Annotated in this window: 53 protein-coding genes and 1 other RNA gene (1 of these 54 only partly in view); 30 read left to right on the top strand and 24 right to left on the bottom strand. The window is 33.1% G+C overall.

The window, feature by feature from the left end; genetic code table 11:
- Positions 1–204: 204 nt before the first annotated feature.
- The 6 genes from FLAPXU55_RS13390 to FLAPXU55_RS13365 all read left to right on the top strand — a co-directional run bounded on the left by FLAPXU55_RS13390 (position 205) and on the right by FLAPXU55_RS13365 (position 8354).
- Positions 205–690 (top strand): MarR family winged helix-turn-helix transcriptional regulator, encoded by a 486-nt coding sequence (locus FLAPXU55_RS13390; protein ID WP_180858261.1) that lies wholly within the window; start codon positions 205–207, stop codon positions 688–690.
- A 52-nt stretch (positions 691–742) separates the two neighbouring features.
- On the top strand, positions 743–3133 hold the full coding sequence (locus FLAPXU55_RS13385) for a 3-hydroxyacyl-CoA dehydrogenase/enoyl-CoA hydratase family protein (RefSeq protein WP_180858259.1): 2391 nt from the start codon (positions 743–745) through the stop codon (positions 3131–3133).
- A 30-nt stretch (positions 3134–3163) separates the two neighbouring features.
- Positions 3164–3544 (top strand): four helix bundle protein, encoded by a 381-nt coding sequence (locus FLAPXU55_RS13380; RefSeq protein WP_180858257.1) that lies wholly within the window; start codon positions 3164–3166, stop codon positions 3542–3544.
- 32 nt (positions 3545–3576) lie between these two features.
- Positions 3577–4758, top strand: coding sequence for a thiolase family protein (locus FLAPXU55_RS13375; protein ID WP_180858255.1), 1182 nt, complete (start codon positions 3577–3579; stop codon positions 4756–4758).
- Between the two features lie 222 nt (positions 4759–4980).
- Positions 4981–6786 (top strand): acyl-CoA dehydrogenase family protein, encoded by a 1806-nt coding sequence (locus FLAPXU55_RS13370; RefSeq protein WP_053471785.1) that lies wholly within the window; start codon positions 4981–4983, stop codon positions 6784–6786.
- Positions 6787–7259: 473 nt separating this feature from the next.
- Complete coding sequence (locus FLAPXU55_RS13365) at positions 7260–8354, top strand: glycoside hydrolase family 18 protein (protein ID WP_180858253.1); 1095 nt, start codon at positions 7260–7262, stop codon at positions 8352–8354.
- Positions 8355–8425: 71 nt separating this feature from the next.
- Here the strand turns inward: FLAPXU55_RS13365 and FLAPXU55_RS13360 are convergent, their stop codons facing one another.
- The 3 genes from FLAPXU55_RS13360 to FLAPXU55_RS13350 form a co-directional block, all read right to left on the bottom strand.
- Positions 8426–8911 (bottom strand): hypothetical protein, encoded by a 486-nt coding sequence (locus FLAPXU55_RS13360; protein WP_180858251.1) that lies wholly within the window; start codon positions 8909–8911, stop codon positions 8426–8428.
- Positions 8912–9002: 91 nt separating this feature from the next.
- Positions 9003–9524 carry a DUF4251 domain-containing protein gene (locus FLAPXU55_RS13355; RefSeq protein WP_180858249.1) on the bottom strand — a complete coding sequence of 174 codons (522 nt, stop codon included), beginning with the start codon at positions 9522–9524 and terminating at the stop codon, positions 9003–9005.
- A gap of 29 nt (positions 9525–9553) precedes the next feature.
- Positions 9554–9982: an META domain-containing protein gene (locus FLAPXU55_RS13350; RefSeq protein WP_180858247.1), complete on the bottom strand. Its 429-nt coding sequence runs from the start codon at positions 9980–9982 to the stop codon at positions 9554–9556.
- 214 nt (positions 9983–10196) lie between these two features.
- Between FLAPXU55_RS13350 and FLAPXU55_RS13345 the strand changes: the two genes are divergently transcribed.
- Positions 10197–10724 carry a superoxide dismutase family protein gene (locus FLAPXU55_RS13345; protein WP_053471789.1) on the top strand — a complete coding sequence of 176 codons (528 nt, stop codon included), beginning with the start codon at positions 10197–10199 and terminating at the stop codon, positions 10722–10724.
- Positions 10725–10842: 118 nt separating this feature from the next.
- A complete protein-coding gene (locus tag FLAPXU55_RS13340; protein WP_180858245.1) occupies positions 10843–12045 on the top strand; it encodes an LETM1-related biofilm-associated protein in 1203 nt (400 codons plus the stop codon).
- Between the two features lie 34 nt (positions 12046–12079).
- Here the strand turns inward: FLAPXU55_RS13340 and can are convergent, their stop codons facing one another.
- The 4 genes from can to FLAPXU55_RS13320 form a co-directional block, all read right to left on the bottom strand.
- Complete coding sequence (gene can, locus FLAPXU55_RS13335; RefSeq protein WP_053471791.1) at positions 12080–12718, bottom strand: carbonate dehydratase; 639 nt, start codon at positions 12716–12718, stop codon at positions 12080–12082.
- A gap of 121 nt (positions 12719–12839) precedes the next feature.
- Positions 12840–14486 (bottom strand): SulP family inorganic anion transporter, encoded by a 1647-nt coding sequence (locus FLAPXU55_RS13330; protein ID WP_180858243.1) that lies wholly within the window; start codon positions 14484–14486, stop codon positions 12840–12842.
- An 80-nt stretch (positions 14487–14566) separates the two neighbouring features.
- On the bottom strand, positions 14567–14845 hold the full coding sequence (locus tag FLAPXU55_RS13325) for a hypothetical protein (RefSeq protein WP_235992049.1): 279 nt from the start codon (positions 14843–14845) through the stop codon (positions 14567–14569).
- Between the two features lie 133 nt (positions 14846–14978).
- Positions 14979–15458: a Dps family protein gene (locus FLAPXU55_RS13320; protein ID WP_180858241.1), complete on the bottom strand. Its 480-nt coding sequence runs from the start codon at positions 15456–15458 to the stop codon at positions 14979–14981.
- 110 nt (positions 15459–15568) lie between these two features.
- On the opposite strand from FLAPXU55_RS13320, the gene FLAPXU55_RS13315 reads away from it, so the two are divergent.
- Positions 15569–16510: a LysR substrate-binding domain-containing protein gene (locus tag FLAPXU55_RS13315; RefSeq protein ID WP_053471795.1), complete on the top strand. Its 942-nt coding sequence runs from the start codon at positions 15569–15571 to the stop codon at positions 16508–16510.
- Positions 16511–16545: 35 nt separating this feature from the next.
- On the opposite strand, the gene FLAPXU55_RS24095 is transcribed toward FLAPXU55_RS13315, so the two are convergent.
- Positions 16546–16743 (bottom strand): hypothetical protein, encoded by a 198-nt coding sequence (locus FLAPXU55_RS24095; protein ID WP_053471796.1) that lies wholly within the window; start codon positions 16741–16743, stop codon positions 16546–16548.
- 166 nt (positions 16744–16909) lie between these two features.
- A complete protein-coding gene (gene mnmD, locus FLAPXU55_RS13310) occupies positions 16910–17575 on the bottom strand; it encodes a tRNA (5-methylaminomethyl-2-thiouridine)(34)-methyltransferase MnmD (RefSeq protein WP_180858239.1) in 666 nt (221 codons plus the stop codon).
- A 311-nt stretch (positions 17576–17886) separates the two neighbouring features.
- Here mnmD and FLAPXU55_RS13305 point away from each other — a divergent pair, with 311 nt between their 5' ends.
- The gene (locus FLAPXU55_RS13305) at positions 17887–18957 is read left to right on the top strand and encodes a branched-chain amino acid aminotransferase (RefSeq protein WP_180858237.1); all 1071 of its coding nucleotides are present in this window, start codon (positions 17887–17889) and stop codon (positions 18955–18957) included.
- A gap of 242 nt (positions 18958–19199) precedes the next feature.
- On the opposite strand, the gene FLAPXU55_RS13300 is transcribed toward FLAPXU55_RS13305, so the two are convergent.
- Positions 19200–19580, bottom strand: a complete 381-nt coding sequence (locus tag FLAPXU55_RS13300; protein ID WP_053471798.1) for a pyrophosphohydrolase domain-containing protein — start codon at positions 19578–19580, stop codon at positions 19200–19202.
- A 343-nt stretch (positions 19581–19923) separates the two neighbouring features.
- Between FLAPXU55_RS13300 and FLAPXU55_RS13295 the strand changes: the two genes are divergently transcribed.
- From FLAPXU55_RS13295 to FLAPXU55_RS13280, 4 genes are all read left to right on the top strand, one after another.
- Positions 19924–21165, top strand: a complete 1242-nt coding sequence (locus FLAPXU55_RS13295) for an SRPBCC family protein (protein WP_180858235.1) — start codon at positions 19924–19926, stop codon at positions 21163–21165.
- Positions 21166–21241: 76 nt separating this feature from the next.
- Complete coding sequence (locus FLAPXU55_RS13290) at positions 21242–21784, top strand: RNA polymerase sigma factor (RefSeq protein ID WP_180858233.1); 543 nt, start codon at positions 21242–21244, stop codon at positions 21782–21784.
- Between the two features lie 33 nt (positions 21785–21817).
- Entirely contained in the window at positions 21818–22231 is a 414-nt protein-coding gene (locus tag FLAPXU55_RS13285) for a hypothetical protein (protein WP_053471802.1), read from the top strand.
- A gap of 18 nt (positions 22232–22249) precedes the next feature.
- Positions 22250–22705, top strand: coding sequence for a sensor of ECF-type sigma factor (locus FLAPXU55_RS13280; RefSeq protein ID WP_180858231.1), 456 nt, complete (start codon positions 22250–22252; stop codon positions 22703–22705).
- Between the two features lie 74 nt (positions 22706–22779).
- Here FLAPXU55_RS13280 and FLAPXU55_RS13275 read toward each other — a convergent pair whose 3' ends face one another.
- Positions 22780–23841: a WD40/YVTN/BNR-like repeat-containing protein gene (locus tag FLAPXU55_RS13275; protein WP_053471804.1), complete on the bottom strand. Its 1062-nt coding sequence runs from the start codon at positions 23839–23841 to the stop codon at positions 22780–22782.
- 238 nt (positions 23842–24079) lie between these two features.
- On the opposite strand from FLAPXU55_RS13275, the gene FLAPXU55_RS13270 reads away from it, so the two are divergent.
- The 3 genes from FLAPXU55_RS13270 to FLAPXU55_RS13260 all read left to right on the top strand — a co-directional run bounded on the left by FLAPXU55_RS13270 (position 24080) and on the right by FLAPXU55_RS13260 (position 28869).
- Complete coding sequence (locus FLAPXU55_RS13270; RefSeq protein ID WP_180858229.1) at positions 24080–25390, top strand: hypothetical protein; 1311 nt, start codon at positions 24080–24082, stop codon at positions 25388–25390.
- Between the two features lie 132 nt (positions 25391–25522).
- Positions 25523–27502, top strand: coding sequence for a KUP/HAK/KT family potassium transporter (locus FLAPXU55_RS13265; RefSeq protein WP_053471806.1), 1980 nt, complete (start codon positions 25523–25525; stop codon positions 27500–27502).
- A 149-nt stretch (positions 27503–27651) separates the two neighbouring features.
- On the top strand, positions 27652–28869 hold the full coding sequence (locus FLAPXU55_RS13260; RefSeq protein WP_180858227.1) for an RsmB/NOP family class I SAM-dependent RNA methyltransferase: 1218 nt from the start codon (positions 27652–27654) through the stop codon (positions 28867–28869).
- Between the two features lie 428 nt (positions 28870–29297).
- On the opposite strand, the gene FLAPXU55_RS13255 is transcribed toward FLAPXU55_RS13260, so the two are convergent.
- Positions 29298–30338: an AMP-binding protein gene (locus FLAPXU55_RS13255; protein WP_180858225.1), complete on the bottom strand. Its 1041-nt coding sequence runs from the start codon at positions 30336–30338 to the stop codon at positions 29298–29300.
- Positions 30339–30345: 7 nt separating this feature from the next.
- Positions 30346–31299, bottom strand: a complete 954-nt coding sequence (locus FLAPXU55_RS13250; RefSeq protein ID WP_180858223.1) for a CPBP family intramembrane glutamic endopeptidase — start codon at positions 31297–31299, stop codon at positions 30346–30348.
- Positions 31300–31414: 115 nt separating this feature from the next.
- Here FLAPXU55_RS13250 and arsC point away from each other — a divergent pair, with 115 nt between their 5' ends.
- Positions 31415–31759 carry an arsenate reductase (glutaredoxin) gene (gene arsC / locus FLAPXU55_RS13245; protein ID WP_180858221.1) on the top strand — a complete coding sequence of 115 codons (345 nt, stop codon included), beginning with the start codon at positions 31415–31417 and terminating at the stop codon, positions 31757–31759.
- A 92-nt stretch (positions 31760–31851) separates the two neighbouring features.
- On the top strand, positions 31852–34365 hold the full coding sequence (locus FLAPXU55_RS13240) for a TonB-dependent receptor domain-containing protein (RefSeq protein ID WP_180858219.1): 2514 nt from the start codon (positions 31852–31854) through the stop codon (positions 34363–34365).
- A gap of 147 nt (positions 34366–34512) precedes the next feature.
- Here FLAPXU55_RS13240 and FLAPXU55_RS13235 read toward each other — a convergent pair whose 3' ends face one another.
- Positions 34513–34686 (bottom strand): hypothetical protein, encoded by a 174-nt coding sequence (locus FLAPXU55_RS13235; protein WP_026984685.1) that lies wholly within the window; start codon positions 34684–34686, stop codon positions 34513–34515.
- A 399-nt stretch (positions 34687–35085) separates the two neighbouring features.
- Here FLAPXU55_RS13235 and fumC point away from each other — a divergent pair, with 399 nt between their 5' ends.
- Positions 35086–36471 carry a class II fumarate hydratase gene (gene fumC / locus FLAPXU55_RS13230; RefSeq protein WP_053471812.1) on the top strand — a complete coding sequence of 462 codons (1386 nt, stop codon included), beginning with the start codon at positions 35086–35088 and terminating at the stop codon, positions 36469–36471.
- Positions 36472–36598: 127 nt separating this feature from the next.
- On the opposite strand, the gene FLAPXU55_RS13225 is transcribed toward fumC, so the two are convergent.
- Entirely contained in the window at positions 36599–37801 is a 1203-nt protein-coding gene (locus FLAPXU55_RS13225) for an NAD(P)-dependent oxidoreductase (protein WP_180858217.1), read from the bottom strand.
- A 241-nt stretch (positions 37802–38042) separates the two neighbouring features.
- Here FLAPXU55_RS13225 and FLAPXU55_RS13220 point away from each other — a divergent pair, with 241 nt between their 5' ends.
- From FLAPXU55_RS13220 to FLAPXU55_RS13210, 3 genes are all read left to right on the top strand, one after another.
- Positions 38043–39245, top strand: coding sequence for a serine hydrolase domain-containing protein (locus FLAPXU55_RS13220; protein WP_180858215.1), 1203 nt, complete (start codon positions 38043–38045; stop codon positions 39243–39245).
- 142 nt (positions 39246–39387) lie between these two features.
- Positions 39388–39785, top strand: a transfer-messenger RNA (tmRNA) gene (gene ssrA / locus FLAPXU55_RS13215).
- A 244-nt stretch (positions 39786–40029) separates the two neighbouring features.
- Positions 40030–40437: a helix-turn-helix domain-containing protein gene (locus tag FLAPXU55_RS13210; RefSeq protein WP_180858457.1), complete on the top strand. Its 408-nt coding sequence runs from the start codon at positions 40030–40032 to the stop codon at positions 40435–40437.
- A 170-nt stretch (positions 40438–40607) separates the two neighbouring features.
- On the opposite strand, the gene FLAPXU55_RS13205 is transcribed toward FLAPXU55_RS13210, so the two are convergent.
- From FLAPXU55_RS13205 to FLAPXU55_RS13170, 8 genes are all read right to left on the bottom strand, one after another.
- Positions 40608–42380: an AAA family ATPase gene (locus tag FLAPXU55_RS13205; protein ID WP_180858214.1), complete on the bottom strand. Its 1773-nt coding sequence runs from the start codon at positions 42378–42380 to the stop codon at positions 40608–40610.
- A gap of 303 nt (positions 42381–42683) precedes the next feature.
- Positions 42684–43316, bottom strand: coding sequence for a ribonuclease H1 domain-containing protein (locus FLAPXU55_RS13200; RefSeq protein ID WP_053474252.1), 633 nt, complete (start codon positions 43314–43316; stop codon positions 42684–42686).
- A 564-nt stretch (positions 43317–43880) separates the two neighbouring features.
- Complete coding sequence (locus FLAPXU55_RS13195) at positions 43881–44435, bottom strand: REP-associated tyrosine transposase (protein WP_053474251.1); 555 nt, start codon at positions 44433–44435, stop codon at positions 43881–43883.
- Positions 44436–44643: 208 nt separating this feature from the next.
- Positions 44644–45219, bottom strand: coding sequence for a DUF4833 domain-containing protein (locus FLAPXU55_RS13190; protein ID WP_180858212.1), 576 nt, complete (start codon positions 45217–45219; stop codon positions 44644–44646).
- A 212-nt stretch (positions 45220–45431) separates the two neighbouring features.
- Entirely contained in the window at positions 45432–45863 is a 432-nt protein-coding gene (locus FLAPXU55_RS13185) for a GtrA family protein (protein WP_180858210.1), read from the bottom strand.
- A 1-nt stretch (position 45864) separates the two neighbouring features.
- Positions 45865–46551, bottom strand: coding sequence for a CDP-alcohol phosphatidyltransferase family protein (locus FLAPXU55_RS13180; RefSeq protein ID WP_180858208.1), 687 nt, complete (start codon positions 46549–46551; stop codon positions 45865–45867).
- A gap of 153 nt (positions 46552–46704) precedes the next feature.
- On the bottom strand, positions 46705–47511 hold the full coding sequence (locus FLAPXU55_RS13175; RefSeq protein ID WP_053474248.1) for a phytanoyl-CoA dioxygenase family protein: 807 nt from the start codon (positions 47509–47511) through the stop codon (positions 46705–46707).
- A gap of 231 nt (positions 47512–47742) precedes the next feature.
- Positions 47743–48531, bottom strand: a complete 789-nt coding sequence (locus FLAPXU55_RS13170) for an SDR family NAD(P)-dependent oxidoreductase (RefSeq protein ID WP_180858206.1) — start codon at positions 48529–48531, stop codon at positions 47743–47745.
- A gap of 246 nt (positions 48532–48777) precedes the next feature.
- On the opposite strand from FLAPXU55_RS13170, the gene mug reads away from it, so the two are divergent.
- Both mug and FLAPXU55_RS13160 read left to right on the top strand, forming a co-directional pair.
- Positions 48778–49278 (top strand): G/U mismatch-specific DNA glycosylase, encoded by a 501-nt coding sequence (gene mug, locus FLAPXU55_RS13165; protein WP_180858204.1) that lies wholly within the window; start codon positions 48778–48780, stop codon positions 49276–49278.
- A gap of 250 nt (positions 49279–49528) precedes the next feature.
- Positions 49529–50344, top strand: a complete 816-nt coding sequence (locus tag FLAPXU55_RS13160) for a helix-turn-helix domain-containing protein (protein WP_180858202.1) — start codon at positions 49529–49531, stop codon at positions 50342–50344.
- Positions 50345–50346: 2 nt separating this feature from the next.
- Here the strand turns inward: FLAPXU55_RS13160 and FLAPXU55_RS13155 are convergent, their stop codons facing one another.
- A complete protein-coding gene (locus tag FLAPXU55_RS13155) occupies positions 50347–50793 on the bottom strand; it encodes a YybH family protein (RefSeq protein WP_235992048.1) in 447 nt (148 codons plus the stop codon).
- A gap of 330 nt (positions 50794–51123) precedes the next feature.
- Between FLAPXU55_RS13155 and gndA the strand changes: the two genes are divergently transcribed.
- The 5 genes from gndA to FLAPXU55_RS13130 all read left to right on the top strand — a co-directional run.
- On the top strand, positions 51124–52533 hold the full coding sequence (gene gndA / locus FLAPXU55_RS13150) for an NADP-dependent phosphogluconate dehydrogenase (RefSeq protein ID WP_180858198.1): 1410 nt from the start codon (positions 51124–51126) through the stop codon (positions 52531–52533).
- 28 nt (positions 52534–52561) lie between these two features.
- Positions 52562–54091 carry a glucose-6-phosphate dehydrogenase gene (zwf, locus tag FLAPXU55_RS13145; RefSeq protein ID WP_180858196.1) on the top strand — a complete coding sequence of 510 codons (1530 nt, stop codon included), beginning with the start codon at positions 52562–52564 and terminating at the stop codon, positions 54089–54091.
- The gene (pgl, locus tag FLAPXU55_RS13140; RefSeq protein WP_180858194.1) at positions 54075–54791 is read left to right on the top strand and encodes a 6-phosphogluconolactonase; all 717 of its coding nucleotides are present in this window, start codon (positions 54075–54077) and stop codon (positions 54789–54791) included. The genes zwf and pgl overlap by 17 nt, the downstream gene beginning before the upstream one ends.
- Before the next feature lie 1421 nt (positions 54792–56212).
- Positions 56213–57028 (top strand): SDR family oxidoreductase, encoded by an 816-nt coding sequence (locus FLAPXU55_RS13135; RefSeq protein ID WP_180858192.1) that lies wholly within the window; start codon positions 56213–56215, stop codon positions 57026–57028.
- Positions 57029–57120: 92 nt separating this feature from the next.
- On the top strand, positions 57121–57671 hold the 5' portion of the coding sequence (locus tag FLAPXU55_RS13130) for a helix-turn-helix domain-containing protein (protein WP_180858190.1). It continues 361 nt past the right edge of the window; the window shows 551 of its 912 coding nt (coding positions 1–551); the start codon lies at positions 57121–57123; its stop codon lies off the right edge, out of view.

Below are 57671 nucleotides of genomic sequence, written 5' to 3'. Positions count from 1 at the left end.
AATTAAACCCGATTTTAAAATTAAAAAAAGATTTTGACACCATTAAAAATGTTAAAATCCAAAAAAAGAATAGTATATTTCACTCTAAATAAACCACCAAAACACTCTAAATCAGTGGGATTTTTTAACTAACCAAAAATTTATTAAAAAATTATATGCATGCATAGTATTTTTTAATTATATTTGAAATCGATATAGTTACCTATGAAAGACAAAACAATAGATTATATTTTGAGAGCTACATGGCAGGCTGTTTCAAGAATGTATAATGAAGAGGCTGCAAAGTACGATGCTACCATGGCAACAGGATTTGCTCTTTTAAGTATGGATAAGGAAGAAGGAACTCCATCAACCGCTTTAGGCCCAAGAATGGGTATGGAAGCAACCAGCTTAACAAGAACACTTAAATCTATGGAAGAAAAAGGTTTAATTGTTCGCAAAAAGAACCCAAGTGACGGGCGAGGTGTTTTAATCTACCTAACCGACTTTGGAAAAGAAAAAAGAGATTTATCTAAAAATACAGTTCTGAAATTTAATGAAACGGTTAGAAAACATGTATCAGACGAAAAACTGAAACATTTTATCGAAGTTTCTGAAATCATAAACGAATTAATTCAGGATAAAAATATTTTCAATCACACGAGCGCCAGCGATCTGGCGAAGCAAACAGAAAACCCAGAAAATGAATAATCTTTTTTAAAGGAAAATTCAGATTCTACCCAAAAAAACAAATTTTACAAATATGAAACGCACAATTAAAAAAGTTGCTGTAATTGGATCCGGAATTATGGGTTCAGGTATAGCTTGTCATTTTGCTAACATTGGTGTTGAAGTTTTACTTCTGGACATCGTACCTCGCGAACTGACTGAAGCTGAAGCTAAAAAAGGATTAACACTTGAAAGTAAAGCCGTTCGCAACCGTGTGGTAAACGAACATTTGGCGAATTCATTAAAATCAAAACCCTCTCCTATTTACAGTCAAAAATTCGCAAACAGAATCACGACTGGAAATACAACTGATGATATGGCAAAAATTGCCAATGTTGACTGGATTATCGAGGTTGTTGTAGAGCGTTTAGACATTAAGAAATTAGTTTTTGAACAAATCGAGAAATTCCGTAAACCGGGAACTTTGGTTACTTCTAATACTTCTGGTATTCCAATTCATTTTATGAGTGAAGGAAGAAGCGAAGATTTTCAACAACACTTCTGCGGAACACACTTTTTTAACCCTGCGCGTTACTTAAAATTATTTGAAATTATTCCTGGCCCAAAAACTTCAACTGAAGTATTGGATTTCTTAAACGAATACGGATCTAAATTCTTAGGAAAAACTTCGGTTGTTGCTAAAGATACTCCGGCGTTTATTGGAAACAGAATTGGTATTTACGGAATCCAGAGTTTATTCCACTTGGTAAAAGAAATGGGATTAACGATCGAAGAAGTTGATAAATTGACAGGACCAGTAATTGGTCGTCCAAAATCAGCTACTTTCCGTACCGTTGACGTTGTTGGTTTAGATACTTTGGTACACGTTGCCAACGGTATTTACGAAAACTGCCCTAACGACGAACAACACGAATTGTTCAAACTTCCTGATTTCATCAACAAAATGATGGAAAATAATTGGTTAGGAAGCAAAACTGGACAAGGTTTTTATAAAAAAGTAGATAAAGATATCCTTTCTTTAGACTTAGATACATTAGAATACCGCGCTGCAAAAAAAGCAAATTTTGCTACTCTTGAATTAACAAAAACTATCGATAAACCAATCAATCGTTTTAAAGTTTTAGTTAAAGGAACAGACAAAGCGGGAGAATTCTACCGTAAGAGTTTCGCTGGAATGTTTGCTTACGTATCAAACCGAATTCCTGAAATCTCAGACGAATTATACAAAATAGACGATGCCATGAAAGCTGGTTTTGGATGGGAAAATGGTCCATTCGAAATCTGGGATGCAATTGGTGTTGCCAAAGGAATTGAAATCATGAAAGCAGAAGGTTTAGAGCCTGCTGCATGGGTTAATGAAATGTTGGCTTCTGGAAGCGATAGTTTCTATTCTGTAAAAGAAGGAGCTACTTATTTCTATAACATTCCAACAAAATCACAAGTAAAAGTTCCTGGACAAGATTCATTCATTATCCTAAACAACATTCGCGAAAGCAAAAAAGTTTGGAGCAACAGTGGAGCAATTATTCAGGATTTAGGAGATGGAATTTTAAACTTAGAATTCCAATCTAAAATGAATACAATTGGCGGCGATGTACTTCAAGCTATCAATAAAGCAATTGACTTATCTGAAAAAGAATATCAAGGTTTAGTTATTGGAAACCAAGCAGCGAATTTCTCTGTTGGGGCTAATATCGGAATGATTTTCATGATGGCAGTTGAGCAGGAATACGACGAATTGAACATGGCAATTAAATTGTTCCAAGATACAATGATGCGTGTTCGTTACTCTTCTATTCCAGTTGTGGTTGCGCCTCACGGAATGACTTTTGGTGGTGGATGCGAAATGAGCTTACACGCTGATAAAGTAGTTGCTGCTGCAGAAACTTATATGGGATTAGTTGAATTTGGTGTTGGAGTTATCCCTGGTGGTGGTGGTTCTAAAGAAATGACTTTAAGAGCATCAGATTTATTCCGCAAAAATGATGTGGAATTAAACGTTCTTCAAGAATATTTCTTAACAATCGCTATGGCTAAAGTTTCGACTTCTGGATATGAGGCTTTTGATACCGGACTTTTACAACATGGAAAAGACGTCATTGTAGTAAACAAAGATCGCCAGATTGCTGAAGCTAAAAAACATGCTTTATTATTAGCTGAAGCTGGTTATACACAGCCTATCAGAAGAAACGACATTAAAGTTCTAGGAAAACAAGCATTAGGTATGTTCTTAGTTGGAACAGATCAAATGGAAGCTGGAAAATACATTTCTGAGCACGACAAGAAAATCGCTAACAAACTAGCTTACGTAATGGCTGGTGGTGATTTATCTGAAGCAACTTTAGTATCTGAACAATATTTATTAGATATCGAACGTGAAGCTTTCCTGAGTTTATGTACAGAACGCAAGACGTTAGAAAGAATCCAGTACATGTTGACTAAAGGAAAACCTTTGAGAAACTAGTATCAAGTAATAAGAATTAAGTATTAAGAAATGCACCAGTTTGAAAAATTAAAGATTTGGCAAAAAGCAATGGATATAGCGGTTTATGTTTATGAAATCTCAGCATTGCTGCCAAATGATGAAAAATTCAATTTAATTCATCAAATAAAAAAATGTGCTGTTTCTATTCCTTCAAATATTGCTGAAGGTTCAGGTAGAAATTCAGATAAAGAATTTATGCATTTTTTAGGAATTGCAAATGGTTCAACTTTTGAATTAATAACCCAATTAATACTTGCAAAAAGACTTAAGCTTGTTAATGAAGATTTAATTCAACCAACTATTAATCAATTAGTAGAAGTTTCGAATATGAATTTTTCATTTCAAAGATCACTAAAGGATAAAATCAACAAAACAATTGGAAAATCTTAATACTTAATTCTCCAATCTTAATACAATCATTTATGAAAACAGCATATATAGTAAAAGCATATAGAACAGCAGTTGGAAAAGCTCCAAAAGGTGTTTTTAGATTTAAAAGACCTGACGAATTAGCTGCAGAAACGATCCAGTTTATGATGGATGAACTGCCTGATTTTGATAAAAAACGTATCGATGACGTTATGGTAGGAAATGCCATGCCGGAAGCAGAACAAGGTTTAAACGTTGGACGTTTGATCTCTTTAATGGGACTAAAAGTGGAAGATGTTCCTGGTGTAACAGTTAACCGTTATTGCGCTTCTGGATTAGAAACTATCGGAATGGCGACTGCGAAAATCCAATCAGGAATGGCAGATTGTATCATTGCGGGTGGTGCAGAAAGTATGAGTTTTATTCCAATGGGAGGTTACAAACCAACTCCGGATTATAAAGTTGCGGCTGCAGGTCACGAAGATTACTATTGGGGAATGGGTTTAACTGCTGAAGCGGTGGCTAACCAATACAAAATCTCAAGAGAAGATCAGGATGAGTTTGCTTACAACTCTCACATGAAAGCCTTGAAAGCACAGGCAGAAGGAAAATTTGACAAACAAATCGTTCCAATTACTGTTGAGCAGACTTTCATCAACGAAAATGGTAAAAAAGAAACAAAATCATACGTTGTAAATAAAGACGAAGGTCCAAGAGCAGGAACTTCTAAAGAAGCTTTAGCAGGTTTAAAACCAGTTTTTGCTGCTGACGGAAGTGTAACTGCGGGGAACTCATCTCAAATGAGTGATGGTGCAGCATTCGTTTTAATTATGAGCGAAGAAATGGTAAAAGAATTAAACCTTGAACCAATTGCACGTTTAGTAAACTTTGCTTCTTCTGGTGTTGAGCCAAGAATTATGGGAATTGGTCCTGTAAAAGCAATTCCGAAAGCGTTGAAACAAGCTGGTTTAACATTGAACGATATCGAGTTAATTGAATTAAATGAGGCTTTTGCTTCACAAGCTTTAGCAGTAACTCGCGAATTAAACATTAACCCGGAAATCGTAAACGTAAACGGTGGAGCGATCTCTTTAGGACACCCTCTAGGTTGTACAGGAGCTAAACTTTCTGTTCAGTTATTTGACGAGATGAAACGCAGAGGTAACAAATACGGAATCGTGAGTATGTGTGTGGGGACTGGACAAGGTTCTGCGGGGGTTTACGAGGTATTATAAGAAAGTAATCGTTTAGTTTGTCATTTCGAGGAACGAGAAATCGCACTAGTATTTCGACAAAGTAACCATCTAGTTTGTCATTTCGGCGAAGGAGAAATCTCCGCGACGATTTTCCACACAGCTGATAATCTTTGTAGAGCTGCTTGCGGAGATTTCTCCTTCGTCGAAATGACAAGATTGAGGTAATTATATCATAAAAAAACATACAAAAAAACATAAGCAATGGCAGATACAATCGAAAAAAACGTAACCCGTGGTGGTCAGTTTTTAGTTAAAGAAACAAAGAGCGAAGATATCTTCACACCAGAAGATTTCTCTGAAGAGCAGTTAATGATGCGTGACTCTGTAAAAGAGTTCGTAGACAAAGAATTATGGGCGCACAAAGATCGTTTTGAGAAAAAAGATTATGCTTATACAGAATCATCTATGCGTAAAGCAGGTGAACTAGGACTTTTAGGAGTTGCAGTTCCTGAAGAATACGGCGGATTAGGAATGGGATTTGTTTCTACAATGTTAGTTTGCGACTACATTTCTGGAGCAACAGGTTCATTCTCAACTGCTTTTGGTGCACATACAGGAATTGGAACCATGCCAATTACTCTTTATGGAACCGAAGAACAAAAGAAAAAATACGTTCCAAAATTGGCTTCTGGAGAATGGTTTGGAGCTTATTGTTTAACTGAACCAGGCGCAGGATCTGATGCAAACTCAGGAAAAACTAAAGCTGTTTTATCTGAAGATGGAACTCATTATTTAATTACTGGTCAAAAAATGTGGATTTCGAATGCAGGTTTCTGCAGCGTTTTCATCGTTTTTGCTCGTATTGGTGATGATAAAAATATTACAGGTTTCATCGTAGAAAACGATCCATCTAACGGAATTTCTATGAATGAAGAAGAGCACAAATTAGGAATCCGTGCTTCTTCTACTCGTCAGGTTTTCTTCAACGATACAAAAGTTCCTGTTGAAAACATGTTATCTGAAAGAGGAAACGGTTTCAAAATCGCAATGAATGCTTTAAATGTTGGTCGTATTAAATTGGCTGCTGCATGTCTTGATGCTCAAAGAAGAGTTACTACTGGAGCTGTAAAATATGCTAACGAAAGAATTCAGTTTAATACTTCTATTTCATCTTTTGGAGCTATCCGTTCTAAATTAGCTGAAATGGCAACTAGCGCTTACGCTGGAGAAAGTGCTTCTTATCGTGCTGCAAAAGATATCGAAGACAGAATCGCTGCTCGTGAAGCAGAAGGTACTAGTCATCAGGAAGCAGAATTGAAAGGTGTTGAAGAATATGCTATCGAGTGTTCTATCTTGAAAGTAGCCGTTTCTGAGGACGTTCAAAACTGTTCTGACGAAGGTATCCAGGTTTTCGGCGGAATGGGATTCTCTGAAGATACTCCAATGGAAAGTGCCTGGAGAGATGCTCGTATCGCTCGTATCTACGAAGGAACAAACGAAATCAACAGAATGCTTTCTGTAGGTATGTTGATCAAAAAAGCAATGAAAGGCCACGTTGATTTATTAGGTCCTGCAATGAAAGTTCAGGAAGAATTAATGGGAATTCCATCTTTTGATACTCCAGATTTCTCTGAATTATTTGCAGAAGAAAAAACAATCGTTGCTAACTTGAAAAAAGTTTTCTTAATGGTTGCAGGAAGCGCTGTTCAAAAATATGGTCCGGATTTAGATTCTCACCAACAATTATTGATGGCTGCTGCTGATATCTTAATCGAAATCTACATGGCAGAAAGTACTATTCTTAGAACTGAGAAATTAGCTAAAAGAGAAGGTGAAGATAAAGTAAAAGAACAAATCGCTATGGCAAAATTATACTTGTACAAAGCGGTAGATATCGTAAACTTAAGAGGAAAAGAAGGAATTGCTTCTTTCTCTGAAGGTGACGAACAACGTATGATGTTAATGGGATTAAAACGTTTTACAAAATACACCAACTTGCCAAATGTTGTGGCATTAAGAGAAACAATTGCTTCTAAATTAGTTGCAGAAAATTCATACTGCTTCTAATTCAAAAATAGTTTTTAGCTTTTAATTTGTTTAAACCCGCACAAGTCCGAAACTGTGCGGGTTTATTTTTTTATTTTTTTTGAACCATATAAGTTATATAAGTTCATTTAAAAGATTGTGTTTTTTTTGTAGAGACGCACAGCAGTGCGTCTAACTATGTGTATTTTTGTTTTGCCACAGATTAAAGGATTTTCACAGATTTTTTTAATCATTTTAATCCTGTAATCTGTGGCATTTTTTGTAGAGACGCACAGCAGTGCGTCTACGTTATGTTAGACGCACTGCTGTGCGTCTCTACGGAATATTGGAACGGAATAAAATTCTGTCCACTCTAAAATGAACTTATATCACTTATATGGTTTCAACCAATTTCACAAATCTTTATTAAAATTGAGGTTATGTTACAGGATTGATGGCAAAATTTAAATTCTAATGTTTTATATTTAGCGTTTTAAATCTTCAAAAAACATAAAATGAAACAAATTAGCCTAATTGCCCTTTTATTTATCTGCCTTATATCCACAAACATTTTTGCGCAGAAGAATAAGAAATTAGACATCATCGCTTATTATACTGGTGATTCTAAACTAATTGACGAGTACGAAGTCAATAAACTAGATCAAATTATCTTTAGCTTTTGTCATTTAAAAGATGGAAAACTAAGTGTTGATTCTCCTAAAGATTCTATTACCATAAAACATTTAGTTTCTCTAAAAGCTAAAAATCCAAAATTAAAAATCGTTTTATCTCTTGGCGGCTGGGGCGGCTGCGAACCATGTTCTGATGCATTTTCTACTGCTGATGGTCGTTTGAAATTCGCAAAATCAGTAAAAGAAGTGAGCGATTACTTTAAAGTGGACGGTTTAGATTTAGATTGGGAATATCCTGCAATTGAAGGCCTTCCTGGACATTTATATCAAGCTGTTGACAAACCAAATTTTACCGAATTGCTTAAAATTCTTCGTTCAACTTTAGGTAAAAAATATGAGTTGAGTTTTGCTGCCGGAGGTTTTCAAAAATATCTTGATGAATCGATTGATTGGAAAGCCGTATCTCCATTAGTAAACCGTATCAATATCATGAGTTATGATTTAGTAAATGGATATTCTAAAGTTACAGGACATCACACACCATTATACAGTACAAATCCAAAAGAAGAATCTACAGACAGAGCGGTTGAGTTTTTATTGAAAGCTGGAGTTCCTGCTGAAAAATTAGTAATTGGAGGTGCATTTTATACCAGACAATGGAAAAATGTAGAAAATATCAATAACGGATTGTATCAGGCAGGAGAGCATTTTCAAGGTGCTGACTTTAAAAACTATGCCACAACTTATACAGAAGCAAACGGCTGGAAATATTTCTGGGATGATAAAGCAAAAGCTCCATACTGGTATAATGAAGGAACGAAAACTTTTGCAACATCAGATGATATTAAATCTATTAAGGCAAAAACAGAATATGTGAAGTCTAAAAAATTAGGCGGAATCATGTTTTGGGAATTGACTTTAGACAGTTTCCGTGACGGAATGGTTAATGCCATTTATGAAGTTAAAACGTCTAAATAAATTTCATTAAAGCAAATAAAAAACGGCAGTTATTTTTTAAGTAACTGCCGTTTTATTTTATAAAGATGTTTTTATTGGATTTTTGATTTGTCTAATTCTCCAATAAACGGAATCGATTCTAAAATTTCTGCTCTAATTATTGTCTGCAAATAAACTTCTAACTGAATAAATTTTGCGGCATTTATTGCTCCAACCGCTTTCTTTGCCTGTCCGTATGTTTTAGAGAATAATTTTTCATAAGCCAGATGATTTTTTAAAGTTCCTTTTGCTAATTCATCTGCCTTTGCATCTGTAAGCGTTGCATAGTTTTGTGCATAATCATTTATTAATTGAAATTTTTCCTGCCCGAGATTTTTTCGCTCTGTTTCATAATTATCATACACTTTCGTAAAAGCTGCTGATTGAGCATCTGATAAATTCATATACTGTTTTACTAAATCGGCTTTAGATTTTCCGTAAACACTTTGTAAAACATCTACATCTTCTTTAAACGAAGATTGTGCATAAGATGAAAACACGGCAATTGCCATAATAAAAATAAGACTTAATTTTTTCATAGTATTGATTTTTAAATTTGTTTCTAAATAATTATGCATTCTAAAATATATTGATTTAAAAAATGGGAGTTATATTATAAAAAAAAGTTTTTTAATTTTTCGTTTCTTGTGTTCTTGGTGCGCTTATTTCTCCATCATAAGAAATTGGTGATCTATTATTACTGGTGACAGAAAGTGAAGCTCCTCCATCAAAAAAAATAGTAAATATTAAATCATAAACATCGTCTTTGCCTTTTACGGTGGCTCTCACACTATAATTTTTAGACTTCTTCCCTATTTTAATATTTTCGGGTATTCCTTCAAATTTAATTCCGCCGTCACTTCCGTAACCAACATTATATCCACGGCCAAAAAAAGGAAGATCACAGGTTGTTTTTTCAGCATTAAACTTCAAAAAATAAGTATTATAATCTAAAATAATAAGCCGTCCGCCTTGTGGTGTGACCTTTTGGGCTTCAAAAACAAAATTTTTAGAATCAATTAAAGCTTCTGTTTCTTTTTGTTTTTGCAGTTCTTTTTCGGCTTTGAGTTCTTTTTTGCTTTTTTGCTGTGCAAATACAGAAAAATTCAAAAAGCCAAACAGTACTAATAAAAGGAATAATTTAGTTTTCATCTCATATTATTTTAAGTAAAACAAGTCGTTTACTTTTTCGTAAATCTCATCATTGCAATATCTCCTGAAATCAAATTCAGCGTTTTCCCATCATCTGTAATATCATACGATGTAATTTTTTGAAGCGTACTCATATAAGTTTGTTCGCCTTGCTGTCCGTCAATGCACATCATTTTAGTAACTGCCATTGGCTGTGTAAAATCAATTTTATTGCCGTTTACAACCAATTTTCCAGTATAGGAATTACAACTATTGTTTCCAGAAACCTGATTGTCTTTTGTATTGAAGGTTATAGTCGGTTTTTTATTCGGATATAAACCATCAAAAGTAATTCGAGGTCCGGTAATATAATTGAGTTCCCAGGTTCCGTCGAGTTTTGCGGCCGAATCTGTTTTTTGACACTTACAGGAAAATAAAATCGAAGTAATTAAAACAAGGATAAAAATCTTTTTCATCATAACATTAAGTATTAAATATGAACGAATTAGAAAAATTTAGTTTCAGAAAATTTTCGTTAAAACTATTACGAATTTAAGCAATATTTTTTGTTTTTGTGCTCAATCAATCTTAAATTACGACGTATAGTTTGACTTTTTTTTAACTTTTAGAGTCAAATTATTCCGTTATTTTATGTTAAATTTACTTAATCTTTAATTTAAAATGCCCGTATATATGAAAAAACTGATCGTATCATTCGCTATAATTACAGCTTTAATCATTGGCTGTAAGACTAATACAAAATCAAATGATGCTAAAACTTTGACTGTAGCATTAGAACCAAAAAGTGGTAGTAACGTAAGCGGAACTGCAACTTTTACGGAGAAAAACGGTAAAGTAACTTTTACGGCAAAAGTTTCTGGTTTACAGCCTGGAGTTCATGCAATACATATTCATGAAAAAGCAGATTGTACTGCTGCCGACGGAAGTTCTGCCGGCGGACACTGGAACCCAACTTTTAAAAAACATGGAAAATGGGGAGTTGGAGAATATCATAAAGGTGATATTGGAAACTTTACCGCTGATGAAAAAGGTAACGGAACTATAACCTTAACTACTGACGAATGGTGCGTAGGCTGTGGCGATGCAACTAAAGATGTGTTAGGAAAAGGTTTAATTGTGCATCAGGGAACAGATGATTTTACAACTCAGCCAACCGGAAATGCCGGAGGAAGAGTTGCCTGTGCCGGGATAATTAAATAATAAAAAATAATAAAACGCTAATAACCACTATATTTCACAAAAATCTAGTGGTTATTTTATTTTTAATTCACTCTAAAACAAGAAAAAGATATAGCTTTGCAGTTATAAATATAATTCAATGATTAACCCATCAGCACACGGCTGGATCGATAAGTTTTTTAGTGAGCAGAAGTTTTCAGAGGCAATTCCTTTTGAAACTACAGATTCCTTTTACTATAAAGTTAGAGAAACTGGTTTTATCTACGGTCATATCATTGCAATTGATTCTCAAATCCCAATTCCGATAAAAGGCTGGTTTAAAACCGAAATTTCTAAAATTGCCTTATTAAATACCCTTTATCACGTTTTTTGTTTAGAAAAAAGAAATTCTGAACCAAATAATTTTATTACCGAAGTTTTAAAATTCTACAAGCAAATGAACCCGGAAGGATTTAATTTGTTTAAGATTCTGCTTCCAAAAGACACACCTTCTCATTCATTAGAAAGTATAATTGATGAAAGAGTACAGACCAATGACAGTATCATCAGCAAAAACTTTTCGCATTTAGTAACTAATGCGCTTTTGTTTATTGATGTTTTGGCCTTTAGACAATATTTAGAACACGGACAAATTCCGGAAAAATATTTAAAAAGAATTGAAGAAACGGTTCTTGGAATCGTAGGTTTGGCTTTAAAAACAAAAACAATCAAATCGCAGCACGACGATTTGCTGATTAAACTTTTTGAGGCTTCTATACGTTATTCTAAATTTTCGAAAGTTACCGTAGATACTCTGGAAACTTTACAATTAGATTATTTTAAAAATACTTTAGAGCATTATTATTTAATTGACATGGCCGGAATGGCATTGTGGAGCGATGGTGTTGTCGAAAATGAAGAATCTTATTTCTTGTATTCTTTAGGTTCAATGATGGGTGTTTCTGATGATTTTGTAAAAACAAGCATCGACACAACCCATGATTTTATTACGACTCATAAAAAGAAAATCCCATACTTTAATTACTCCAATCCGGTTAAGCATTTCTACGACCAGATGACGCACAGCGTTGTAAAACTGATTATAAGAAACAAAAACAGATTAATTAAGGAAATTGTTCAGAGTAAGGAATTAATGGTTCTATTGGCTTATTCTACAACAAGGGATTTAGATGCGAAGGAAAAGAAAAAAGTAAAAAAACAGCTTTTAGATATTTGTAAAACGATTCCGTCCCTGACTATATTTCTACTTCCGGGCGGAAGTTTATTACTGCCGATTTTAATTAAGTTTATTCCAACGATGTTACCATCTGCATTTAATGAAAATCTAGACGAAAATGAATAAAAAAAAATCGCCCTTTTGAGGCGATTTTTTATTTTTATAGATTACTCAACTGGTAAACGTCATCAAGTTCATCATTCGAAGAAATGGTCACATTCAAATCGGTTACAAAACCAGAATTCAATCCGTAAACCCATCCGTGAAGCATCAAATCCTGACCGTTTTTCCAAGCAGATTGCACAATTGATGTTTTAGCTAAATTGTAAACTTGCTCTTTAGCATTGATTTCTACAAAAGCATTAAAACGTTCTGTTTCATCTTCAATAGAATTCAAATATTTATCATGTAAACGGTATTCATCTTTAATGTGACGAATCCAGTTATCGATAATTCCAACAGATAAATTACCCATAGCCGCTTTTACACCACCACATCCGTAATGTCCGCAAACAATAACGTGTTTTACTTTTAAAACGTTTACTGCATAATCCAGTACGCTTAACATATTCATATCTGAGTGAACAACCATGTTAGCAATGTTTCTGTGTACAAACACTTCACCAGGTTTTGCCCCAATAATTTCGTTTGCAGGAACACGGCTGTCAGAACATCCAATCCATAATAATGGCGGAGATTGCCCTTTTGCTAAATCAGCAAAATAATTAGGATCTTTTGCTAATGAATCTTCTACCCATTTTTTATTGTTCTCTAATATTTGTTCATAGAACTTTCTCATCTTTCTTAGGTTTTTTCTTGGTATTATCAATGCTTAAGCATATCAAAAAGACTTTTTTGTAAAGTTATTTAAATTTTGATATTTCTCAAACCTGAATAATATCTTTATTTATATAATTTGTTTAAAATTTTTCTTTTTGTTCTTTCTTAACCAATGCTCGTTTTGCAACATCATAATAATGTTCAATCGTAACGTGATTGTTATTATCCGGAGTATTTTCTAATTCGTATGCTTCTTTAAAACCTTTTAGCTTTACTTTGATATTTTCATCGATAGCGCGGGTTTCCTTAAATTCACGAATTAAATCTAATACATCATGAGCAATATATTCTGTATCATGCGCATTAATAATTACTTTAGAATTTTCCGGAATTTCACTTAATGTTTGTTTGATTGCGGCTTTATTTAAAAAAGAAACTTCCTGCGCTAAATCGATATGAATGACATCGCCATCTTCATATTCTTCTTTTTTGAAGATGTAAGCTCTTTTTAAATTTCCTCTTAAAACAAAAATGATACTAATGATAATTCCTAAAGCAACTCCCTTAAGCAAATCTGTCGCAACCACAAAGACCAAAGTTGCGATAAAAGGGACAAACTGGTATTTCCCCTTTTCCCAGAAATGCATAAAGGTTGCTGGTTTTGCTAATTTATATCCAACCAAGATTAAAACCGTAGCCAAAGTTGCCAAAGGAATTTTATTTAAAATTGCCGGAATCGACAATACACTTATCAATAAAAGTACACCATGAATGATAGATGACATTTTAGATTTTGCACCTGCGTTATTATTTGCAGAAGATCTTACTACAACAGAAGTCATTGGTAATCCGCCCAAAAGTGAACTTGCAATATTACCTATACCCTGCGCTCTAAGCTCAACATTGGTATCAGTATAACGTTTTTGAACATCCATTCTGTCTGAAGCCTCAATACACAAAAGTGTTTCGATAGAAGCTACAATGGCAATTGTAACAGCTACAACCCAAACCTGCGGATTTGTTACTGCAGAAAAATTTGGTGTAATTATAATGGATTTAAAATCATCAAAAGACTTTGGAACTGGCAAAGAAACCAAATGTTCTTTTGCAATTGCCAATGAGCTTCCTGTTGATATAAAAAATTCATTTAATAAAACTCCCAGGATAACAGCTACAAGTGCACCCGGAACTAATTTTAATCTCTTTAAAAAAGGAACTTTATCCCATGAAATTAATATTACAAGTGAAACAAATGAAATCACAACTGCTCCTAAATTGATATGATTTAAGACATCAAAAAGAAATGAAAATGAATTGCTTCCGTCGTTTTGAATAAAAGCCTGATCGCCTTCAAAATCAGCATCGTAACCAAATGCATGCGGAATTTGTTTCAGAATAATAATGATTCCGATACCTGCAAGCATTCCTTCGATTACGTTTGTTGGAAAATAGTTTGATATACTTCCCGCTTTTAAAAATCCTAATGCCAATTGAATTAGTCCTGCAATAAACACAGACAGTAAAAACACATCAAAGGCACCAAAATCAGTAATAGCTGTTAAAATAATTGCTGTTAAACCAGCCGCAGGGCCAGAAACGCTAATATGTGACTGGCTTAAATAACCTACCACAATACCTCCAATAACACCCGCAATAATTCCAGAAAATAACGGCGCTCCAGAAGCCATTGCAATACCTAAACACAATGGAAGAGCCACCAAGAAAACCACTAAACCTGAAGCAAAGTCAGACTTAAGGTTGGCAAAAAGATTGATTTTTTTTGTCATAATACAATACTAAAAATTGATACATTAGAACCATGCTGCATTTGCTGTAAATACAGTTGTTCTTTAAATAATCGGAAGTATTATGCCAAGTTGGGTGGTGGAGCAAATATGCTCGGAGAAATATTATCTAGTTTTACGATGTTTTCAGAAACTATCGTTTTCTTTTGAATGTAAACAGGAAGCGGTGCTTCGTGTTCTAAAATTACAGGATGCACTACAGATTTTAGTTCTTTATGCACTTCTTCTTCAGAAAAATTAAAAGACACGCACGAACTTCCTTTCTTAATCGCCTGAACAATTGTCGGGGTCGATAAGAAGGCAATAAATATGAATAATAATATGCGTGCTAATATTTTCATTGTGGCAAAAATAGCGTTAAACAAATAAAATCAAAGCGACAAGGCAAAAATTTTATACAATTTTAACAAAAACATAAAAGCAGAATAATCAAACTAGACCATTCTGCTTTTTAATACATTCATAAACAATAAATTATAGCGATTCATCAAGCCATGCATTCATCATCCAAATTGTTTTTTCCTGCTCTGCAATAAAGTCACTCATCATTGAATTTGTACCTTCATCATTAATTTCGCCAGATTTATTCAGGATTTCTCTTTCAATTTTTAACAAATCCGATAATGAATTTACAATTAACTGAACTGCTTTTTCATCGTTAGAGATATTTTTTCCAACTGTCAATTTATTGTTCTTGATATAATCTTCAAAAGTGTGCAGCGGAGTTCCGCCAATTGTTAAAACCCTTTCTGCAATCATATCTATTTTTAATTGTGAATCTGTATATAGTTCTTCAAATTTTACATGTAAATCGAAGAAACGTTTTCCACGAATATTCCAATGAATTCCTCTTAAATTTTGATAGTATACCTGAAAATTTGATAATAAAACATTTAATTCTTTCACTAACAATTCTGACTCTTTTACAGGTAATCCTAAAATATTTGTTTTCATAATCTTCATTTTTTATAACTAAGTTTACTACAAATTTAAATTATCTTCATTAAAAAAATTATAAAAAAAAATTATATTTACTTATTTTTGTATCAAAAATTACTATCAAAATGACGATAACTCAATTACAATATGTGTTAGCAGTTGCAGAGCATAAAAACTTTACTCTTGCGGCCGAAAAATGTTTCGTGACACAACCCACATTAAGTATGCAGATTCAAAAAATTGAAGAAGAACTTAATATTTTAATTTTTGACAGAAGTAAAAAACCTATTCAGCTTACAGATATTGGACAAAAGATTGTAAATCAGGCAAAAAATATTGTAAACGAAGCAGATCGTATTAAAGATATTGTTGAACAGCAAAAAGGTTTTATAGGAGGAGAATTTCGTTTAGGAATTATTCCGACTATTATGCCAACGCTTTTACCAATGTTTTTGAATAATTTCATTAAAAAATATCCAAAGGTGAAGCTTTTAATTGAAGAGCTTAATACAGATGAAATTATTGTAAAGCTAAAAAATGGTCATCTTGATGCAGCAATTGCAGCAACTCCGCTTGAAGATGAAAAGATAAAAGAAATAGTCTTATACTTTGAGCCGTTTGTAGCTTACATTCCGGAGCATCATCACAGCTTTCAAAAAGAAGAAATCGAAGTGGCTGATTTAAACATTAATGAGATTTTACTTTTACAAGACGGACATTGCTTTAGAGACGGAATTTTAAATTTATGTAAAAACGGTACTGATGTCGAGCAAAATAATTTTCAGATTCAAAGCGGTAGTTTTGAAACTTTAATAAAATTAGCCGACGAAGGTTTGGGTACAACATTACTTCCGTACTTGCACACCTTAGACTTAAAAGAATCCGATAAACTGAAACTACGAAACTTTAAGGAACCAAAACCTGCCCGTGAGGTAAGTTTGATTTACCCAAAGAGCGAATTAAAAATGCAAATCATTGACGCAATTCGATCTACAATTGCCGGCGTTGTAAAAGGAGCAATTGTTTTTCAGAACGTTCAAATCATTAGTCCGCTGCAAAAGAAATAAGCATAAAAAAAGGAGCCAATTTGGCTCCTTTTCTTTTATACTTTAATTAGTAGTAGACTTTGTTTTAATTCTGGTTTTTCAATAATGAAATTTAATAACCATTCTTGCAATTGTTCCATTTCGTATGGTAACAGTGTTTTGATAGCTTTTTCTAACTCTCTGCAGAAAAGTACCGGGTCGAAACTAACTCTCTCAAGTATTGATTTCGTGTAATCAAACATCATTTTTGACATAATAAAATAAGATTTTTGGGGGTTATCTATATTTTTAAACTCGCACCAAATGTAAACATTAATCACATATAAAGTTTCTTTTTAACTTATTTTTTTAAAAACTTTAGCAACGAATACGTTTTCTTAGTACAGATAAATCAATATAGAACCATTCTAAACAACTAAATTACACCTTTTTAAAGGCTCTAAACATTTCTCGTTTTCCCGGCGGGCCTGCTAATTTTTCGACTGTAAATCCAACAGAAATCATGCTTCTTTTAACAACTCCGCGGGCTGCATAAGTAACAAGGACTCCATTAGGTTTTAAACTATTGTACATTTTCTGAAAAATTTCAGTACTCCAAAGCTCCGGCTGCACGCGATATCCGAAGGCATCAAAGTAAATCAAATCAAAAATTTCAAAATCGTTTATTTCATCAAAAAATTGTTTCCTTTTAGTTAACGAGAATTGGCTGCTAATTTCGTTTTTCTCATTCCATTCCGTTTTATGCATTTTTTCGAAAATGTTCTCAAATTTCAATGCCTCAAGTTCGGCAACATAATTCATTCCCAGAATTTCTTCGGCATTTACAGGATACGCTTCTACCCCAACATAATTTATTTGTTGCTGTTTATGTTCTGATTCTAAAAAGGTTATAAAAGCATTCAAACCCGTTCCAAAACCAATTTCAAGAATTGACACCGGATTACTCTCAAATAAGGACAAACCATTTTTTATAAATACATGTTTTGCTTCTTGTATGGCACCATGTTTTGAATGGTAACTTTCGTTCCATTCTTCTAAATGAATTGTAGTTGAACCATCTAGCGTTTTAATTATTTCTCTTTTCACAATTTTCGAATTTTGCAATGGATAATTATTGATCTGTAACCCATTTTCTAAGTCAAAATTACTCAAAACAAATGCGTAAAGCCTTAAAAAATGATAGTTTTTTCATAAATTCCTTATAAAACTCCGCAAAAATTTTCGGTTTATTATAAGATAAATAAATCTCAGTTAAACACAGGAATTAATGCAGTTTTACCAAGTAAATTATATATTTTTCCGTAATTTTGCATTTAAGAAAACCTATTCTTCATCAGATCATTACGTTATATTTTCATCTGTTAAGAATACAAATTAGATAAAAACTTTACATAATTATGAGTACAACTCAAACAAGCAAAATTGAAATCAGAAAAGCTACTTCGTCTAAGATAAGTTCTGTAGACTTTGAAAACTTAAGCTTTGGTGCTGTATTTACAGACCATTTATTTGAATGTGATTACAAAAACGGACAATGGCAGACTCCGGTCATTAAGCCTTATGCACCGATTTTAATGGATCCTTCTTCAAAAGTCTTTCATTATGGACAAGCGATTTTTGAAGGAATGAAAGCTTATAAAGATGAAAATAATGATGTTTGGTTGTTTAGACCTGATGAAAACTACAAGCGTTTCAATAATTCTGCTGTACGTATGGCTATGCCTGAAGTTCCGGAAGATATATTTTTAGAAGGTTTAAATGAATTGTTGAAAATCGATCAGGAATGGATTCAAAGAGGAAACGGTGCAAGTATGTACATTCGTCCTTTTATGATTGCTACTGGTCCTGGGGTTATTGCAAATCCATCTGACGAGTATAAATTCATGATTTTACTTTCACCTGCAAAATCTTATTATGGTGGTGAAGTAAAAGTAATTATTGCTGAACATTATAGTAGAGCTGCAAATGGTGGAATTGGTGCTGCAAAAGCTGCCGGAAACTATGCTGCTCAATTCTATCCAACTAACCTGGCAAACAAAGAAGGTTTTCAACAAGTTATTTGGACTGATGATGCAACGCACACTAAATTAGAAGAAGCTGGAACAATGAACGTTTTCTTCAGAATCAACGATACTTTATTAACAGCTCCAACAAGCGAAAGAATTTTAGATGGTATTACCAGAAAAAGTTTAATTGCAATGGCTGAAAAAGAAGGATTGAATGTAGAAGTTCGTCCGGTAATTGTTTCAGAATTAGTTGAAGCTGCTAAAAACGGATCTTTAAAAGAAATCTTCGGAGCCGGAACTGCTGCAGTTATCAGTGTTATCAAAGGATTCTCTTATAAAGATGAGTATTTTGAATTAACGCCAATCGAGAATTCATACGCCTCATTCTTAAAAGAAAAACTAACAAGTCTTCAAAATAAACTTTCAGAAGATACTTATGGATGGACAGTTAAAGTTCAATAATCCAAAATCAGAATAAAAACAAAAACCCGACAGCATTTCGTTGTCGGGTTTTTTATTATATCTCTATTACTTATATCTAAACACATAGAAACATAGATTTAATGTGTTTAATTAAAGAATACAAAAAGAAACACGTTTCTCACACATAGCTATGTGCATTAATGCAAGTGAAACGCCTTTTTTATAAGCACCAAAAAACTATGTCTCTATGTGTTAAAACATTTGCACACAGAATTTTATTTTTATAACAACTTTGAAAAATCTGGTTTAAAGTAATTCGGACCTTTCATTACTTTTCCGTCTTCGCGATAAATTGGTTTTCCGTCTTCGCCAAGTTTACTCATATTACTGCGTTGGATTTCATCAAAAACAGCTTCAATTTTATCCTGCAAACCGTGTTCAATAATAGTTCCGCATAAAATATACATCATATCTCCAAGAGCATCAGCAATTTCGACTAAGTCATTATTTTGAACCGCTTCAAGATATTCTTCATTTTCTTCTTTCATTAAATTATAACGAAGTAGTTTTTTAGTTTCTCCTAAATCAGCAATTGGAGTCTGGCTGTGACCTATTTTAAAAGCAGTATGAAATTCAGTAACTGCGTCTAGTTGTTTTTTCATGTTTTTATTCTATTAAATGAGACGGCAAATTAGCAACAAATCGTATACAATTCTCTAAATTTGTCAAAAATTATTTTTAAGTATGTTTAGTCAAGGACAATTAATATTCGGACTCTGTTTTTTTATTGCATTTGTAATCGTAATGATTTTTGCTTACCGCAAAGATCTTGCACTTCACAAAGTTTTTTATAAAGGAAATTATAAAGTATTACTTGTATTTCTTCTTTTTATTGCCCTTTTATTTGTTATCAAAATCTTTTTAAAAAGATAATACAATCTATTATTTTTAGTTATTAGTTTAGACTCCCAAGAAAATTTATAACTTTACGAAAAACCTGCACCAATGAAGATTCTAAAATATTTATTTCTTTTACTTTTATTAAGTTTAGTTGCTCTTACCGTTTTTGTTGCTACCCAAAAAGGGATTTTTTCTGTTGAAAGAAGCAAAGTAATCAATTCGCCAAAAGCTACTGTATATAATTATGTAAATGACTTTAGAAACTACGAAGATTTTGAATCTTGGGCAGTTGAAGATCCGTCTTTAAAATTTACTTTCCCAAATAAAACTTCCGGAAACGGAGGTTCATTTTCATGGTCCAGCGAAGAAGAAGCCGGAAATGCCATTACACTAAAAACAAAGGACGGAGAAAGTATTGAGCAAAAAATGAAATATGACGGCACAGAAGCTGATGTAACATGGACTTTTAAAGATACTCTTGCAGGAAAAACAAAAGTGACCTGGAAAGCAAAAGGAACAATGAGCTTTTTGTTTAAAATATATGCAGCATTAAATGGCGGTTCAGATAAAGTTATTGGAACTATTTACGAAAAAAGTCTTGTAAACATTGACAAAAACCTGGATTACGAAACCAAAACTTACGCCGTAAAAGTAGATGGAGTGGTTAAAAAAACCGAAACTCCATATATCAAACAAACATTTACAAGCGAAATTGCTAAGATTAATAAAAATGCGAGAATTGTAATTCCGAAACTGATTCATTTTAGCGAAACCAATGATTTAAGCGCAAACGGAAAACCTTTTATTATTTATCACACTTATGATACTGCAAAAGGATTAGCAAAAATCTCCATTTGTTTACCTATTAATAAAGAGATTTCGATTAGTTCCGGAAGTGATATTTTATCAGGAAAATTAAATGGTTTTGATGCTGTTAAAACAACTTTAAAAGGAGATTATACGCATACAAATGAAGCTATTGCAAAAACAACAGCCTATATCAACAATCAAAAAATTATCCCAGAATTAGGATGGTCACATCTTGAAATTCTGTCTGTAAGCAAATTAGATGTAAAAAGCCCTTCTAAATTAGTTACAGAAATTTATTTCCCAATTAAGCCAAAAGTAGTTCCTGCTTCTGCACCAACAACTGTTACATCACCAGATTATCAGGCTGAAACAGAAACTGACGCTTCAGGAACAACTACACCTGCGACAACTGTACCAAAACCAGCAGTACAGAAACCAGCAACGCAAAAACCTGCAGTTCAAAAACCAGTTACACCAAAACCTGCAGCACCCGCAACAACAACTCCTGCAAAAACAGAAGAAGACTCTGAATTTTAATTTTTTTTAAGGTTGGATTAAACCTTTTGCTTAAAATTCATTCTAAGTTAATATAAGGATTGATAAATCAAGAAGTTTGATCGACGAAAAGGAATTTATACAACAATTATTAGATCCTAAAACGCAAAACACAGCGTTTCAAAAACTTATATCTGATTATCAAAGACCGCTGTATGCTCATATTCGAAATATTGTTTTGAATCATGATGATGCAGACGATGTTTTGCAGAATACTTTCGTAAAGGTATTTCAGTACTTAAAAAACTTTAAAGGAGAAAGCAAACTCTTTTCCTGGATGTATCGAATCGCAACAAACGAATCTTTGACTTTTTTAAATCAAAAAGCAAAATTAAAAGGTATAACTTCTGAAGATTTACAAAATAAAACGATCGACAATCTAAAAGCAGATGTTTATTTTGATGGAGATGAAATCCAGATCAAACTTCAAAAAGCAATCGTTACACTGCCGGAAAAACAGCAGCTGGTTTTTAAAATGAAATATTTTCAGGAATTAAAGTACGAAGAAATCGCAGAAATTCTTGGCACATCCGTTGGTGCATTAAAGGCATCTTACCATCATGCGGTAAAAAAAATAGAATTATATGTTACAACAAATTAAACCTTTTATAGCTAATCTTATCTTACAGACATTATGAAAGAATTTAAATTAGAAAACGAACCGAAAGTAAAATCAGGATTTAAAACTCCGGATCATTATTTTGATACCCTTTCGGCAAAAGTTTTAGAACAGATTAATGAAAGAGAAGTAAAAGTAATTCCTCTTTATAAACGCAAAAAAGTTATTTCGATAGCTGCTGCGGCCGCAATTTTTATTGCCTTTTTGATCCCAACTGCTAATCACTATTATAAAGCATCAAAAGAACTTGACGAAGCAACATTAGAAACCTATCTGGCTTATCAGTCAAACTTAAATCAATACGATTTAATTAAAGAATTAGATACTAAAGATATTGACAAACTAAATAAGAATGTAGCCCTTGAAGAAGAGACATTAGAGGATATTTTGGCTACAAATCCTAATATTGAAAATTTAATTTCTGAATAAAAACAAAATTATACAAATATGAAAATCAAAAATATATTAGCATTACTTCTGTTTTTAGTTACTTTTTCATTTTATGCCCAAAATGATAAAACAGATGAAAAACGTGAAAAAATTAAAGCTTTTAAAGTTTCGTTTTTGACTACAGAACTTGAGCTTACACCAACAGAAGCAGAGAAATTTTGGCCAATTTACAATGCATATGATGACAAACAATATGAATTGCGTCATGATAAAATGAAAACGTACCTGAAAAAACTGGACGATGACAATATAAATTCAATTTCAGAAAAAGAAGCTACTACGCTATTATCTCAAATTGAATGCACGGATAAAGAATTATATCTTTTACGTGAAAAGTTTATGACAAATATAAAAAAGGTATTGCCGGCAAAAAAAATATTAAAGCTTAAGAAATCTGAAGATGATTTTAACCGAAAATTATTAAAACAATATCGGGATAAAGCAGGAAAATAAATTCCTTTAAAGAAACAACAGTGATAAGAACCCTATATAATAATACTTACTTTATTATTTAGGGTTCTTGTTTTTTATTTAAAGTTTAAACGAACTACTTTGTTATAACCTGCAGCAATTGCAGTATTTCTGTTCACGAAACGAATCGTGAAAAGTTTAGAATCTGTAGATAATTGTGTCCAGTTTTCGCCTCCGTTTTGAGAATATTGAATTCCTTCAGAACCAACACAGATAATTTCTTTACCATTTCCACCCGGAACATATTGTATGCACGAAGCATATCCAAAGCCCAGATCCTGACCAATTAATTCCCATGTTTTTCCGCCATCTTTGGTAAAAGCTTTATTGCCTGTTTTTTTATTTGGAAGATCATAATCACCGCCTGCAATAAAACCATGTTTTGCATCATAAAAATCAGCTGTGTAAATACCTGTCATAGCTTTTCCCTGAACAATAGGAGTTTCTACAACTTTCCATGTTTTTGCTTTATCAGGAGAATAAAATACACGAGCCTTTTTTCCTCCAGACACCAGCCAGGTATCATCTCCTTTTACAACTATATTCGTATTACTTGCTGCAAAAGCGGCTTCTCCGGTTGCATTTGTAGGCAATTTATCAGACAATAATTTTGTCCACGTTTCTCCTCCGTCACGAGTTACAATTACAGAAAAAGTATCTTCTGTAGGATCTCCAATAGCAATTCCTTCTTTATCATTCCAAAACTGCATACTGTCATAAAAAACCTTTGCGTTCACTTCTTTATACACTAACTTAACTTTATGGTCTTTTTTAGAAACTGAATAAAGCAAAGCCGGATTAGAAACACTTAGTAAAAATATGTTTTTTGAGTTTTGTGCAATACTTCTAAACTCTAATTTTAACGTATCACGATAAATATGTTCTTCAAATTTTTCTTTTTTAGTTAAATCGTAATAACCAAAACGTGAGTTATCTCCTCCATACCAAACTTTGTCTTTATCAATTAAGATTGCTCGTATGCTAATTTTATCCTGAAATAATGTATCGATTTTTACTGATATAAAACCACTATTATAAGCTTTTTTACTGCTGATATTAAGCGTTCTAAAAGACATTAATAAAATAAAAACACCAAAAAATAAAATTAGTTTTTTCATAAAAATTAAGATTTGTTCAATGCTAAAATACAATTATTTCTAACATCTCAAATATGTTTTGTTTATTTTCAGAAAATAATAATTTCCTGTATTTTTTGTTCAATCAAAATTCAATTACAATTCAACAAAAACATAACAAACTACAAACGTGCTATTTACAAACCAAAAACAGCTAACATTAATTTGTGGCACAGTAATTGGATATCTCCTATCACAAATAATTTAATATGATTTAGTCATGAAAACGAAATTACTTTTAATAGCGGTTGTAGCATTAGTTTTTGGTTCATGTGCGGCACAAAACCAAACTACTGTTTACGCAAAAAACTCAGATATAAGTGATAATTTAGATTTAAGAGCAGTTGCTTCAATGTTTGGAGAATCTGCTAATCTTCAGGATTTTGAAAGAAGATTAAATGATCCTAAATATCAAATATCAAACCTTGACCTAAATGGCGATGACGAGGTTGATTATTTACGTGTAATTGAATCTGTAGAAGACAGAACTCACGTTGTAATTATTCAGGCCGTTTTAGATCGCGATGTTTATCAGGATGTGGCTACGATTGATGTTGAAAGAGACAATTATAATAAAGTAAGCGTTCAGGTTGTAGGTAATACTTATTTATATGGTGACAACTATATTTATGAGCCGGTTTATAGTGTAGCTCCGGTAATTTATACTTCATTTTGGGTTACTAATTACAGACCATACTACTCTACCTGGTATTGGGGTTACTACCCTACTTATTACTCAGCATGGAGACCTTATCCTGTATACAGATACAGAAATAATGTAAATGTATGTATTAATGTTCACAACAATTACAATTATGTAACTACAAGAAGAAGTTACAGAGCTCCGGTTCTTTACGAATCAAGACGTACTTATGGTTATGAAAGAATGAGACCAAACAATAGTTTTGCTCAGAGACACGCTAATGTAAGCAACAGATATGATTTAGATCAAAGAAGAGTTGCAAGCAGAGAAGCTAACAGATCTCAAAACAATTACGATTCTAACAGATCAAATACAGGAAGAGTAACTTCTACTGAAAATAGAAATACAAACAGAGATTACAACAATAGCAGCAGAAATAATTCTGACAGAAGTTACACAAATCGTGCAGCAGCCAACAGAGATAATGCCGGTACTGTAAATACTCCTGTAAGAACTGATAATACTCCGAGAACAGAGCCAAGAGGTGATTATAACAGAAACAACTCAACAGCGACTGCTCCAAGAGCAAACTCAGAAAATAGAAATTATAACAACAGAACTTCTTCACAAACAAATGAAGCGCCTAGTAGAAGCTATTCTGAAAACAGAGCAAGCAGACCAGCTCAAACTCAATCTGCTCCTGTTCAAAGAACTGAAGCTCCAAGAGGCTACGAAAACAGATCAAGCTCTCAAAGCAATTCAAATGCTTCAAGACCGCAAAGTGCTCCACAACGTTCTGAATCACCAAGAATGAGTCAGGAATCAAGAGGCAGCCAGCCGCAGAGAGAAAGCAGTTCAAGCTCTAGAGGCGGCGGAAGAAGAGGTTAAGAATATCTCAATTTATATCAAAAATTAAAAGCACAATTTGGGGATTGTGCTTTTTTTTATCTTTTTAATTATAATAGCGGCTAATTTGTTTTAAAAGAGTAAATTTGCAACCGTCTTTTATTAAAAATATACATGAGCGCATCGCATAAAAACTTACATAGTAAGTTGTCTATAGGGGGTTTATTGATAACATTAGGGATTATTTATGGAGACATTGGAACGTCTCCTTTGTATGTAATGAAAGCTATTCTTGGCGATCATACCATAAATGCTGATATTGTACTGGGAGGTATTTCCTGTGTTTTTTGGACTCTTACTTTACAAACTACAATAAAGTACGTACTAATTACTTTAAGTGCCGATAATCATGGTGAAGGTGGAATTTTCGCATTATATGCTTTAGTCAAAAAGACAAAAATTCAGTGGCTCATTGTGCCCGCCATTATTGGAGGAAGCGCCTTGCTTGCCGATGGTATTATAACACCGCCCATCTCGATTTCGTCTGCAGTTGAAGGTATTAGGGCATTCTACCCTACAATGGAAACAAAGACCATTATTTCTATTGTAATCACTATTCTTTTCATCTTATTTACCATACAACAGTTTGGAACTAAGTTAGTTGGTAAGTTTTTCGCACCAATGATGCTGATTTGGTTTGCTATGCTTGGAACTCTGGGTTTTATACAAATTATCCATTTCCCGGAAGTTATTAAAGCTATAAATCCTTATTATGCTTACCATTTACTTTCTGTTCATCCTGACGGCTTTTTTGTTCTTGGATTTGTATTTTTATGTACAACAGGAGCCGAAGCTTTGTACTCAGATATGGGACACTGCGGTAGAAAAAACATTAGAATCAGCTGGATATTTGTAAAAACTACTTTAGTATTAAATTACTTTGGTCAGGCTGCTTATTTAATTCATCATGAAGGAAGTACATTACAGCAATTAGGAGGAGAAAATGGGAATCCGTTTTATCTGATTATGCCGCATTGGTTTTTACCATTCGGAATTGTAGTGGCAACTTTAGCTGCCGTAATTGCATCTCAGGCACTTATCAGCGGATCATTTACTTTGATAAATGAAGCAATGCGTTTGAATTTCTGGCCGAAAGTAAAAATCAAATACCCTACAGAAGTTAAAGGACAATTATATATTCCGTCAATCAACTGGTTATTGTTTTTTGGTTGTGTTGGAATTGTATTACACTTCGAAAAATCAGGAAATATGGAACATGCATATGGTTTAGCGATCATTTTATGTATGATTATGACAACCATTTTGCTGAATTATTATTTAATTATGAAGCGTGTGAAATTGTATTTCATGGTTCCGCTTATCACAATTTATTTATTGATCGAATTCAGTTTCCTGATCGCGAACATTACAAAATTTGCCGAAGGAGGTTATGTAACTTTAATCATTGCAACACTTCTTATTTCGATAATGACAATTTGGTATTTAGCTAAGAAAATCAACAAAAGCTATACTAAAATCATCAAAATTGAGGATTATAAAAAAGTATTAGTAGAATTAAGCCAAGACTTATCGATTCCAAAATACGCAACGCATCTAGTTTATATGACAAACGCGAACCGTGTTGATGAGCTGGAGGAAAAAGTAATTTATTCGATTTTACAAAAACGTCCAAAAAGAGCTGATATTTACTGGTTTGTACACGTAAATATTTTGACTGAACCTTATAAAACACAATATAAAGTTACCGAAATCGCGAAAGACGATATTTATAGAATCGATTTTAACTTAGGATTTAGAGAACCTACAAAAATCAATTTAATGTTTAGAGAAGTAATTCGTGACATGGTAAAACGCGGAGAAGTTGATATAACCAGCCGTTACGAATCATTAAACAAAAACAATATTATTGGTGACTTTAAATTTGTATTGTCTGAGAAATTCTTATCAAATGACAATGATTTAAGATGGCACGAAAATATTATCATGAACTCTTATTTCTTTATTAAGAAACTGAGTTTATCTGAAGAAAGAGCTTTTGGATTAGACAGCAGCTCGGTAAAAGTAGAAAAATTCCCGATGGTGCTTCACGCTCCGGAAAATATCGGATTGACAAGAATAACTGCAAAAGAATAATCTGCTTGCAGAAATCTCTTCAGAAAAACACTCTTTTAAAACTTTATCAGAGTGTTTTTCTCTTTTAAAAAGGAAAGCTAAATAACAATCATAATTAAAAATTTAACTTTCAATCAATTAATAGTACCTTTGCAACTCAAATAATTAAAATGAGATTACACAGAAATTTAGTTTATACTACCATCGACTCTTTGAACGCAATTTTCAATGAAGGAGAATATGCAGATAAAGTGGTAGCAAGAGCATTAAAAAAAGACAAACGTTGGGGAAGTTCTGACAGGAAGTTTGTTGCTGAAACGATATATGAAATTGTTCGCTGGAAACGTTTATATGCAGAAATTGCAGAAGTAAAAGAACCTTTCGACAGAGACAATTTATGGAGAATGTTTGCGGTTTGGGCAGTTTTAAGAGGATATCCAATTCCGGATTGGAGACAATTAGAAGGAACACCGGAAAGAAAAATAAAAGGACGTTTTGACGAACTTTCAAAAGTTAGAGCTTTAAAAGAATCTATCCCGGACTGGATGGACGAATTAGGCGTTAAAGAACTTGGCGAAAAAGTATGGGCAAAAGAAATTGCTGCTCAAAACCAGCCTGCTAAAGTTATTTTAAGAACCAACACACTTAAAGGAACTAAAGAAAACCTGAGAAACACCTTGATGGATTTAAATATTGAAACTGAATATTTAAAAGATCAGCCTGAGGCTTTAGTTTTAAAAGAAAGAGCAAATGTATTCTTGACAGATGCTTTTAAACAAGGACTTTTTGAAGTTCAGGATGCTAACTCACAATTAGTTGCCGGTTTCCTTGATGTGAAACCTGGAATGCGTGTTGTTGATACGTGCGCCGGAGCGGGTGGAAAAACATTGCATATTGCTTCTTTAATGGAAAACAAAGGACAATTGATTGCAATGGATTTGTACGAAAGCAAACTAAAACAATTGAAATTAAGAGCAAAAAGAAATGGTGCTTTTAATATTGAATACCGCATTATTGACACTACAAAAGTGATCAAAAAACTGCATGAAAAAGCAGACCGTGTTTTAATTGACGCACCTTGCAGCGGTTTAGGAGTTTTAAAAAGAAACCCGGATTCTAAATGGAAATTGCAGCCTGAATTTATCGATAACATTCGTAAAGTTCAGAGTGAGGTTTTAGAAAGTTATTCTAAAATTGTAAAACCAGGAGGGAAATTAGTTTATGCAACTTGTTCTGTTTTACCATCAGAAAATCAGGAACAAGTAGAGAAATTCTTAAAAACAGATATCGGAAAAGAATTTACGTTTATTCAGGATCGTAAAATACTGGCTTCAGAATCTGGTTTTGACGGATTTTATATGGCGTTATTAGAGCGTAAAACAAAATAAAAATTTAATATTTTAAATTCCAATATTTTAAATTCCAAATTCCAACATAAAAATTGGAATTTGGAATTTTTATTTTGGGATATTTTACTGCCATAATTTGTTTAGTCCCTACGGGATATTTTTATGGGTCGTCTTTATTTTTCTACCGACATGTAACTCCTAACGGAGTTTTTTTCTCATAGAATATTTTTTTTCTGTTGCTTATTTTTTTATATACCCCTAATTCCTAATAGAGTTTCTCTTAAGAATGTAATACCTTAAAAATACTCCACACTCTTTTAAAATATCTCGTAGAGATTAAATATCGGTAAAAACATAGAAAGACGCCGTCAACATTTGTCCCGTAGGGACTTAACATTCCACAAAAAAATTCCAAATCCCAATATAAAAATTGGAATTTGGAATTTAAAATATTGGAATTTCCTTATCTATCTTAAACTCGACTTACGCAATAACTTACCATTTTCATTTTCCTTAAATTTCGGAACAAAAACAATTTCTTTCGGCTTTTCGAATTTCCCTAAAATATCAAAAAAGTCAGCAGAGAAATCATATTTTTCACCTTCAATAACTAAAATTAGTTTTTCACCTAAAACAGTATCGGGAACACCAGTTACAAAAAAACGATTACTAATTCTGCCGATTAACTTCGCTTCAATCTGCTCTGGAATCAGTTTCACTCCTCCACTATTAATTACATTATCGATTCTTCCCAAAAATACAAACTGATTTTCATTTACTAAATCAACTAAATCATTAGTAACAATTGGCTCTTCAGAAATAGAGGAAACATAAATTACCAGACAGCCGCGATCGTCTTTTTCAATTTTTACATTTGGTAAAATTGTAAAAGCGGTTTCTCCTACTCTTTTAGCAGCAATATGCGTTATCGTTTCGGTCATTCCGTACGTTTCGTAAATCTCTGTTTTAAAAGGCAGAAGTTTCTCTATAAGGTCGCTGTCTGTTTTCGCTCCGCCAATAATTAACTTTTTTATATTACTTAATTTTTCAAGCGAATTCCGAACCTGTAAAGGAACCATCGCAGCAAAATCATATTTTTTATTATTGTAAGCCAAAGGTTCTGTACTCGGAACTACAACATCTAATTCTAATCCTAAAATCAAACTGCGAACCAGCATCATTTTTCCGGCGATAAACTGAGTTGGCAGACAAAGCAAAGCTTTATTTCCCGGTTCTAAACCGAAGAAATCCCCCGTTGCTAATGCCGACTGAATCATGGCTTGTTTTTCTAATCTAACCAACTTAGGAAGTCCAGTAGTTCCCGAAGTTGTCATTTCGATATAATCTTTATGATCAAACCAATCCAGAAAAAACTCTCCAATGGCACGTTCGTAGACATCGCCTTCTTTGATAAAACTATATCCAATGCGGCATAAATCTGCAGCGTTTAGATGGTATCCATCAAGTTTAAAATAATTATGTACATTTTTATGTGTTAAGTTTGGCATGATCCTGTTAGTTTAAATTTAAAAATTCTGAAACCTCATTATTTGATTCATCGATTTTACCCGTTAATTTCTCTTTCCAATTCGTCCATTTATACTTTTTACTAAAAATAAAAAGCAAAATAGGATAAACGATCACAACCGGCAAAATAACATCTGCTCCGGCAGAAGGATCTGACATATCTTTAAAAATAGAATGTGTTTGAAAAACCGACCAATCTGAAGTGACCAATAAAGCCCCAATAAGATTATTTGCAGCATGAAAACCCAAAGCTAATTCCATTCCATCGTCCATTAAAGTAATGACTCCGAGGAACAATCCCGTTCCTATATAATAAACCATGATAATATATCCCATCTTGGTCACTTCGGGATTAAGAATGTGCATGGAACCAAATATCAGTGAAGTCATAACTAACGGAAACCATCTATTTTTAGCCAGATTAGCGAAACCCTGCATTAAATATCCTCTAAAAACATATTCTTCTGTACTGGTTTGAATGGGAATTAAAATTGTTCCTACAACCACTAAAATCAAAAAAGGAACTAATTTAAAATTCCAGACAAATTTTTCCGGAGATTGAAAATAAAGCACCAAAAAACTGATTACAGAAAATATTGTCCAAAGAAGGAAAGAAAATAAAATCCTGTTCCAGTCTACTTTTTTTCTTCCCGTTGTTACCGATAAAAGTGTTTGATGATGCATATATTTTATCACAAAATATATTCCTGCAAAAGCAAAAACAAATGAAAGCATTACTAAAAATAAGGTAAGATTGGGCTCAAACATTTTTAAAGCCGAATCATTATCCGTCGGGAAAGCAGCGTGCTCTTTAAAACTTTTATAAAGAACTGCAATAGAAAAAGGAATTTGACCTACAAATGAAGCTGTAATAATAAAAACAGATCCTAAAAGATATTTCCAAAAATGATTTTCAGGTTTAACTCCTTGCTCTAAAAACATATATTTAAAATTTTTGAAATGAGAATTCGATTTAAATAGGAAATCCTATTTTTGTTGTACTAAATAACGACTGTTTTTAACAGATCTTATTCTAGCAGACTTTAAATATAAGAAAATGATACAAATTTACCATAATCCACGCTGTGGAAAATCAAGAAGCTGTTTGGCTTTTATTGAAGATACCAAACAAGAATATGAGATAATTCCTTATTTAACAGATACTCCGAGTTTTGAGGACCTAAAAAAACTTCTTAAAGAATTAAATATTCAGCCCAATGAATTGGTTCGAACCAAAGAAAAAATCTGGATTGAAAACTACAAAGGAAAAGATTTGAGCGATGACCAAATTATTCAGGCAATGGCAGATAACCCAATTTTAATTGAAAGACCTATTGTTGTAAAGGACGGAAAAGCTATTATTGGAAGGGATTTAGACAAAGTTGCTTCTTTTTTAGATTGATTATAAAATGATCAATTAACATTTTTTTGTGATCTTGCTTTTTAAACCAAAAGGTACATTTGCTGTCTAAGAAGAAAAGAAACCAGAAAAAAATGAAACAAATCAATTTTGTTGTAATGCTCGTGATGCTTTTTACAGGCTTTTACAACTATGCGCAACAAGGACCACAAGCAAGAAATAAAGTAAAAGTTACCGGAAAAGTTTTCGAAAAAGTAAGCAAGCAGCCGCTTGAGTATGCTACAATTTCGATTATGGCACCAAATGACACAAAAGTTATTGCCGGCGGGATAACCAATCCTAAAGGTGAATTTGAAGTAGCTGTTGCTCCGGGAACTTACGATATAAAAGTAGAATTCATTTCGTTTAAATCGACTGAAATTAAACAAAAAAGTATTCAGGAAGACACTAATTTAGGTGTAGTAAATTTATCTGAAGATGCTGCACAATTAAACGAAGTTGTGGTTCGTGCCGAAAAATCATCAGTTGAAATTAAACTGGATAAAAAAGTTTATAATGTTGGTCAGGACATGATGGTAAAAGGCGGAACAGTAAGTGATGTTTTAGACAACGTACCATCTGTTTCTGTTGATACCGAAGGAAATGTAAGTTTAAGAGGAAGTGACAATATCCGAATTTTAATTGATGGAAGACCTTCAAACGCGATAAATGTTGCCGAAGCTTTGCGTCAGCTTCCGGCAGATGCCATTGATAAAGTAGAAGTTATTACCAATCCATCAGCACGTTATGATGCCGAAGGTGGATCAGGAATCATCAATATCATTCTTAAAAAAGGAAAAAATCAGGGTTTAAATGGAACTTTTATTGCTTCGACAGGACTTCCTGAAACGTATGGTTTAAGCGGAAATTTAAATTATAAAACAGAGAAATTAAACTATTTCACTACTCTTGGTTACAACCGCAGAACAAGTGAAGGCGCAGGTTTAACTAACACAGAATATTTAAATGCTGACGGAACTTCAAAAGGATTTCTTGATGAAGATCGTGATACTAAAAGAACTTCTGACGGATTTAACGGAAGAGCTGGTATAGAATGGACTGTTGCTCCAAACACATTCTGGACAAATGCCATTAATTACCAAAAAAATTCTGGCGACACAAGAGATTACATTACGTATAGTAATTTTGGCGCAGCGCATGATTTTACAGGTAATTCATACCGTTTAAATGATGGGGTTACCGGAAGTGAAAACGTAGAATATACCTCAAACTTAATCAAAAATTTCAACGATAAAGGACATAAACTTACTGCCGATTTATCGATTTCAAGAAATACAGATGATAGTAACAGTACCATTACAGCATCACCAAATTTCAATAATACCTTGAACGATCAGGTTCAGAAACAAGTACAATTACAAGCAGATTATGTATTACCGTTAGGCAAAGGAAGCCAGTTTGAAGCCGGATATAAAGGAAGTTTTGGTGACCTGAACAACGAATATGTAATAACTGGGATTGATGGTCAACCAGATCCAAAATTATCAAATACTTTAGAATACAAGGAAAACATAAACGCGATTTACACGCAATACGGTTTCAAAGTCAATAAGTTTTCTTATTTATTTGGATTACGTTGGGAAGACACTAATATTCAGGTAAATTTATTAGATAGTAACGATTTCAACACTAAAAAATACAACAACTTGTTTCCGAGTGCTTTCATTAGTTACGAAATTTCAGATCAAAGTAACTTCACAGCAAGTTACAGTAAGCGTTTATCAAGACCTAGAGGACGTTTCATGAATCCTGCGACAAACTACTCCAGTAATGTCAATATCTTTCAGGGAAATCCGGACTTAGATCCATCTTTGACAGACAAATACGATATTGGATACATCAAACGCTGGGAAAAATTAACCTTTAATACCTCTGCATATTTCGAAAACACAAAAGACGTTTTCAGTTTCGTGAGAACTCCTACAGGTGACGTTGTAACTCCTGATGGTGATGTTGTAACTCCTACACCGGATAATCCAGTTGATGGAATTCCGGTTATTTTAAGCCGTCCAATTAACTTAGGAAGAGAGCAAAAATTTGGTTTTGAGTTTACTCTTAATTATACACCATTTAAAGTATGGAGAATCAACAGTAACTTCAACTTTTACAATGTAAAAACTACCGGCGAAAATACTTATATAGACACTAAAGGAAATACAGTTGTACAAGATCTGGATAATCAAGCTAATACATGGTTTGCCAGAATCAACTCAAAATTAACGTTACCTTACAAAATAGACTGGCAGTTAAGTGCTGTTTACAATGGTGAACAAAAAACAGCTCAGGGTAAAAACTTAGGTCAGTTTGGTATGAATACGGCGTTTAGTAAAGATGTCTTAAAAGACAAAGCAACAATTGCATTCAATATTAGCGATATTTTCAACTCACGTATCATGAAGTCTGACACCTATCTTCAAAATGATGTCACTCGTGAAAGTCAAAAATCGTATAGCGAAATGCAGTTCCGTAAACGTCAGTTCAATTTATCATTTACGTATCGTTTTAACAAACCAAAAAGTGATAGAGACCGAAACGCACAGCCTAAAAATGATGGCGGAGGAGATGGCGGAGGAGACTTCCCTGGATAATATAAGTTAAATTTCAAATACTAAAAATCCCAAATTCCAATGAGCTAATCAATTGGAATTTGGGATTTTTTTATTGGAATTTTTCTTTAGTTTTCAGCATAAAAAAAGGACTCGTTTTCACGAATCCTTTTATGAAATCAATTCAAATTAAATTGATTGTTCTTCTTGTCTTTTTTTAGCTCTCTTTTCTTTGAACATTTCCCAGCTAGCTCCCGTAACCCAATAAGATACGAAACCAACCAAGAAAAACATTAACCAAAACCCTATAGTTAGTATGGTTAAGAAAAGTAAAAAGCCTAAGTACTGTGAAAATTCAAACATGTTTTCCGGAATTTTTGAATGTTACCACAAATGTAGGCTATATATTTTTCCTCAGCAATAAAATCTAAATCAATTTTCGTGAAATAACATTTATCCGTATATTTATACTCATTTTAAATAAGCTTATTTTTTGATAAATTATTCAACTATCTAAATCAGAAGTACATGAGTATTTTCAGGAGCTATTTCCCGCTATCCGCTGCAATCTTTTATGTTTTTAAAGAAAAAACATAAAAGGATTTCCGCTACTATCGGGGCTAGAATCCGTATTCAAAAGAAATCTTAAACACCAAAATAAAAAATCCGTTTCAATCCGCGTCTTTACGAAGTAAATCAGTGTCAGCCGCGTTCCATTTACCCAAACAAAATACATTTTTACAAACAACATATTTACACAAAATGAAATACAGAATAGAAAAAGACACCATGGGCGAAGTTCAGGTCCCAGCCGATAAATATTGGGGTGCTCAAACAGAACGTTCAAGAAATAATTTCAAAATTGGAAATTCAGCTTCAATGCCGCAGGAAATCATCGAAGGATTTGCCTATCTTAAAAAAGCAGCTGCTTACGCCAACTTTGATCTGGGAGTTTTACCAATAGAAAAAAGAGACGCAATCGCTGCCGTATGTGACGAAATTCTGGAAGGAAAACTAGATGATCAATTTCCATTAGTTATTTGGCAGACAGGTTCAGGTACACAAAGTAACATGAACGTAAACGAAGTAATTGCCAACCGCGCCCAAGTATTAAAAGGTTTTGAAATTGGCGAAGGCGAACAATTTATAAAAGCAAATGATGATGTAAATAAATCGCAATCATCAAATGATACGTTCCCAACCGGAATGCACATTGCAGCCTATAAAATGGTAGTTGAAACCACAATTCCGGGAGTTGAAAAACTGCACGCAACTTTAGTAAAAAAAGCAAATGAATTTAAGGATGTTGTAAAAATTGGCCGTACGCATTTAATGGACGCAACTCCTTTAACGCTTGGACAGGAAATTTCAGGATATGCAGCGCAATTAGCTTTTGGATTAAAAGCACTTAAAAATACTTTAGCACATTTATCTGAAATCGCTTTAGGCGGAACCGCAGTTGGAACCGGATTAAATACTCCAAAAGGTTACGACGTAAAAGTTGCTGAATATATCGCTCAATTTACCAAACATCCTTTTATTACTGCCGAAAACAAATTTGAAGCTTTGGCTGCACACGACGCTATTGTGGAAACACACGGAGCATTAAAACAATTGGCTGTTTCCTTAAATAAAATTGCCAATGATGTTAGAATGTTAGCTTCTGGCCCACGTTCAGGAATTGGAGAAATTCATATTCCGGAAAATGAACCGGGATCTTCAATTATGCCCGGAAAAGTAAATCCGACACAATGTGAAGCTTTAACAATGGTTTGCGCCCAGGTTATTGGAAACGATATGGCAATCGCCGTTGGCGGAATGCAGGGACATTATGAATTGAATGTTTTTAAACCGGTTATGGCAGCAAACTTCCTGCAATCGGCACGTTTGCTTGGAGACGCTTGTGTTTCATTTGATGAACATTGCGCACAAGGAATCGAACCAAATCATAAACGTATTAAAGAATTAGTAGATAATTCTCTAATGCTTGTAACCGCTTTAAACACAAAAATTGGTTATTACAAAGCCGCAGAAATTGCTCAAACCGCTCACAAAAACGGAACGACACTAAAAGAAGAAGCAGTTCGTTTAGGCTACGTTTCTCCTGAAGATTTTGACGCTTGGGTTAAACCAGAAGAAATGGTTTAGATTAATGGTTAATTATGAATTGTTAATGGTTAATTATTTTTGATACTATAAAAAAAGAGCTTTCTAATTTTAGAAAGCTCTTTTAATTAATTAAAAATTTATAATTAACAACTCACAATTAAAAAAATTATTTACCGTCTACATAATCTTGTAAATAGCTGAATCTTTCTGTAAGTTTTCCGTTTTCGGTGATTTTGGCGCGTTTTAAAATTCCGTCTTTATCTCCGTTGAAAAAAGCCGGAATTACATGCTCCATAAATTGTTCTCCAAATCCTTCGCTGGCATCTTTTGGAATTTCACATGGAAGATTATCAACTGCCATAACCACAACTGCTGCGGGATGAAAAACATCGACTTCTTTATCTTCTAAAGGAAAATAACCATAAATAGGTTCTGCAATTGTCGAAGAACGAAGTGTACTTGCAATTGGCCCATTTACATCGCATGAAATATCTGCTACAACTTTTAATTTACAGTCACTTGCGTTTAACATTTCTCTCGTCAAAATCATTGGAGCATTACTCGCATAAAAATGACCTGCAAAATAGATATCTGAAACTTTCGTGAATTTTTCAAAATCAGAAGTATAAGCTTCAGGATTTTCGACAAAATCATTAAAATCTAAAACCTGACCATCAATACGTTTGTTATATTCTAAAACATCTAACTGAACATAAACTGCCTGCGCATATTTTTTAGTCAGATAATTGTCTACCGTGATTTCTTTTATTTTAATAGCATCCAAAATTTCTTTTGCCCCGCTCCCAACCTTTCCAGTTCCGGTAATTACAAATTTTAAAGCTGGCATTGTAATGCGTTTTAAATGCATAATCAAGGCTTCTTTTCCGGAAAGTGTTTCTGCTTTTGGAAGTTTAAATAATTCGAATTTAATTCCGAAAGCACGGATTCCGTTATATACGCCAACCATTCCGGCATATTTGCCAAAACCAATTAATCGACGATCAAGCGAATCAACAATTGTTTCATGGTCGTATAAATCAATATTTTTTTCTAAAATTGCTTGAAGTAATTTCCTGTTATGTGGCTGCTTTTTTATCGTATGAGAAAAAAAGAAATATGCTTTGTTTGGAATTAAATTGTCAACAGGAACTTCTTTTACACCAAAAAGAACATCACAATCCGAAACATCTTCTGTAACGGTTATTCCCATATTTTTATATTCTGCATCAGAAAAAACTCTAATATCTGAACTTTCTACTTCAACAGAAGCGTCATGATAGACTTGTTTTAGTTTTGTAAGCTCATTTGGAGAAAAAACAACTCTTCTGTCTGGTGGGTTTTTTCTTTCTTTTATGATTCCAAATTTCATTTAAATAAATTTAAAGCATTTAATAATATAACTTTTTACATCGTATTTGTTTCAAATATAACAAATATAGTTAAATTTTTGTTTCTAATTTACTATTTAGAATGTTTAAAAACCGTTAGTAGCTGAAAAACAAAGAAATAAAAAAAACAGTTCTTAAAATTATGTTAAAAAGACGTTTTTAAACCATCAAAAACTGAGAATACAACAAAATTGAATTCGATATATTTGTTTTTAAAGAACGATGCAAATGATTTTCCTTAAAAAAACAAAGATACCACAAATACTTTTCTCAGTATTAGTTTTAAGCTCTTGTGGTAATGACAATAAAACAAAAACAGCTACTACTCCTACAGTCGAAGATACATTACCTAAAATGAAGCCGTTAGGTCCTGAAAAGAAAATTTCTCAGGCTTATAAAAATTCGGTAATTGGCAGAATAAATCATTTTTATTATAAAAACTGGCCCAACAACAGCATGAACGGAAGTTTTTTAGTTGCCCGAAATGGTCAGATTATTTACGAAAAATACAATGGTTTTGCCAATAAAAATGAAGGAACTAAAATAACTGCCGAAACTCCTGTGCAAATTGCCTCTGTAAGTAAAGTATTAACGGCAACAGCCATTTTAAAATTGGTGAATGCGGGTAAAATAGATTTAGACCAAAAAGTAAATACAATTTTAAAAACGTTCCCATACGAAGACTGCACGATTAGAATGCTTTTAAGCCATCGCACCGGAATGCGTAATTATGCCTATTTTACAGATCACGATAAATCGGTTTGGGACAGACATAATCAGTTGACAAATAAGGATATTTTAAATCTTTTAGCAACTAAAGATATTGGTTTAGAATCTAAAACCGGAACCCGTTTCAGTTATTGCAATACTAATTATGCAATGCTGGCACTTATCATTGAAAAAATTACCGGCTTGAAATATAAAGAAGCCATGAGCGAAATGATTTTCAAACCTTTAGGAATGACACATACGTATGTTTTTGATGATGACAAAGACAGAAAAACGATTGTTCCATCTTACAAAGGAAATGGTGTAGAAATTGGTTTTGATTATCTGGACAATGTTTACGGAGATAAAAATGTTTTTTCGACAGTACGAGATCTTTTAAAATTTGACCGCGCAAGACAATCACCTGACTTTTTAAAACCTGAATTACTAAAACAAGTTTATACAGGTTACAGCAACGAACGTAAAGGAACTAAAAATTACGGTTTAGGAATTAGAATGATTAATTGGGAAACCGGCCAAAACTATTATTTCCATAATGGCTGGTGGCATGGCAATACCTCATCTTACATTACTTTAATGAAAGAGAATGTTACCATAATAGCGTTGTCTAACAAAATGACAAGAAACACTTATGCTGTCCGCAAATTAGCTCCAATTTTTGGGGATTATCCTTTTAATTTTAAAGACGAAGAATAAAATAGTCATAAAGTCGAAAGTCAAAAGTCTTAAAGTCAAATACTTTAAAAACTTTACGACTTTCAATTTTTGACTTTCTAATTTTTCTGAAAATTTTAGTAGAAAGTAATTTCAAATACTCTAAATTTGCAGACTCATTTTTGGGGTCGACTGGTTTTGACAGCAAGTCGAATTGAACAGTAAGCACGTCGAGCATTGAGACCTTGCTCGTAAATATAAGATCTCAAACTTTTACACGGCGAAAATAATTACGCTTTAGCTGCATAATCCGAATCATAGTAAGATTGCGCCACGTCTCTACAAGGTAGAGAAGCTGGATTCTCCTGGAAAGCCTTGGTTTGTGGCGTTCCGTCAAGGGGAACCGTAAAAATAAACCTAGATATCCATGAGCTTCGGGTGGGTTTCGAAACTAAAGAAGATAAGTGTTCGGTGGCTGTTTCTGGCCTAGCTTGACATCGAAAATCTAATCAGGAAATAAGCGTGTAGAAAGCTCTTTAGTTGCTTGTTTGGACCCGGGTTCGATTCCCGGCGACTCCACAAAAAAGCCTGTAAACTATTTGTTTACAGGCTTTTTTAATGTTAAAACTTAATAAAATAAGTAATTTTCTAATTTTTGCTTTTCAAAAATTGATATAATACCCGAAACATTGAAGTAAAATATAAATATAACTGGCATAATATCTGACAAAAACGATGTTTTATGGTATATTTTTTTATCTTTGAAATTCAGGATTTTTATCCAAATGGCTTTAACTTTGAGCCTTCAGAAAAATTGACACGCATTATGGAACAGAAAATACATCAGGGAAGAAACGTAAAACGTTTCAGAGAAATGCTTAACATAAAGCAGGAAGGGTTAGCTTATGATTTGGGTGAAGACTGGAACCAAAAGAAAATTTCTTTACTGGAGCAAAAAGATGTAATTGAAGAAAATCTGCTGAAACAAATCTCTGCTGTATTAAAAATTCCTGTTGAAGCTTTTCAGAATTTTGATGAAGAACAGGCTGTGAATATTATTTCTAATACATTTCATGACGGAGCAGTTGCGAACAATTCTGGATATATTAATTGTACTTTAAATCCGATTGATAAAATTGTACAAATACACGAGGAAAAAATTGCTTTGTATGAGCGTATGTTGAAAGAGAAAGATGAAATGATGGTGAGGCTTGAGAAATTGATTAATAAGTAATTACCCGATCGCGCGGATTTGTAATCCGTGCCCGCAAAGTATATCTTGACAGATTTAAAAAAGAAAATCCAGTTTTCATTAATATAGGAATGGGCACGGAAAGAATTTCTTCGTTGAGCAGGTAGTATTAATTTATCTCAATTTATTCAAAAGAAAAGCTCTACTATAAATTACTCCAATCTTGTAACTAATTTTTGTTCCATCATTTTAAAATTCTTTTTTGTTAAAGGAAATGCTTTTTCTATAATAGAGGCCCTATCGTTTTTGTAGTATAGATCTAGCACAAACTTACAAAAAGCAGGTTTCGTTAAATTTTTAAGTCCAGAATAAGAAAACATTTCATTCTCATTGAAATACTCTTCTAGTCTTGTATTTTTTTTGTTATCAATACTTTCAAGAATTAGAAATTTTTTACCTTCAATTTCTCCAAATGTTTCTATGGCTTTTTTCAATCTTTCTCTACCCTCATTATCATTATCCCATAGGGCTAGATATTTTTTTCCCAAGAAAATCATGTACGGTATCTGATTAATCATAGAAGAAGCACTTACGCAAGGGAAATATGATAATTTATCTCCTGTAAACATTGTAAACGCATAATAATCATAAATCCCTTCTACTAAAATAATATTTTCGTATTGAAAATCTAATAATGGTGGGCGCACCTCCAAAGCATCAAAAATAGATTGGTATGCTGAATTTTTTTGTGGACGGATAATACCTTTATGATCTAGCTTCTTTAAACTTATTTTTCCCTCTTTTTTTTCTGCTAAACGAATCGAATTAATTGGAATAAATTCAGGATTTAATAAATTATGTGAGTGAGTACAATAAATAACTTTATTGTCAACAGATATATTTTTTAATTGCTCTGCTAATTTATTAAGAGCATAAGTATGAAGATATGAGCCCGGTTCATCTAAAAGATAGACAGTATCTTTATCATTTAAATCTCTTTTTTCAGAATTGTAATGGAGTTTTATCATGAAATTGATATACCAATAAAAACCTTTACTCCTATCAGATATGTCAAAAAATCTTTCTTCCCAATTCCCGTCAATTAAAACTTTTTCTACAATTTTAAACTCCAAATAAGGTAGATCACCACTTTCTACATAATCAATTTCGACATGTATATTGTCATTATGCTCAAACTGATATTTTGACCACTCTTCCAAAAGTTTTTTATTGAATGCATTTTGAACTTCTTTTAGAATACTTTTTCTTAAACTACTATTTTTATTAGGTAGAAGATAAACACTATAATCTTTTTTTGTCACTTTAAAAATCTCATCAATATATGGCAGCCAACCGGAATATGAACTATGATTTTCATCACTCGTTATAAAGATTTTCTCTGGCAGACGATCTCTAAAATCATCAAAATACAGTGTATACGGTAGTTCTCTTACTATTTTTTCACAAATTGAATTATTCGCTTCGACATCTATCAAAGAATTTAAAAATTCAATAGAATATTTTTTAGTACGTAAATCACGTTGAATTAAAAGGCAATTTTCATTTTGTTTTTCGTTTAAAATTTGCAACATCTGGACGGATTCCCAGCCTGAAAATTTATTCAATTCAAAATCTACTTCACTTAAAACAAAATCGCCACCAACAAATGGTACATAGGAGGATTTAAAAGATTCTAGTTCTGATTGAAAAACATCTTCTATTATAGAAAAGTGTTCAAATTCAATTTCAGCACTAATTTTTATTGGTAATTCTATAGTCGAATATAAATTCTCAATATTTTCTAGATGTTTACCTGAGTATTGATTATCATTATTATAATCGAAAGCTAAAATAGCCTCCAAACATGTTGTCTTTCCACTTTCATTTTTACCTATAATTGGAATCAAAGATTCTTTTGATATATTAATTTCAGTAATTTCGCTTATTCCTCTGTAACCATCAATTATGAATTTTTTGTATCTCATATAATTATGTGCAATTTTAGATTGTTTGTCAGTAGTTATTATAAATACACGAAACATTTTACTACAAACGAAAATACAAATTAAAGCTATACACAGAATTACAGGATAGTTTTTTTTTACTTATTAAGCTTTATAGATACAAAAACCCGATCGCGCGGATTTGTAATCCGTGCCCGCAAAGTATATCTTAACAGATTTAAAAAAAGAAAACCAGTTTTTATTAATATAGGAACGGGCACGGAAAGAATTTCCGCGCTATCGTTGTGCATAGACGAGCGATCTGCTGTTGGATTTAGGTTTTAGTTATTTTCTACCAAAATCAGCTGGAATTTCACCCCAAGCTTTTGTTTCCCATTTTAATATTTTGTTGGTAAATTCATTTGAGATTAGCCATTTTTCTGCACGTTCCATAAGTTCAAAAACTTCTTTATTATTTTCTGTTTCTTGAATATTACTTCTGGAAGTTTTATCTCTAATCCAAGATATTGCTATTTTGCTATCAGAATAAATTGGACGTATATCGTTGCTTTTTTTCATATGTGCCAATGCGTGTACTAAAGCTAAAAATTCACCCATATTATTTGATGCATCTTTAAAAGGACCTTGTTTGAAAATTACCCTTTTAGTTTCAGTTTCAACTCCTTGATATTCCATTAAACCTGGATTACCACTACAGGCTGCATCTACAGAGATACTTTTTAAAATAGGTGCACCGATCAATTTTAATTCTTCTTCAGATAGCTCGGATTCAAAAAATGTCTTGCCTTTATAGTTATCATATTCTTCTGAATACGCTTGCTTTGCTAATTCTAAAGATTGAAAAGATTTATATTTGGCACCATTAAAACCATGGATACTTTCCTTACATTCATCCCAAGTTTCGAATATTCCAATTTTTCTACCCTCCCAAACAACGTAAAACTTCTTTTTTGCCATATCTTTTTAATTTATTTACGATTTCGTAATTAAGATTATGCCCAACTTACTTATTCCCTCCATAAAATGATTTCAACTACCAATTTTAAAAGCTATATAGTTCCAGCCTGATCAATGTCCAATACCAAACATACAAAACCTTCATTGTTTTACTTTACGGTTTTCCGTAACTGTATAAAAGGCAAAATACTTCTTTAATAAATAAATTCATAAAGTATAAATACCTGTTTTTAATTTTTATTGAGCATAAAACCAGTTTTTATTAATATAGGTACGGGCACGGAAAGAATTTCCGCGCTATCGTTGTGCATATCCGAGTAATCGGTTTTTTATGGTTTATCTATACGTATTTTACCCCGATACCCGATAGCGCGGATTTGTAATCCGTGCCCGCAAAGTATATCTTGACAGATTTAAAAAAGAAAAACAGTTTTTATTAATATAGGAACGGGAACGGAAAGAATTTCCGCGCTATCGTTGTGCATACGCTATCGTTGCGCATACCCGTTAGCGCAGATTTGCAATCTGTGCCCACAAGCTAAGTCAAGACAGCAGTTGAGTATTTTAAAATAAGTATAATAAAACAACATCTAAATCATTTTCTAAGTTGGAATAATTCCTTGCCGAACTAAAATAATAATCTTCAGCCGAATTAACAGTTTTATCTTTTACAGGATTATTATGGATGTAATCTATTTTTTGCTTAATAAACTTATTGCTATAAATATGTTCTGCATGGTAACCATTTTGCCAAACTTTATAATTCTGATCCTTTTTTAAATGTTCACATGATTTTTGAAAATATTCAAGCATCCATTCTCTTCTACTTTCAGGTTCATTTATTATAGTTTGTATTATTTTTTTTGATGTAAATTTTTTAAAATCTCTAATAATATCAGATAATACAAAACCATTCGTCCCTTTGCAAATCAAATGAATATGACTGCTCATAATACAGTAAGCATAAATTTCCAAACCTTTGTTTTCCTGACAATATTTTAAAGCATTTATTAAAATATTTTTCTGATTTAGTCTTGTAAATATATCTATCCACCCTACAGCAGTTATAGTTATAAAATATGCTTCCTCAGTTGTTGTTGCTTTGTATTTTGTTGACACGCCTTTTTTCTTACAAAAATAAAAAGTATAACGGAAAATTTTAATCTTTTTATTTATGTTTTGAAGAAATTACTTTGCGGGCACAGATTGCAAATCTGCGCTATCGTTGCGGAACTCATTCTGTCAAATGAGAAATTGTAAAATTACGAACAACTTTTATTTTCATATTCTAAAAAGAATCAACACACCTGGAACTTTCGAATTTTTATTACAACAACATCCTCTCAGTAATTATTTTATTAGAAGAAGCATCAATTCCGGTAACTTCGGCATACTTTACATTTGGCAGCCAAAAAGAACCTCCTTCAATGCGCACAAATATTTTTTCTACCTGTATTTTTTTCTGATTTACATTTACAAAAACATGATATTTTTGATCTGAATCTATCTTTTTCAAGGTTAAGGGTAACTTTTTATAGGATACAAATTTAAGCTCAAACTCCTCATTATTTAAGGTCTTACTTTCTATTCCGTATGCAAATTTGCGTTGTACATAACTAAAATCCTTTTTTTCTCCTTTCTCGGCATATCGAATCCAATATGCTTTTATAGGATTGCTTTTGTTTATTTTTCCATTTTCCTGATAGTTTATGGCATAAATAGCAGTGTTTATATTTGGGTCTCGCTGAATGTAAAACAGGATATTATCTACATTTTTAGGCGTTGGGAAATTTAATGGCGATGGATTTTTGGATTGCGCCAATAGGTTTCCAGAAATTATATTTACTAAGATCGTTATAACGATTAGTGATTTTGTAAAATATTTAAATGATATTTTATTCATAACAAGATGTATATATACTAATTTAAACCCGTTGCGTGCAATTATTTTAACACATAGAAACATAGTTGTTAGATGCGGAAAAAAGAATATAAAAAAGAAACTAGTTTCTAACACATAGCTAGCTATGTTTATTTTAAACAAGTGAAACGCCTTTTTTAAGCGTCCTAAACTATGTCTCTATGTGTTGAAATAATTGCACGCAACGGATTAATTTAATTTGATTCGATTGCGTTCTGTTTTTCGTTTACCTTAAAAACCCAATATTTAATTAGTGGATAATTAAATCCATAAGAAACAAAACTATCCGTGATTAATCTCCCGATTCTATAATCGATTTGAAATGATTGTTGCAAAATAAGTGTGCCGAATGATTTTAAGGAAATGCTTCCCAATACAACCAACGCAAATTTAAAAAGCTGACTATTGATGTAGCTGCTATAACCCGATTGATTTTTAAATACCCAAAATCTATTGATGCTGAAATTGATAATGGCGCCAACAGTTCCGGAGATTAGAATAGAAAAGGTAAAATGTAGTTTGAATACTTCTGTCAATAAAATCATTAAGCCATAATCGGTAATGCCGCCTACAAATGCCGCAACTTGTGCTTGTAGAAAAGTGAAAATGGATTTTTTCTTAAACATTTCAGCCTTGGGTTTTATCTTTTAAATCGCCCAGTTTTAAAAGTTTAAAGCTATCTATGGTATTGATTATAAATAACACAATAGTGATTAAGCCAGCCAAATAGGTAATTGATCCGGGAAATAAAACTTCTGCAATTAAAATTAAAGCAATAATAAATCTAAGTTCTGTTGGACCAACAAAACCGGAATCTATACTGTATTCATTTGTAATTTTGTACCGTAACTGGCTGATGATGATTGACCAGCCATACAATGCGACAAAAGCAAAGGCTAATACTTGTGTGCCATTTTCAGCATAAATGTAGTAGCCAAAACCTATAAGTACAATACCAATCCAATCGGCAATAATATCGAGTGCAAAACCGTACCAACGGCGCGGAATATTTCTGTAATAAGCCAGTCTTCCATCTAAAGAATCGCCTAACCAATTTATACTCAAACCGATAATACCCAAAAGCAAATACCAATTTGTTAAATAAGTTCCTAAAACAAAAGCTAAAAAAACTAATCCCGAACCAAGTGTACCAATTAAAGTGAGCAAGTTTGGCGAAATGAATTTAGGCACTTTTGGAAGCAAAAATACAATCGTTAGCTGTTCTGCCCTTTTTAAAATATTAGTTCGCTTACGGTCTGAAAATGTTCTTTGTGCAATTACAGTATAATCTTCAATCTGTGTTTCTTTTCCCATTATTAGCCCAGTATTTATAAGCCAGAAAGTATAACCACTTCTAGCTTATAATTTTTAACTTTATTTTTCTTTGTGTATTTTTAAAAAAATCGGTGGCACTTTTTAGCTTACCTGATCTAACCAGATAACTAAATGCGATAACAAACAGCATAATTATTTAACAATACCTGCAAAACGTTGATAAAAAACCGTTGGACTGTTCTCGTTTTTAGGAGCGTATTTTCCTGCTATAATTGGAATATAAATAACCCTTCTTCTACTCTCTTCGCCACGGATAGATGATTCTGCAACTCTGTGCCACAAACGCCCATCGTGAATGGTTAAATCTCCAGCTTCCGGAGTAATGGAAACTTCCTGTGGATCTGGTTTATTATCTAAAAAGTATTTTTTACGGAAAAGCATTTGATAAATACTCTGCTTATGAGTCCCCGGAATAATTTTAAGTCCGCCGTTTTCAGGTTTTAAAGTACTTAAGTGAATACCCACATTTAGCATCGGGTTTAATTTTCCACCATAAAAAATATCTCTCAAACCATCTGTATGCCAGCCCATTTTAGTAAACTTACTTTCTGGTCCATTGATATAATGATTGAAAACCATTCCGTCTTTTTCTTCCGTTCCTAATCTTGCCCCATCGCCTGCTAATGGTAATAAACCATTAAATCTTGGATCAAGTAAAAGACCGCTTAAGGTTTGATGATGCTGATTGATAAAAGCAAAACGCTGCACAATAGCAGAGCCATCTAAATCTTTTCCATATTTAATTGGAACACCGTTTATTTTTTGAAGGTCATTTTCAATCCATTTTTGCTCCACTTGTTTTGAGGCATCAATGATGGATGAAACCGTTTCCGGGTTTATAAATTTTTTGAAATGGATAAAGCCATGTTCGTTAAAAAAGGCAATTTGCTCATTAGTTAATTGCTCAGTAAGGGTAAAGGTTTTATAAGAAGATCCCATGATAATATAGATTTAATAAATGAAATAATAATGTTTGTAATTTTATCTAAAAGATTGCAACAACAGCAACAACAATACATTAGCATATTTTTGTGCATTCGACCTTTAGGAAAATTAAACATATTTTTTCTTTTATCTGACATACTCTATAGAATTAGTAGAATTTAATACAAACATAATATATATTTTCTCTTTTGCAAAGAATATTTTTATATTTTTTTCGAAAAAAAATTAAATTTTATAAATTCCGGCAGCCGTTTTTTCGATAAATCCCTTTGGTAGTATACGGTTGGCATACACCGAAATAATATTTGTAAAACCCGGAATAACTTCAGATTTTTTGTTGAACATAGCTTTTACTGCCTTTTTTGCAACTTCATCTGGCTGCATATTAAACTTTTCAGCCATTTTGTTTAAAGCACTTAAACCAGCTCTTGCAGCAAAACCAGTATCAACCGGACCCGGACTAAAACAGGTTACTGAAATTGAAGTTTTGGCAAGTTCAAAACGCAAAGCACGCGTAAACGATAAAACAAAAGCTTTTGTAGCCGAATAAACAGCCAGCGTAGGAACGGCCTGATAAGCAGCAGTACTCGATATATTTAAAATGTAAGCTTGTTTTTCTTGTGAAAGCATGGGTACCAATAAATGCGAAAGTTCTACCACTACATTCATGTTAAGCTGCATCATACCCAGCTGATCCGTTAGAGAAGACTGACTAAAATCGCCCCAAATACCATAACCCGCATTGTTAACCAGAATCCCAACTGGATAGTTATTCATTTTTATCCAATCTGTTACTTTTTGAGATGCACCATTTATTGAAAGATCAATTGATAAAATAAAAGCATTGATGCCGTATTTAACTTGAAGATCATTTGATAATGCTTTTAATTCCTCTTCACTTCTTGCAACAAGCAATAATGGATAACCTTGCTTAGCCAATTCATAAGCAATAGATTTTCCAATGCCTTTGCTGGCGCCAGTTATTAAGGCATATGGTTTAGTTTTTTCGCTCATTTTATTAATTTAATTATCAAATATAAAGATTAATTGTAACTCAGTGTCTCGAAAATAACTTTTTAAAGTGTCTAACTATTCAATTACAAGACCACCTTTTTTATATAAAAATATCTCTTTAGCCCATTATAATAAGGCTTTAACGTGTAAAAACATAAATCTTTAATTAACTTTGTTGTTATCAAAAATCCTATATAAAGTCATTGATATTTTAAAACTTATAATTAACTGATTTTAATTTCATAAATGTTAACTGATATTATTAAAGAAGATCTCACTGTACTTTTTTGCGGAATTAATCCCGGTTTAAAATCAGCAGCAGATGGACATCATTTTTCGGGAAGAAACAATCGATTTTGGAAGGTATTACATCAAGCTGGTTTTACTCCACATCAAATAGAAGCTATAAACGATATTGACATTTTAATTCTTGGATATGGTCTGACTACTGCAGTAGCAAGAGCAACTTCTCGTGCAGATCAACTTTTAAAAGAAGAATTTGATGATTCTATTGAAATTTTCAGAAAAAAGATAAAAAAATTCCAACCTAAATATATTGCTTTTCTTGCTAAAGCAGCTTACAAAGCTTTTTCTGGTAAAAAGCAAATCACGTGGGGATTACAATCTGAAGATTTTTGCGGAGCTAAGGTTTGGATATTACCTAATCCTAGTGGTTTAAATCGTGGATTTACACTTAGTGATCTCGTTATTTCATATTCAGAATTATATAAAACAATTATTAGCTAAATAAAAAACTCCTAGATATTTGCGAAATAGGCACATCATTAGCATTTCCTTCAAAAGGATTTCGGTGCTCTCTCCTACTTGTCCGAATGAAGTATACATCCAGGAAATAATAACACTAAACGGAATTACAAGCCAAACCATATTTCCTTGCGCAATTCCGGTAACCATTTCGTTTATTTTATCAAATTTATTTTTAATTTAGAATCCGCTATAAGTCAACTAATTAATTTCAGAATTAAGACAAAATCAGATGCAGATTTTACCTTCCGCCAGTTTAGCGCCATATATAAAAAATTATACTGTTGTTACGATCGAAAAAGATCTTGACAATGAAGTGTTTTATCCAAGCGGTTATGTAGATTTCATTATCAATATTTCTGAAGGAATGGCGGCTACTATTATTAATGGCAGACGAAAAGATACTCCGGCAATTGAACTTTTAGGACATTTAACCCTTCCTACCCGACTTTCGGTTGCAAAAGGAACTTCGGTACTTATTGCACGGATTTATCCGCATGCGAGTGCGTTGTTTTTCTCTGATCCATTATCAGAATTTACAAATTATGCTACCGATATGTACGATGTCGCACAAACTGAAAACAGGGAATTATACGAAAAAATAATGGAGGCAGATGGTCTTGCCTCCAAAATCAATATTTTAGAAAATCACTTTCTGCTGCAGCTCAAAAAAAACGAAACCCGATTAAAGAAAGTATCGATGCTTCAAGGTCTCAGTCAAAATCTTTATGTAACTAATTCGTTAGATCTGCCTGCAATGGCACAGCATTCAGGATTATCAGAAAGATATATTCAAAAACTTTATTTGTCCAATATTGGAATAAGTCCTTCGGCATTTAATTCTGTAATTCGTTTTAACAAAAGCCTGCATTTAGTTCTTAATACTTCTGAATCGTTAACTACTATAGCCTACGACTGCGGATATTATGATCAGGCACATTTTATAAAAGAGTTTAAAAAATTTACAGGCATTACTCCTTTTGCATCAAGAGCTTCGTTAATAAAAAATGGAACCGATTTTCAAGAAGCTGTCAATGTAGGTTTCTAGGTTTACTTAGCAGGATGGTTACTGCTAAACATATCGCGGTGCATTTTCCAGCCGTCTTTTGTTTTCTTCCAAATAACAATTACTTTTCCATCGTCTAATTTTTTACCTTCAAGATCAGTCATTTCATAATAACTTTCTTCTGTTACAGCTGTTTTGCCATCTCCATATAAATTTTGAATGGTAAACTTAACCTGTACTTTTGGACCGTCTTTAAAAAACGCAGCAATTTGTTCACTTCCGCATATTGGCGCAGCATTTGGAGGAAACAAACAGGCATCATTGGTATACCTTGTTAGAATTGATCCGCCGTTTTTATTAGCGAGATCTGCATAAATTGCATTGCTGGCTTCTATAATCTTTCTGACGTTTTTCAATTCAGAATTTGAGTTTTGCGCATTACACCAAAAGGTAAGCAGCAGTAATCCGTTTAAAATAAGTGCTCTTTTCATCTTAAATAATTTTTTCTCAAAGTAATTCATTCCTTTGAGCGAAAAATTGTAAAATAACGAACAACTTTTGTTTTGATTTTCAAACGGACTTAAAACTCAAAATAAGTTTAATTTCAACACTTAAAAAAGTATCACAATATACCCTAAAAGTGAACTATTTTACTCCTAATGTTTCAGCATTTTTCTCTAACTTAGCGGTCTACATTTTAAAATGTAAGATTAAAATAAACTTTGTTTTTCTGCAAAACATTGATTGAAAAAGAATTACCATACTTTCTCTTACTTTTTGCTGCAAAAACATACTTCTAATAATTTAGTTAATTAAAAACTATGAGCAAATTTGATTTTGGAATTGTAGGACTCGGCGTAATGGGTCGTAACCTACTTTTAAATATTGCAAGCCATAACTTTGCGGCTGCAGGTTTAGACTTAGACACTGAAAAAGTCAACTCACTTCAACAAGAAGCCGATTCTGATCATACAATTGAAGCAACTACAGATGTGAAGCATTTTGTAGAGCTTATTCAACAGCCAAGAGCGATTATGTTATTGGTTCCTGCGGGAAAACCGGTGGACAGCGCAATCGCAAGTTTATTACCGCATTTAGATAAAGGAGATATTATAATCGATGGCGGAAATACTTTTTTTACGGATACTGACAGAAGATTTTTAGAATTATCTGAAAAAGGGATTCATTTCTTCGGAATGGGAATTTCTGGTGGAGAAAAAGGCGCTCGTTTCGGTCCTGCAATGATGCCGGGCGGTGATCAAAAAGCATACGAAAGACTTCGCCCTATTTTTGAAGCGATTGCTGCAAAAGTAGACGGTGAGCCTTGTGTAGAATATTTAGGAAATGGTTCTGCCGGAAACTATGTAAAAATGGTTCATAACGGAATTGAATACGGAATCATGCAGTTGATCTCTGAGATTTATGACCTTATGAAAAGAGGTTATAATCTGGATGATGAAACGATTCAGAAAACTTTTGAAGAGTGGAACCAAACGGATGATCTTAGATCGTATTTAATTGAAATTACCGGAAAGATCCTGAAACAAAAAGATGAAGACGGAAGTCTGTTAATCAATAAAATTTCGGATTGGGCAAAATCTAAAGGAACAGGAAAATGGACTTCGCAAAACGCAATGGATTTGCAGGTTCCGGTTCCAACTATCGACGCGGCGGTTAACATGCGCGATATGTCTAAAACCAAACCTGAAAGAATTGAAGCGGCTAAAAAATTAGTTTGGAACGCTGCAGAAAGTAATGTAAATACAAGTGAAGCAATTGCTGCCTTAAAATCGGCATTATACCTTTCTATTGTTGTGACTTATGCACAAGGATTGGCTCAGCTTCATACCGCTTCTAAAGAATATAATTACGGATTAAACTTAGAAACTGTTGCTAAAATATGGCGCGGCGGCTGTATTATTCGTGCGACTATTTTAGAAGATTTCAGAAAAGCATATGTTACAAAATCAGATTTACCAAATTTACTTTTGGATGCTGGAATCGCTTCAAAATTATCAGAGAATCAAGCCGGAATGAGAACTGCTGTTCAGTTTGCAATTCAAAAAGGATTACCTGTGGCAGGATTGATGAATTCATTAGCGTATTTTGATGCTTACAGATCTGCAAATCTGCCAACAAATTTAATTCAGGCGCAGCGTGATTTCTTCGGGGCGCATACTTACGAACGTATCGACAAAGAAGGAGTTTTCCATACACAATGGTCTGAATAAGCAACTTAAAGCAACACAACTACACACAATGACTAAAAATAAACTTAAGAATCCAACAATCATCGTGATTTTTGGAGGAACCGGAGATTTAGCAAAGAGAAAGCTCTTTCCCGCTTTTCAAAATCTGTATCTTGACGGACGTATGTCTGAAAAGTTTCAGATTATTGCTCTTGGTAGAGCAGAAAAAGCCAATGAAGATTTTCGCAGTTATGTATTAGAAAACCTAAATACTTTTTCAAGAAGAAAAGGAATTTCTGATCCTGGAACTGAAAAATTTCTTTCGCACATAACCTATCACAGTCTTGATATTGACAAAGAAGAATCTTATATCGGATTAAACGAAAAAATCAACAATTTTGATCTGGCTTTTGGTGAACGTGCTAATCGTCTTTTCTATCTTTCGATTACGCCTTCTTTCATTTCGACAATTTCAAGCAATATCAAAAAGATTGGACTTGCTGCAAATCCGAAACAAGATCGCATCATTATCGAAAAACCTTTTGGTTACGATAAAGCTTCTGCGATTGAATTGAACGAAATGCTTTCTGAAACTTTCAAAGAAGAACAGATTTACAGAATTGATCATTATTTAGGTAAAGAAACGGTTCAGAATATTTTGGCTTTCCGTTTTGGAAATTCCATGTTCGAACCTTTATGGAGCCGTAATTTTATTGATTTTGTCCAAATTACCGTTGCAGAAGAAGTGGGCGTTGAAGAACGAGGCGGATTCTACGAAGGTGTTGGGGCATTAAAAGATATGATTCAGAACCATTTGCTTCAAATTTTATGTATGACGGCTATGGAAGCACCTGCTTCATTAAATGCCGATGATATTCGTAATCGTAAAGCCGATGTTTTGAAATCTATTCGCCGCATTAAACCGGAAGAAGTAGATCATTATATTGTAAGAGGTCAATATGGTGCAGGAGAAATAAAAGGAGTTCCGGTTCCGGGATATCGTGAGGATAAAGGAATTGCACCAGACTCTAATACAGAAACTTATGTGGCAATGAAAATTTATCTGGACAACTGGAGATGGCAGGGAATTCCGTTTTATTTACGTTCCGGAAAAAGAATGGAAGAAAAACAATCTTCTATTATTATCCAGTTCAAACCAGTGCCGCATTCTGCTTTTTCTTATGGTAAAGAAGGAATGACACCAAACCGATTGATTATCAATATTCAGCCTGCTATGGACATTAAATTGCAGTTTATGACTAAAAAACCGGGGCTTTCGCTTTCGTTAAGACCTGCAGAAATGGTTTTTGACTATTTCTCTTGTTCTACAATGTCGCCGGAAGCTTATGAAACATTAATTGCAGATGCATTGTTAGGAGATCCTACCCTATTTATGCGCTGGGATCAGGTAGAAGAAGCCTGGGATGCTATTGATACGATTCAACAAGTATGGAAAACTACGGCGCCAATTGGTTTTCCTAATTACAAAGCAGGAAGCTGGGGGCCTGAAGAAGCTGACGAATTGTTGGCCCGCCAAGGACACAAATGGATTCCGAATACACAAACAAAAGAAGAAGTTTTAAATGATACAGATTTATAATACAACAGAAGAAATTAATACGAAAGCAGCGGACCTTTTTGTGGAATCAGCTCAGAAAGCTATTGCCGAAAAAGGTAAATTTACTGCTGTTCTTACCGGAGGTTCTTCTCCTGCAGGAATTTACAAGTTATTAGCTTCTGATGCTTACAAAACAAAAATTGACTGGAGTAAAGTTTTTATATTTTGGGGCGACGAACGCTGGGTTCCGCTAAATGATGATTTGAGTAATGCAAAAATGTCTTACGCAACCTTATTAAGCCACGTTCCTATTGCGGCAGAAAACATTTTTGAAATGTACAAAGATGGTGTTACGCCAGAAGATTTTGCGGTTACTTACGAGCAATCTATTAGAACTGTTTTAGGTAATGAAGGAAAATTTGACCTTATCTTATTAGGAATGGGAGACGACGGACACACGGCTTCTCTTTTCCCTGGTGAAGCGGTATTAAACGAACAAACTAAATGGGTTGATGCTTATTATTTAGCTCCTCAAAAAATGTATCGCATTACGCTGACTGCACCGCTAATCAATAAAGCGGAGAAAATCGTCGTAGTTGCTTTTGGAGAGAAAAAAATAAATGCTTTAAAAGAAGTAACAACCGGAGAATTTAATCCAACACTGTACCCGATGCAATTGATTAAACCAGTTTCTGGAGAATTAGTATTTCTTGTAGATAAAATTGCTGCGGGAACGAATTAGGAAATTTGTTTTATAACATATATTAAAAATCCTGTAAACGTAATGTTTACAGGATTTTTTTATTTTATATATTTCTTTGTTCCATAGGAACATCTCGTCGGTAGAAAAATTATATTGTTATCATCGTTTATGTTCTGAAGGAACGTTGATTTTTGCATAGTTTTTTAATAATCGGGCACATCAAACGTTCCTACGGAACGTAAATGCGACGACCTTTATTTTATCTACCAACGAGACATTCCTATGGAATGTAACGGGATATCAAAAAATAACAAGTTATATATCTTTGTTCCGTAGGAACATATCGTCGGTAGAAAAATATATTGTTATCATCGTTTACGTTCTGTAGGAACGTTTGATTTTGACATCGTTTTTTAATAATCTGGCATATCAAACGTTCCTACGAAACGTAAATGCGACGACCTTTATTTTATCTACAAACGAAACATTCCTATGGAATGATAACAGGATATCAAAAAATAACAAGTTATATCTCTTTGTTCCGTAGGAACATTTCATTGGTAGAAAAAATATATTGTTATCATCGTTTACGTTCTGTAGGAACGTTTGATTTTGCATCGTTTTTTAATAATCAGGTATTTCAAACGTTCCTACAGAACGTAAATGCGGCTGACCTTTATTTTTGCTACCAACGAAACATTCCTATGGAATGATAACGGGATATCAAAAAATAATAAGTCATATCTCTTTGTTGCGTAGGAACATCTCGTCGGTAGAAAAATTATATTGTTATAATCGTTACGTCCCGTAGGAACGTTTGATTTTGACATCGTTTTTTAATAATCGGGCATTTCAAACGTTCCTACGGAACGTAAATGTAGCTGACTTTTATTTTATCTACCAACGAAACATTCCTATGGAATGATAACGGGATATCAAAAAATAATAAGTCATATCTCTTTGTTCCGTAGGAACATATCGTCGGTAGAAAAATATATTGTTATAATCGTTACGTCCCGTAGGAACGTTTGATTTTGACATCGTTTTTTAATAATCTGGCATATCAAACGTTCCTAGGGAACGTAAACATGGCTGACTTTTATTTTTATCTACCAACGAAACATTCCTAATGGAATGATAACGGGATATCCAAAAATAACAAGTTATATCTCTTTGTTCTGTAGGAACATCTCGTCGGTAGAAAAAATATATTGTTATCATCGTTTACGTTCTGTAGGAACGTTTGATTTTTGCATCGTTTTTTAATAATCTGGCATATCAAACGTTCCTACGGAACGTAAATGTGGCTGACCTTTATTTTTGCTACCGATGAAACATTCCTAATGGAATGAAACAGCATTTCCAAAATCCGTAAAAAGAATACAAATTGCCCGAATTAGTATTATTCGTAACAGCTCTTCTGTTTAGACCTTTACACTATTAATTTAATAGCTAAAAAAATGGACAAAACAATTTTAATTACAGGAGCAAGCAGCGGAATTGGAAAAGAAACTGCAAAATTATTTCAATCAAAAGGATGGAATGTTATCGCGACAATGCGTAATCCTGAAAATGAAACAGAATTAAAAGCATTACAGAATGTTTTTGTTACGAACCTTGATGTATTGAACTTACAATCTATCGAGAATGCGGTAAAGGCCGGAATCTCTAAATTTGGAAAAATTGATGTATTACTAAATAATGCCGGATATGGCGCTTATGGAACTTTAGAATCTTTTTCAAGAGAAAAAATTGTACGTCAGTTTGATACGAATGTTATTGGCCTTCTTGATGTTACAAAAGCATTATTACCTCACTTTCGTGAAAATAAAAATGGAATTATCATCAATATTTCTTCAATTGGAGGTAAAATGACTTTTCCACTTGGCGCTTTATATCACGGAACTAAATTTGCTGTTGAAGGTATTTCTGAATCCTTAAGTTTTGAAGTGGAACAATTTGGAGGAAAAGTAAAAATTATTGAACCAGGCGCTATTGCAACTGATTTTGCCGGACGTTCGTTTGACTTTAGCAATGATGAAACTTTTACAGAATATCAAAGTATGGTTGGAAAAGTAATGGAAGCACTGCCGGCTTTATTTGATACTGCTTCGCCTGCAAGTTTAGTGGCCGAAGTAATTTACGAAGCGGCTACAGACGGTACAAATAAACTAAGATATCACGCCGGAGAAGATGCAAAAGTCATTATTGAAAACCGTAAGCAATTTGATGATGAAACATTCATTGGCGGAATGAAAGCACAATTCGGACTTTAAACTTTAAACTGATAAACCTATGAGAATCATCAGAACGTGGTGATTCTTATAGGTCTTTTAAAAATTGGTATCTTTACATTAATGATCCTGTTATGAGCGCATTTATACATTTACAAACGATTTCAGATTTATTCCGTTTTTTTCATCTGGAAACTCCTATTTTGCACCCTCTTATTGCCGTGGTAGATTTTAGTCAGGTAAAAGAGCAGATTACGGAAGACACCAAAATTTCTCCAGATTTTTACGGATTGATATTCAAAAACTACAATAGAAATAATATCAAATACGGACGAAAAATCATTGATTTTCAAGATGGAAGTTTGATTTGTGTGGCTCCAAATCAAGTTCTCGAAATGGACGAGGATATTGAGGTTTCACCAGCTATGATGGGCTGGGGATTATTTTTTCATCCGGACCTCATCAGGGCAACTTCTTTAAATAATAAATTAAAGGATTATAGTTTTTTTTCATACGACATGTCTGAAGCACTTCATATGTCAGAGAAAGAAAAACAAATTTTATACGATTGTGTGCTTAAAATTGAAGGAGAATTAAAAGAAAACATCGATATACACAGTCAGGACATTATCGTTTCTACAATTGAACTGCTGTTGAATTATTGTTCCCGTTTTTACGGAAGACA

The organism is Flavobacterium panici (assembly GCF_903819335.1).
In the GTDB taxonomy this organism is placed as follows: Bacteria; Bacteroidota; Bacteroidia; order Flavobacteriales; family Flavobacteriaceae; genus Flavobacterium; species Flavobacterium panici.
This window is presented reverse-complemented; position numbering and strand designations above follow the sequence as displayed.

Excerpts from the sequence above, each read along its gene's own strand:
- FLAPXU55_RS13390 (WP_180858261.1), top strand. The coding sequence starts at position 205 with ATGAAAGACAAAACAATAGATTATATTTTGAGAGCTACATGGCAGGCT.
- FLAPXU55_RS13385 (WP_180858259.1), top strand. The coding sequence starts at position 743 with ATGAAACGCACAATTAAAAAAGTTGCTGTAATTGGATCCGGAATTATG.
- FLAPXU55_RS13380 (WP_180858257.1), top strand. The coding sequence starts at position 3,164 with ATGCACCAGTTTGAAAAATTAAAGATTTGGCAAAAAGCAATGGATATA.
- FLAPXU55_RS13375 (WP_180858255.1), top strand. The coding sequence starts at position 3,577 with ATGAAAACAGCATATATAGTAAAAGCATATAGAACAGCAGTTGGAAAA.
- FLAPXU55_RS13370 (WP_053471785.1), top strand. The coding sequence starts at position 4,981 with ATGGCAGATACAATCGAAAAAAACGTAACCCGTGGTGGTCAGTTTTTA.
- FLAPXU55_RS13365 (WP_180858253.1), top strand. The coding sequence starts at position 7,260 with ATGAAACAAATTAGCCTAATTGCCCTTTTATTTATCTGCCTTATATCC.
- FLAPXU55_RS13360 (WP_180858251.1), bottom strand. The coding sequence starts at position 8,911 with ATGAAAAAATTAAGTCTTATTTTTATTATGGCAATTGCCGTGTTTTCA.
- FLAPXU55_RS13355 (WP_180858249.1), bottom strand. The coding sequence starts at position 9,524 with ATGAAAACTAAATTATTCCTTTTATTAGTACTGTTTGGCTTTTTGAAT.
- FLAPXU55_RS13350 (WP_180858247.1), bottom strand. The coding sequence starts at position 9,982 with ATGATGAAAAAGATTTTTATCCTTGTTTTAATTACTTCGATTTTATTT.
- FLAPXU55_RS13345 (WP_053471789.1), top strand. The coding sequence starts at position 10,197 with ATGAAAAAACTGATCGTATCATTCGCTATAATTACAGCTTTAATCATT.
- FLAPXU55_RS13340 (WP_180858245.1), top strand. The coding sequence starts at position 10,843 with ATGATTAACCCATCAGCACACGGCTGGATCGATAAGTTTTTTAGTGAG.
- can (WP_053471791.1), bottom strand. The coding sequence starts at position 12,718 with ATGAGAAAGTTCTATGAACAAATATTAGAGAACAATAAAAAATGGGTA.
- FLAPXU55_RS13330 (WP_180858243.1), bottom strand. The coding sequence starts at position 14,486 with ATGACAAAAAAAATCAATCTTTTTGCCAACCTTAAGTCTGACTTTGCT.
- FLAPXU55_RS13325 (WP_235992049.1), bottom strand. The coding sequence starts at position 14,845 with ATGAAAATATTAGCACGCATATTATTATTCATATTTATTGCCTTCTTA.
- FLAPXU55_RS13320 (WP_180858241.1), bottom strand. The coding sequence starts at position 15,458 with ATGAAAACAAATATTTTAGGATTACCTGTAAAAGAGTCAGAATTGTTA.
- FLAPXU55_RS13315 (WP_053471795.1), top strand. The coding sequence starts at position 15,569 with ATGACGATAACTCAATTACAATATGTGTTAGCAGTTGCAGAGCATAAA.
- FLAPXU55_RS24095 (WP_053471796.1), bottom strand. The coding sequence starts at position 16,743 with ATGTCAAAAATGATGTTTGATTACACGAAATCAATACTTGAGAGAGTT.
- FLAPXU55_RS13305 (WP_180858237.1), top strand. The coding sequence starts at position 17,887 with ATGAGTACAACTCAAACAAGCAAAATTGAAATCAGAAAAGCTACTTCG.
- FLAPXU55_RS13300 (WP_053471798.1), bottom strand. The coding sequence starts at position 19,580 with ATGAAAAAACAACTAGACGCAGTTACTGAATTTCATACTGCTTTTAAA.
- FLAPXU55_RS13295 (WP_180858235.1), top strand. The coding sequence starts at position 19,924 with ATGAAGATTCTAAAATATTTATTTCTTTTACTTTTATTAAGTTTAGTT.
- FLAPXU55_RS13285 (WP_053471802.1), top strand. The coding sequence starts at position 21,818 with ATGAAAGAATTTAAATTAGAAAACGAACCGAAAGTAAAATCAGGATTT.
- FLAPXU55_RS13280 (WP_180858231.1), top strand. The coding sequence starts at position 22,250 with ATGAAAATCAAAAATATATTAGCATTACTTCTGTTTTTAGTTACTTTT.
- FLAPXU55_RS13275 (WP_053471804.1), bottom strand. The coding sequence starts at position 23,841 with ATGAAAAAACTAATTTTATTTTTTGGTGTTTTTATTTTATTAATGTCT.
- FLAPXU55_RS13270 (WP_180858229.1), top strand. The coding sequence starts at position 24,080 with ATGAAAACGAAATTACTTTTAATAGCGGTTGTAGCATTAGTTTTTGGT.
- FLAPXU55_RS13265 (WP_053471806.1), top strand. The coding sequence starts at position 25,523 with ATGAGCGCATCGCATAAAAACTTACATAGTAAGTTGTCTATAGGGGGT.
- FLAPXU55_RS13260 (WP_180858227.1), top strand. The coding sequence starts at position 27,652 with ATGAGATTACACAGAAATTTAGTTTATACTACCATCGACTCTTTGAAC.
- FLAPXU55_RS13255 (WP_180858225.1), bottom strand. The coding sequence starts at position 30,338 with ATGCCAAACTTAACACATAAAAATGTACATAATTATTTTAAACTTGAT.
- FLAPXU55_RS13250 (WP_180858223.1), bottom strand. The coding sequence starts at position 31,299 with ATGTTTTTAGAGCAAGGAGTTAAACCTGAAAATCATTTTTGGAAATAT.
- arsC (WP_180858221.1), top strand. The coding sequence starts at position 31,415 with ATGATACAAATTTACCATAATCCACGCTGTGGAAAATCAAGAAGCTGT.
- FLAPXU55_RS13240 (WP_180858219.1), top strand. The coding sequence starts at position 31,852 with ATGAAACAAATCAATTTTGTTGTAATGCTCGTGATGCTTTTTACAGGC.
- FLAPXU55_RS13235 (WP_026984685.1), bottom strand. The coding sequence starts at position 34,686 with ATGTTTGAATTTTCACAGTACTTAGGCTTTTTACTTTTCTTAACCATA.
- fumC (WP_053471812.1), top strand. The coding sequence starts at position 35,086 with ATGAAATACAGAATAGAAAAAGACACCATGGGCGAAGTTCAGGTCCCA.
- FLAPXU55_RS13225 (WP_180858217.1), bottom strand. The coding sequence starts at position 37,801 with ATGAAATTTGGAATCATAAAAGAAAGAAAAAACCCACCAGACAGAAGA.
- FLAPXU55_RS13220 (WP_180858215.1), top strand. The coding sequence starts at position 38,043 with ATGCAAATGATTTTCCTTAAAAAAACAAAGATACCACAAATACTTTTC.
- FLAPXU55_RS13210 (WP_180858457.1), top strand. The coding sequence starts at position 40,030 with ATGGAACAGAAAATACATCAGGGAAGAAACGTAAAACGTTTCAGAGAA.
- FLAPXU55_RS13205 (WP_180858214.1), bottom strand. The coding sequence starts at position 42,380 with ATGAGATACAAAAAATTCATAATTGATGGTTACAGAGGAATAAGCGAA.
- FLAPXU55_RS13200 (WP_053474252.1), bottom strand. The coding sequence starts at position 43,316 with ATGGCAAAAAAGAAGTTTTACGTTGTTTGGGAGGGTAGAAAAATTGGA.
- FLAPXU55_RS13190 (WP_180858212.1), bottom strand. The coding sequence starts at position 45,219 with ATGAATAAAATATCATTTAAATATTTTACAAAATCACTAATCGTTATA.
- FLAPXU55_RS13185 (WP_180858210.1), bottom strand. The coding sequence starts at position 45,863 with ATGTTTAAGAAAAAATCCATTTTCACTTTTCTACAAGCACAAGTTGCG.
- FLAPXU55_RS13180 (WP_180858208.1), bottom strand. The coding sequence starts at position 46,551 with ATGGGAAAAGAAACACAGATTGAAGATTATACTGTAATTGCACAAAGA.
- FLAPXU55_RS13175 (WP_053474248.1), bottom strand. The coding sequence starts at position 47,511 with ATGGGATCTTCTTATAAAACCTTTACCCTTACTGAGCAATTAACTAAT.
- FLAPXU55_RS13170 (WP_180858206.1), bottom strand. The coding sequence starts at position 48,531 with ATGAGCGAAAAAACTAAACCATATGCCTTAATAACTGGCGCCAGCAAA.
- mug (WP_180858204.1), top strand. The coding sequence starts at position 48,778 with ATGTTAACTGATATTATTAAAGAAGATCTCACTGTACTTTTTTGCGGA.
- FLAPXU55_RS13160 (WP_180858202.1), top strand. The coding sequence starts at position 49,529 with ATGCAGATTTTACCTTCCGCCAGTTTAGCGCCATATATAAAAAATTAT.
- FLAPXU55_RS13155 (WP_235992048.1), bottom strand. The coding sequence starts at position 50,793 with ATGAAAAGAGCACTTATTTTAAACGGATTACTGCTGCTTACCTTTTGG.
- gndA (WP_180858198.1), top strand. The coding sequence starts at position 51,124 with ATGAGCAAATTTGATTTTGGAATTGTAGGACTCGGCGTAATGGGTCGT.
- zwf (WP_180858196.1), top strand. The coding sequence starts at position 52,562 with ATGACTAAAAATAAACTTAAGAATCCAACAATCATCGTGATTTTTGGA.
- pgl (WP_180858194.1), top strand. The coding sequence starts at position 54,075 with ATGATACAGATTTATAATACAACAGAAGAAATTAATACGAAAGCAGCG.
- FLAPXU55_RS13135 (WP_180858192.1), top strand. The coding sequence starts at position 56,213 with ATGGACAAAACAATTTTAATTACAGGAGCAAGCAGCGGAATTGGAAAA.